The following is a 47,079-nucleotide window of genomic DNA, read 5'->3' on the forward strand; positions in this document are numbered from 1 at the left end:
GCTTCAGCGGCGACCTCGCGATCGACGCTACATGACTCGGGGCCGGAATGGCTGGCTGGGCCTTTTCCGTGCGACTCTTTCATTCGCTTCTCCTTGCCGGTTTTGACCGGCGCATCTAACTCTTCAGACATATCAGCGATCCCCCCCCGCGAAGCGAACGTGGTCCAGGGGGGGGAGGTTGCGCTCGCGGAGGAAGATGAAGGAAACGTGCTGGAACACGCGATTGCGGAAATCTTCCGCATCGTCGGGCCGTCAAGCGGCTCCCTCACCCGATGGGCCGCGCAGATTCGTGAACTCGCCGCTGCCTCGGGGGCGGATCCTGTGGCGGAACTGCGGGCGAGGTCGGCTGCGTTAAAGGCGGCAGACCCGGCAAGCTTTCGCATCGGTGTGCTCCTGCACCGGTGGGCGTCGCTCGCGCCCTTCTCCGCCCAGGCGGCTCGAACTTTCCCTGGCATGACCGTGAGCATCGACCCGGCCACGTGCCGCCATAAAAACCGCGGTGAAATCGTGGGGCGCGTCGAATGCTCGGCCTGCGGCGCGGACCTCGGGCCGGTGCCGACGCAGGAGGGGGGCAAGAGGTGACCGTGTCGCACCAGCCGTGCCTCCCATTCACAGAGCCGCTGGCTTGTGCCCCGTTCAGCAGGACAAGCCGAGCGGCGGCGGACTCGCTGCCCGAGGCGGTGAGCGGGCGGCAGGAGCGGCTCGTTCTCGAGTGCTTGAAAAGACGCGGAGCATGGGGCGCGACGGACGCCGAGATCCAGGCTGCCACCGGCATCCCGGTGACATCGGAGGTCGCCAGGAGGAATCGCTTGGTTATCGCCGGGTTGGCCCGGGATTCCGGCCGGACTCGGCCAACGCCAAGCGGACGCGCGGCCGTCGTGTGGGTTGCAACGGAGGGCCGACATTGAGGCCACGCTGCCAATGCCGGCGCGAGGCAATGCCGGACGATCCCGTGATCGGTTCGGCGGCTGTAGCTGGACTTCCAATCCGGCGCCGCCGACGGCGATGCGCGATCTGCGGACGGCGATACGACACGATCGAACTGCCGGAGCGGAATGCAGAAGTGCTGATCGCTCACCTACTCACCGCGGCATTGGGAACCGGAAGGAAATTCGACGAACCTGCTACGGGTAGCAGTTCAGACCATTGAACACCTTACAACATGGCGGAGAATCAGACCTATGAAACCCGACAATGATCAACTCGACCAATTGATCCGCCGTTCAATGACCAAAGCTGCGAGAATCAGGGGGAAAGACGGCGAAACCGTGCTTGTTTCCGCACTGCGGCGGGAGATCGAAGAGAACGTTGGCGGTTTTGTGACTGCCGCTTCGACGTTGATTCACGGGCCGGGTGGCTCGTGTACCAGCGGCCGCCAGGAAAGCGACTGTAAGGCTCGCCACAGCACGATCGGCATCCTCGGGTAGTTTGGACTCCCGAGGCCCAGATCACGCGGCTAGAGCGGCCACAGCAAGCGGAGCAGGCAACGTGATGAGCGACCACCAGAAAAAGCGGTCCGAAACGGGTGAAAAAGGCGGGTCAAAGGTGTGGCCTGGAAGGCCCGCCCCCCCCTCTTGGGTCCTTCCCAGAGGCGTGGCGCGCGGGTCGGGCGATGGCGGGCGAAAAATGAAATAATTGTTCAAAAAAATGGGTTGCCAAGGAGGTTGCCAAGATCAAACGTCCGAGAGTGAGACACGAGTGAACTCACACAATTGAGTGCGGTTGTATGGTGCAAGAATTAGGTATGTAAATGCAAAGAACGCGCTAAGGAGATGAGCGATGTTAGAAGCGATCAGGGAGGTTCTGAGCGGGCGGAAAGCGGCGGCCGAGGCGGATCGTGGAACACGCTACGCGAAGCTGATCGACCGGGTCCTGAAAGGCGACGGCGACCCGCAAGCGGTTGCTGACGAGCTCAATGCCCTGGGCATCCCCCTTGAGCAACTTGAGAATGACGTGCGTCGCCACGAGGAGTGTGCCGCCCTCGAGGCCCTCGCCGGCCAACTGGACGAGCGGCTCAAGGACTCGAAGGCCGCCGGCATGCGACTCCGACACCTTCAAGAACAGCATGAAGCGGCGGTCCTCGAGTTCCAGGAGCAGCGGCAACAGGCCGAGGCTGACCGCGCACAGGCACAGGCAGCCTTTACAGAATCTTCACGGGCCTTGGAGCGACTGCGGCGCGAATTCGGCGATATTTCAACCATCGGCGCGGAGGCGGCTGCGTCGCATCAAGCCTCCCGCCAGGCAGAGACGCGAGCGGCGAAAGAAGCAATGCTCGCGCGCCTCAGGGACGACCTTGCGAGAGGCGTTCATACGCTGCCCTCCCGCGGCGTGGCGCAGTTGCAGCAGAGAATTACTGAGCTCGAGCAAGAACTGAGCGCGGAGCCAGTGGCAGGCTGAGGTGCATAATGAAGGACGGCGCGGACATCGTGAACCTTGACGCGGCCAGCGCTGCCGAGGTCAGAGCATTGATCGAGGAATTGGAGGCGGATCAGTTCCCCCTGCGGAAGAGGAGGGTAATGCTCGGCGGCATGGCAATCGAGATCAGTGACAAGAAAATGGCACTTGACTTGCTCAGGCAGGCCGAGGCCGCAGGACCAGGGAGGGTCAGCTTCAATGGCACGATTGGACTGGATTGACGAAGTGGCGGTGGATCTACAGGCGGAAAGGGATTTCGGCGCAAGTTCTGAACTCCAAGGGCTGTACGGGACCGTGACCGCATACCAGCGCGCCGCCCGCGAGGACGCGCGCAAGGCTGCGCTGCAGCGAAATTCGGCCGCACGATTCAATGGCTTCACGGGCGACGTTACGGACCAGGCCGCGGTGGAGCGGTTTCTTGCGAACGTGGAACTCGTCCCAGAGTCGCGTGTCGAGCTACGCGCCGCCACCAACGCAATCACCCTTCAGGCAGGCGACGCCGAAGTGAAGGGCAAACAATTCCGAGGGATCGCGTACAGCGGTGCCCCCGTCCGATATGGCAGTCGCAACGTGATCATCGACCTTGCCGGGTTGGAGGTGCCGACCCGCACGATCGCGGTCCTCCGTGACCATGACCCCGGGCAAATCGTGGGGCAGGCGACGCGATTCGACAAAACCGCTGGGCGGCTGAACATCGAAGGAACAATCACCCTTGAGACCCCTGCCGGCCGGGAAGTGTCCGCCGTTGGGCTGGACGGCTTTAACTGGAATATGAGTATTGGCTTCGCCATCGCCGAAGTACGTGAACTGTCTGAGGGTGCCACAGCAACAATCAATGGCCGGACCATTCAAGGGCCGGCGCTGATCTTCAGCAAGACCAAGCTGCTTGAAGTCAGCTTCGTGCCCGTCGGAGCCGACCAACAAACCACGGCAGAAGTATTCACCCGCGGCGAAATGGCCACGGTCTGATTGACCCTCCGGCCCGGGGGGCTGGGCCGGCGTTGGTCGCTCATCCGCCGCCCGCCCCCCATCGGATGGAGAATGAAGTGCCCAAAAAACCCGTCAAATCAACGCCACCATCGCCGCCGGCGATCAGTCCGCCCACGGGCGTGCCGCCAGAAGTCGACTATGCCGTCAACACACCACTGAGCCGGGGAGAACTCGAGTCTGGCATCCGCCTTGTGCGCGCCGACTACCGGAGCGGCACGGTCTTCTGCCCTTACTGCCAGAGCGAGGACATCAAACAAATCGGCACGCTCCGCGACATGCGCTACTTCAAGTGCAACCGCTGCGTTCTGCCTGGTCTCCGCGGACACAACGGCGAGCGAACCGGCAAGCCCACAACATTCAGAGTTGGAGCCAACTGATGCCTTCTGTGACCATCGGCGGACCGGCGGGGGTATCGACGGCCACGGCGCCGACCGCGGGGACCGTGGCCGGGCGGCAGGGGCTGTCCGTGTGGGTGCGGCGGGGCTGGAACGCCGAGGCGCAGCAACTGGACAACTGGACGCTGATTCCCTACCTGACGCCCATCAAGGCGACGATTTCGGCGTTTCCCGGGCGGAGCACGGCCGAGCTGCGCTACGACTTCGGCGTGCTGCGCCGCGAGGACAACCGCCTGCTGACCAACTTCCAGTACCAGGTCTTCAACCCGCTCGACGTGACCGACCTGTACGTGGCCATCGTGGTGTCGCCGGATATTTCCAGCCGGCGGACGGGTGCCCGGTATCACACGGTGTGGCTGGGGGTGATCCAGACGGACCAACTGGAGCTGCTGGGCGTGCCCCAGAGCGGCACCCCGGACGCCAGCGGCTACCAGACCATCCAGTGCGCCGGGCTGGAGAGCATCCTGGAGCGGCGGCAGGTGTGGCGGGGCTGGGTCGAGAACGCCGGCGATGCCTACCCGCTGGACTGGACCCCGATGTTCAACGAGCGGATGCGCCACGGGTTCCACACCCGCCCGAACCGCTCCGCGGGACGCATTACCGCGCCGCGCTGGGTCGACCTGGCGAGCGAGGGGGTTTCGTACGGGTTCGCCAGCTTTCTATACGGTGACGCCGCTCCGGCCTACTGGTCGACGATGGACATCCTGGAATACCTGCTGTACTGGAGCAACGATCCCAGCGGGGTGTATGAGAACGCGGTGCGGGACGCGGCTTTCCGCATCGACGGCTGGGATCCTAACCTGGCCGACCCGCCGGACGCTTTGCACAACTACTTGCAGCGGCTGTATCCCACGCTGGACCCCGACCGGCGCAACGTGTGGTCGATGATCAACGAGCTGATCGACCGGCGGCGGGGGATTTCCGGGCGTTTCACGTGGAGCGAGCACAGCGGCGACTACGGCGACCCCCTGGCCGTGGCCGGACAGCGCGTGGGGCTGCCCGATACCCGGGCCCCGATCGGCATCGAGCTGTTCTCCCTGCTGGACGAGGACGTGGCCGTGGGCAACGAGACGCTGCCCGGCAATCCCGTGATCGAGCAACTGAACATCGACGAGGGGCACGGCAAGCGGGCGCGGGTGGTGATCGACACCGTGGACCGGTACGAGCGGCTGATTGTCCGCGGCGAGCGGCTTCTCTCTTGCTTCAGCGCCTCCCCAGGGCTCGACGTGGTCTACAACCTGGCCAGCATGAGCAAGGCCTGGACGGCCAGCGAAGAGGCGGCCTACAAGGCCGCGGCCAACGACGAAGAACGCAAGCGGATGATCTACGACCGGGTCTGGTGCGCGTTTCGACTGGGTTTTGAGGCGGACCGCGAATTCACCTGGAAGCTGCCACTGGACAACACCAGCCTCAATCCCAGCTTCGACCTGTCGGGCAACATTCAACTGGATCAGCACAACGAGGCCACCTGGCTGGCGGGCAAGAAGATAGATGACGTGCTGCCCTTTGTGGCCCAGGCTGATGAGGGCTTCGAGTCGACGCTACCAGCCTACGAAAAACCGTTGGTCTTCCTCCGCCTCGAAGGTGCCCTGAAGCCCGCCGGCGGCGCCGATCCGTACTTTACACGCGGCGACATGGCAAAGAGTGGCTGTCACCTGCGCATGTCGGACCGTGACATGGAAGTCCGCGTCGAATGCACTCCGGCGCACCTCATTGGCAAGGGCACGTTTGATTCACCAACAAAACCTTACCCGTCAGCCGACCCGCTCTACGACCACCGCTATATCGTGGCCACCATCGCGGTGCGCACGGACAGCCGGCCGATGGTGGTGGAAACCCTGCCGTCGCTGGGCGAGCGGCCGACCTATCGCCACCGGGAGCTCGTGATCGACGTGCCCGACTGCGAAGTGTGGATCATGGCGCCCACCACGGTGATCGGCACCAACGCCAACGGCAGCCTGCAGTTCTGGACGGGGCCGCGCGTGGTGCGTGACGATACCGACCGCCTGCGGCAGACGGCGGCGCTGGCCAAGGCATGGTTTCACAAGCTGCGCGCGGCCCTGGTGTACACCGCGCCGGGGCTGGAGCCCACGCCGGACATCGGCACGCTGGTGCTGAACATCCGCGCCGGGCAGATTTTCCGCGAGGTGCGCAGCGTGGTGACCGAGCGACGCCTGGACTTCGCCAAGCGGACCACGGAGATCGTCACAGGGATGCTGGAGCTCGATCTTCGATGACCAAGGCGCGAGAACGCACCGCCGTAATCGAGGACGCATTGACCGCCTTCATGGCCAGCACACATGCCCACGGACAACTAACGGCCTATATCGCCGGATACCTTGATGCCATCGGCCAGGGCCCGCTCGGTGAAAACGACCTGGAAACGCTCCGGCACGCAATAGAGGCAAGGAAGCTGAAACAGTGACAGCGCTCCGTCACAAGTTCAACGCGCAGCGAACGGAATACCGCGGATTCACTTACGACAGCAAGGCCGAAGCCCTGCGGGCGATGGAGCTCGACGCCCTCCAGCGAGGCGGACATATCGCTGGCTGGCTGCGGCAAGTGCGGATTCCACTGGGCCCCGACTTCTCTACCATGATTGACTTCCTGGTGTTCGCGTGGGACGGCGATTCGCCATACCCACGGGCGTGGTGCGAGGAAGTCAAGGGCGTCGAGACGCCGGCTTTTCGCAAGGTCCGGCAACTATGGCCCAAGTACAGCGCGTTGGAAATGAGGATCTACAAGGCCGCCCGTGGCAAGCTGCATGAGGCCGAGCGACTGCCGGCGAGGCCGAGGGGAGTTGAATGACCGCGCCGCCGCAACAACCGACGCGGTCCGCTCCGCCCCAACGGCAGGCGCCGCCTCAGCGACCCGCGGACAACAGCAACGGCCGACGGACTGCTCCGCCGGCTGGACCGCCGGGACGTGCACCGAGCAGACCATCCGCGCCGGTTTCCTTCGGCGGGATCGCCGCAAAGCACGGACACCGCATTGTGTTGTATGGGCCCGGTGGCATCGGCAAGACCAGCTTGGCCGTTACTGCGCCCGGGCCCGTGGCCGTCTTCGACCTGGACGGATCGCTCCCCGTGCTGCAATCCCAACTGCCCACCGAGACGCGCGAGGGGATCCGCACCGTGGCCGCGCCGACCTGGTCGGCAATGCTCAACGCGCTGCACGCGCCGGGATGGGAGTCGATTCGCACTATCGTTGTGGACACCGCCACACTCGGGGAGCAACTGGCCACGCGCCACGTGCTCGCAACGATACCGCACGAGAAAACCAAGCAGCGGGTGACGCGGCTCGAGGACTACCCCTTCGGGAAGGGCTATAGTTTCGTCTTTGACGTGTTCGCCGAGCTGCTCAACGCCCTCGATGCCCATGCCCGGGCCGGACGGCACGCGGTTCTTGTGTGCCATGATTGCGTCACCAACTGCCCGAACCCGGCCGGGCAGGACTGGCTCCGCTATGAGCCCCGGCTGCAATCTCCGCCGTCGGGCAAGGCATCAATTCGCTTGCGGGTCCGCGAATGGGCGGATCATGTTCTTTTCGTCGGCTACGACATCAACGTGGCCGAGGGGAAAGGCCAGGGCAGCGGGACGCGGACGATCTACCCGGCGGAGCTGCCGCACTGCATGGCCAAGTCGCGCGTGCTCGCCGAGCCGATCCCCCTGGTCAAGTTCGATCAAACATTGTGGCAACTGCTGCTGACATTATAGGAGTGCAAAGGAATGCTTCCCCAGAGACCGGGACGGTACAAAGCAAGGGTGATTGAAAGCGGCCTTACACTGCTCGGTGACATGAGGCTGGCAACAGTAGTCGTGAACTACCAGTGCATCGCGGAGCTCGTTCACGGCGAGTGGCTGCCGATCGACGAAGACGTGTCGATCTGCGGTTATCACTTCATCCAGAAGCGCGACGGCAGCCTTAACCAGCATACGATCAACGCCCTGCGGGACGCGCTCGGCTGGGACGGGCTCGACGTGCGCTGGTTCGAACAGGCCAACCTCCGAGACGTGGACGTGCAGCTTTCCTGCGACTGGGAGGAATTCGAGGGTCAACAGCGGATGCGCGTGAAGTTCCTCAATCCGGCGGACTACGCCGGCGGGGGCGTGCCGCACGCCGATGCGGCGCTCATGCAATCCCTGGCCGCGCAGTTGAATCCGAAGCTGCGGGCTTTCTCGGGCGGCGCCGCGCCCGCGAGACCAGCGCAGGCCGCTCGACCGGCGCCCGCGGCTCCACCGGCCCCGGCCAACGAAACGACCACACGCGGAGCTCCGCCACCTGCACGGCCGCCGGCCGCCAGGCCGGCCTCTTCGTCGACCGCGCCCACGGCGACAGCGACGCCGCAGAATCAACAGGAAGCGTGGGAATTCTTCGGAAACATCATCCCGGACACGGAACCGGCCACGCTCGAACGCGAGTGGTTCCGGATCCTCGGCGAGCTCTTCCCGGGCCGCGCCGCCCAGGAGTTGACCCCTTCCGACTGGGAGAAATTCACTGAGCAGGCACCGGGCATGCTCGTGCCTTTCTGAGCCTGCCGGGGGAATTCTGCTTGACATGGGCGGCGAGCTGAGGCAACTTGGCAAGTCCTAAGAACTACTGGAGAACACGCCACGCTACGAAAACACCGGGCACAAGTTGGCGGCAACCGCGAGGACCGCGCCGCTTCCAGTAGGCGGTTAGGACAGCTTGCGCCCGGCTGCCCACGTGAAGGTGAACCCCTCCCCGCACTGCTCGCCGACTACATCGCCCACATCCAATTCAGCAGGGCCTTGTCCATTCACAGCATCCGCGCCGCTCGGACCGCCGTCCGAGAATTCGCCCGCATCGTGCCCGCCCTGGAAACGGCCACGCGGGACGATGCCCGCGCCTACGTTGGCAACCTGCGCGAGCGATACGCCACCGCAACCGTCCAGCAGCGGGTGACCATCCTCCGCAGTTTCTACACCTGGGCGGTGCGCCGCGGACGCGTCGAAGGCAATCCGTTCGCCAACATCAAGGCGCCGAAGCCCGACGCACTGCTCCCCCGAGGCATGACCCGCGATGAAGTCGATACCCTGCTCGATTCCCCGTGGTCGGGGGCATCCGCCGAACGTGACCGAGCATTACTCAGCCTGATCTACTCCGCCGGGCTCCGCGTGTCTGAAGCTGTCAGCCTGGACGTGACAGACATTCGCTGGACCGACGAGCTGATCCGCGTGCGCGGCAAGGGGCGGAAGGTCCGCACGTGCCCCGTGGGGTCGCAGGCCCTCGAGCTGCTCAAACAGTACCTCGGCGACCGCGAAGCGGGACCGGTGTTTCTGAACCGCTCCGGCGATCAGATTGACGCCCGCTCCATCCGCCGAATGCTTGCCGCACGGTGCCGTGCGGTGGGGATCCGCGAGGTAACTCCCCACGCGCTGCGACATGCCTTTGCAACGCACATCCTGGACGGCGGCGCCGATCTTCGCTTCGTCCAGGAGCTGCTCGGGCACGTGAGCATCGCCACGACGCAGCGATACACTTGCGTGGCCGCCCGCCGGCGGTTCGATGCCTACACCAAGGCCTTTAAGCGTGCCCAGAGCCCGCCGACGTCCAAAGTGCTCCGCCGCCGGGGCAACCTGCTCAAGCGGTTCGCTGATTTCCTTGCGGTGGAACGTGGCAAACCGGCCCGTATGGTTCAACGGTATGTCTATTGCCTTCAACATCTTCGCGAGGGCGTTGGCCCTCTGGAGCGGGCGACGCCGGCCGCAATCCGGGGCTACCTGGAAGATCAGCGGGTGGCTGTTTGCCAGCGGACATTGGAAGCCCGCCTGGCCGCGATCGGCGCGTTCTACCTCTGGGCAGTGGCCAACGGCTACGTGGCGACGGATCCCGTGGGGTCGGTTTTGAGGGAGTTTCGACGCGGTTTTGCAGCCGCCGGAAAGGCGGTGGCATCGTGACCCCTGAAGCCGATGCTCGGGTCCGCGTCGGCCTACCGGGCGGACTGCTCACGGGTACGCTCACCGTCCGCAACGGATCGCCCGTGCTGATCGTCGACGGAATACCCGGCGTCCGCCGGCCGGCAGATTATCCCATGCGGCTCGAAGGCAACCACGAGCTGATCCGGCGATGGAATGAGGCCGTCGGAGAAAGCTGACGCAATATGTCGCTACGACTTGGTAAGTGTGGATCCCGCTGGTTCGAGCTGCCCGACGAGGCGGCCACGGACACGATCTCCATCCTTGGCAAGCGAGGCGCCGGCAAGACGTATATCGCCGGCGTCCTCGCCGAGGAAATGCTCGCCGCGAAACAGCACGTGGTAATCCTCGATCCGCTCGATGTCTGGTGGGGGCTCCGCGCCTCTGCCGACGGGAAGCGCGAAGGTTACCCGGTTGTAGTGTTCGGTGGAGATCGCCAGGACGTGCCCGTGACCGGCGCCGACGGCCGGCAGATCGCCGACGCCATCATTGACCATCGCATCAACGCGGTTCTGTCCGTCGGGCACTTGAGCAAGACCGCGCAGCGGCAATTCGTTGCGGATTTCGCCGAGCGGCTCTACCAGAAGAACCGCGACGCACTCCACCTGATGATCGACGAAGCTGATGCCTTCTGTCCACAGCGGGTGCAGGCCTCTTCGGCCCGGTGCATGGGCGCCGTCGATGACTTGGTGCGGCGCGGCCGCGCCCGGGGTATCGGCGTGACGCTCATCACGCAACGTTCGGCAGCGATTAACAAGGACGTGCTGACACAGACCGAGTGCTTGGTCTGTGTCCGAACCAAGGGGCCGCAGGACAAGGACGCGGTCCGCGCCTGGGTCGACGTGCACGACGCGCCGGAGCACGTGCGGGACTTCTGGGAATCGCTGCCGACCCTGCCTACGGGCGAGGCTTGGTTCTGGAGTGGCGACACGTTCGCCCGCGTGGCGATCCGCACGAAGCGGACCTTCGACTCCTCATCGACGCCGAAACTCGGCCGCAAGCGGGCGGAGCCGAAGCACTGGTCGCCCGTCGACCTCGAGAAACTGCGCGGGCAACTGTCGCAGTCCATCCAGGCAGCAGAGGCCTCCGACCCTGCGAAGCTGCGAAAACGCATTGCGGCACTCGAGGCGGAGCTTCGGTGCCGACCGGAGACGTCCGCACCGGATGAATCCGCACTCACGGCCGCAGAAGCCGCCGGCTATCGGAGAGGATTCGACGCCGGCCGGAAGACAGCGACGGTGGCGATTCGCTCCGTACTCGATGGCGTCATGGCCGAGCTGGCCCGGGCCGCGGCTCCGGAAGTCCCGCCGGTGAGGAATGGTCCAGCGGCGCGGCATCGTCCGCGATCCCGTCCGGCCACGCCGACGACGGCACCCGATGCCGCACCATCTTCCCGGGCTCACGAAAATGGTCGGCTCGGCGGAGGTAAGCAACGCATGCTCTCCGCTTTGGCCCAATTCGGAGCGATGAGCGATCGCAAGATGTCCCTCCTAACGGGTCTGTCCGCCTCGAGCGGCACGTTCGGAACGTATCTCGGCCAATTGCGAGCGGAGGGCCTGATCGAAGGCAGTCGGGGCGAGCTGCGCGCGACCAACGCAGGAATCACTACCCTAGGCGAATTCGAGCCGCTGCCCACCGGCCCCGCTTTGCGCGCCTACTGGCAACAGCGGCTCGGGCAGAGTGGAATCAGACGCCTCTTCGACGTGGTTTGTGAAGCCTACCCGGCTTCGCTCGCCCGCGAGGAAGCCGCCGAACGCGCAGGCCTTTCCGCTGCGTCGGGGACATTCGGAACCTACCTTGGAAAGCTGCGGACGCTTGAGCTGGTCTCCAAGTCGGGCGACCTCCGGGCCAGTGACGAGCTGTTCGAATGAAACGAAGCCGCTACGTTGGCCCAGGAGCGACGATCGGCAGGCGGGAAGACATCCGGGACGGGGAAACGCGAGAATCGCCTGCCGAGGCGCCGACGTCGAAGCGATCGGCCAACCCAGAGGCTGCAAGAGGGAGCCCGTGAATGGCGGATGAAACAAAGCAACGGTCCGGCCTACTCCTGCCCGTGGGTATCGCGGGAGTGATCGGCCTTGTCTTCGGATTCCTGATCGGGCTTCTGTTTGTGGAAGGGCGATCGAAGGATCAATTCGTCGAATGCGAGGCTGCGCTCAACAGCGCGACCTTGAAGCAAGGCGAAGCGGAAGCAGGGCTGAAGCAGTGCACCAACGAAAAGGCGCGTGCCCTGGACAAGCTCCAAACGTGCACGGCAACCTCCGCCAGACTGGAAGAGCAAGCGAACCGACTCGGCGAATGCAACGCACAGGTCGCGCTCCTGGAGGCAAGAGTCGCCGAGCTCGAGCCCGCGCAGACAGAACAGCCTCCGCCTGCACCTGATTCGACCTCGAATCAGCTCCGTGTGCTGCGGGCATCCGTTCGCCGCAGTGACGGTATTTTCAACGACGTAGTCTTGGACCTCGAAGTCGAGAACAACACGGCCGTTCCGATCTCGAAGGTGCGGTTCGATTGCGTCATCAAAAGCCCCGGGCGAGCGGTACCTTGGTTCGAGGGCAGATTTTCCTATGAGATACCCGGCGGCGTCGAGCCCGGGGAACTAGTCGAATGGCACCTTACCAGGCAGTTCGATTCGGAATGGCGGACGAAGATCCCCTTCGATGAGCGAAGCGACTTCATCGTGGAAGTGACCGTTCTGGACCTGTTTGACGCCGAGGGCAAGCCGCTGATCGTAGAGGACAGGAACCGGTGACAACCGCCCGCAGCGGCGGACGGGCAATAAGGACATGAATATTCACGGCCGTCTCTGCGGCCGGAAGGCGAGGAAGGCGGGCCGCACGGTCGGCGCCGTACGCTCGCCAATCCCAGCGCGTGGGACAGAGGGAGAGCAGAGCAATGGCAAAAGCAAGACGACGCACGCGGCGACGCTCAAAAGGGACGGTGTTTCGCCCGACGGTGACCCGCATTGTCAACGGGCGCAAGGTGACCGTGCAGACGCAGTTCTACTGGGCCCGGTACCGCGATGCGAAAGGCAAGCCGCAGTGCCACGTGCTCCGGCTGGCCACCGGCAACAAGGTGACCGACGTTGACGTGGCGGACTCCCTGCTCCGGCAGATCCTCAAGCGCGTGGAACGCGAGGCCGCCGGTCTGGTCGATCCCCAGGTGGAAGCCGCCTCGATGTCCTTCCGCACAATCGTCGCCCGCTACGTGCAGACCATTCGTCAGCGGCGACGCTCCCGGGCATACGTCCGGCAAGTGCTCGCTGTCGGCAAGTGGTTCATCGACGAAGGCGAAATCGGCCGTCTGGCAGAGTTCACCACGGAGCGGGTGAGCAAGGCCCTCGGCAAGCTGGCGGACCGCGGCAAGGCCCCGAAGACGGTCAACGAGTACCGCTCGATCATGTACGGCCTAGGCGAATGGGCGATGACCACGGTGGAGCTGACCGCACGAAACCCTGTCGCCCGCGTGAAACGCGCCGAGGCCCGCGGCGATATTCGCCGGAAGCGCCGGGCCCTCACCATCGATGAAGCAAAGCAGCTCCTGGGCGCGTCCGAGCCGCGTAGGCTCTTCTACACGCTCGCCCTGTACACCGGCCTGCGGGCGGGCGAGATCGCGGCCCTGGAGTGGCGGGACGTTGAACTAGGTGGCAAACGTCCGGCGATCTCACTCCGGGCGGAAACAACGAAGGCAGGCCGAGCCGACGAGCTGCCCATCCATCCGGCCCTGGGCAAGGCTCTGAAAGACGCCAAGTCCAAGGGAGCGAAGCCAACGGACAAGGTAATCCCGACGGTGCCCCGCTGCGCTACGCTCACGGGACGCGACTACATGCGGGACGGCAAGAAGCTGCACCTGAAAGGCGACCTGGAACGCGCGGGGATCCCGATCCGCGATGACCACGGCCGAGCTATTGACCGCCATGCACTGCGCACAACGTACTGCACGTGGCTGATGCTGCACGGCGTGGATGAGCGGGCCCGGGTCCGGCTGGCCCGGCACTCGCCCTCGGGTGTGACGATGAAGCACTATTCGGACTTCCGACTGCTCGACTTGTGGGCGGAGATCGGCAAGCTGCCGGACATCACACCCCCGAAGCCGAAGGCCGAGGCGGAGCCGGAACGGCTCCAGGCGACAGGCACGGACGGGCGCTCGGTTGCATCGGAAAACCAAGCGCACGCGCAGAAGGGCAAAACCGGGCGGCGGAAAAATGTTGCACGCCCCGTTGCATTAAGCTCTGGCCAACCGTGTCCATTTGAGTCCATTTCCGACCATAAGCCGAACAAATCAGTTAAGGCTCGAAACACGAGTTCAACCTATAAAAATAGGGATTTTCGAGCAAAATCGCACTCGGGGCGGCGGGATTCGAACCCGCGGCCTCTTGGTCCCAAACCAAGCGCGCTACCGGGCTGCGCCACGCCCCGTCACCGAATCAAGTTACCAGAAGACCGCTCGGCTACCAAAGTCGACAAGACCCAGATTTTGCGGTGGCACCTACTTTCCCTGCGGGGACCGGTGCTCGCCGGTTTCCACCGGCCTCGTCCCGTCCGCCACCCACTCGCTCCACGAACCCGGATAGAGCAACGCATCGCCGAGCCCCGCGTGGGCAAATGCCAGGATGTTGTGGCATGCGGTCACGCCAGAACCGCAATAGAACGCGACGTTTCCGGCATCGCGCGGTCCAAGGGCCTTTTCGAAACGTTGGCAAAGCTCTGCCCGGCTCTTGAATCGACCGTCGGCCGCGAGGTTCTCTCCGTACGGCAGATTCACCGCGCCGGGAATGTGCCCCGCCACAGGATCAAGCGGTTCGACTTCCCCGCGATACCGCTCCGCCGCGCGGGAATCAACGAGAAACAACCGGCTGTCGTTTAGCTGCGATAGAACTTCCTCTGTGGCCACGGCCCGATCCGCCCGCGCTCGCGCCGTGAAATGGCGTGTCGGCCGTTCTTCATTTCCCGAAGCAATCGATCCGCCTGCTTCGACCCACGCCTTCCAACCGCCATCCAACACGGCGGCCGCATCGTGCCCCAGCCAGCGGAGCATCCACCACATCCGGGCCGCAAACGCCCCGCCTGCGTTGTCGTAGGCCACGACCTGCACACGATCGTCGATACCCCACTGCGACAGCCGTCGCACGAACTCCTCGATCTTTGGCAGCGGGTGCCGTCCTGTGCGTCCGGCGATCACGGGTGCCGCGAGGTCGTCGTCCAGGTGCGCGTACACCGCTCCGGAAACGTGCGCTTCGAGATACGCCCGGCGACCTGCCTGCTTGTCGTCCAGCGCGAATCGGCAGTCAACAATCGCCACCTGCGGATCGCCGAGATGCGCCTTGAGCTCGTCGACGGATATCAGTGTTTGGAAGTTCATGACCGCGATTCTATCCCAACCGGCTCGAATCCACGAGCACCGTACGGACACAAGCCGCCACGGACCACTCCTTGACAGTATCGCCCACGCTCCTAGGGTTATCGCAACTGGTTGCCGCCGGATATGCGGCTCACGCAATTCGCAGGTGTTCGGGAGCAGGCCATGGCCGCGAAGGAAATCCGACTTGATGCCGGTGACGACGCGACCGCGGCGGCCAGACGTGCCGCCGAGGTTCTCGACAACGACGGCCTGGTCATCTTCCCCACGGAGACCGTCTACGGCGTTGCCGCCCGCGTAACCCCGGCTGCCCTCACGAAACTGCGTGAGGTCAAAGGGCGATCAGCCGATCAGGCGTTTACCGTCCATCTTGGCGACAAAGAGACGGCATCTGAGTTTGTCCCCCGCATTTCCGGCCGCGCAAGAAGGCTCATTCGCAAGGCCTGGCCCGGACCGCTTACGCTCATTCTTCCCGAACCTCATCCCGAGGCGGCCCCGATCGCCAGGCGACTCGACCCAAACATGCTCGACGCGGTCTACTACAACGGCGCCGTGGGACTGCGATGTCCCGACGAACGCTTTGCTCTGGCCATGCTCCGCGCCGCGGGTGGTCCCGTCGTGGCGTCCAGCGCCAACCACGCGGGTGAGTCCCCTCCGACGACACTCGAGGCCGCGGTGAAGTCACTTGGAGACTCCGTCGACCTCGCCGTCGGAACAGGACCGACACGCTACAACAAGCCCTCCACCATCGTTCGTATCAGCGGACGCCAGCTCGAGGTCGTTCGCGAAGGCGTTCTGGACGCCGGTACCGTGCAAAGGATGGCCGTGCTGCGCCTGCTCTTCGTCTGCACCGGGAACACCTGCCGCAGCCCGATGGCGGCCGCCCTTGCCCGGAAGTTCCTCGCGGAACGCCTGGGCTGCTCGATGGAGCAATTGTCCGATCACGGCGTTCTGGTATCATCGGCGGGTACGGCCGGTGGCGGCGGCGGCGCAGCCGAGTTCGCTATTGAGGTCATGCTCGAGCGCGGGATCGACCTGCACGATCATGTGTCCACGCTGCTCACGGCCGACCAGGTGCGGCAGGCGGACCATTGCTTCACCATGACTGCCGCCCACCGCGATGCCGTCAACTCCCTGGAGCCCGGCAGTGCCGATCGCGTGGCGCTTCTGCTGCACGATCGCGACGTCGAAGACCCCATCGGAGGAACCGCGCAGGATTACGAGCAGTGCGCGGAGATTCTTGAGCAGGGCCTCCGTGCCCGGCTGGAGGAAATCGAACCATGAGAATCGCTCTGGCTTGCGACCACCGCGGATTTCGCGCCAAGGAATTGATCAAGGCCTATCTTCAAAAGGCCGGGCACGATGTCACCGATTTCGGCTGCGAGAACACGGAGAGCTGCGACTATCCCGACACAGGCTTCAATGGCGCCAAGTCCGTCGCCCAGGGCCAGTCAGATCGCGGTATCCTCCTTTGCGGCACGGGCATCGGCATGTCCATGGTGGCCAACAAGGTCCATGGGATCCGTGCCGCCCTGTGCCACGATGAGCTCACTGCGGAACTTTCCCGTCGGCACAACAACGCCAACATTCTCTGCCTTCCCTCCGACCTCATCGGCGAGGAGCTCACCCGCCGCGTGGTCGACATCTGGCTGCGCACCGATTACGAAGGCGGCCGCCACGAGCGCCGCCTGAACAAGATCACCCAGTTTGAGCAGAACGGACATTGCGCACCGCAGTAGCGACCGCGTAACTTGGGCGCCCGGACCCACGCCGCTCTTGCGCTGCGCCTATGTGTCTTCGTCATGTGTGTCGATATTCACCGGCGAGTGCAGATCCTCTGAAGAGGACGGGCGCGTCAACACACTGTAAAAGCAGAAGCTGATCAGCGACACCACGAAGGTCAGCGAACAGATCATGAAAACCCAGCCGGCCGGCGTCATGCGAGTTCTCCCACGGGGACGCTGCCCGGCCGCTCTCGGCGGAAAGCACTCTTGTCGCGCGTTTCCGCCTGCCAGCGCGGCCCGGCCAGCTTGATCATCACCAGGAGGAATACAGCCACGACCACGATCAGCCCGATGGAAAGCAACGCTGCGGGCTCCTCCTTGATGAAATCGATCTTGCCGGGCAGATCCTGATAGCACCACATGCCCAGCACAAAGAACAGGTACAGCGGGGTCACGTAGCGGATCATGAACACGAACCCGCGCGGCATGCGCATCTGGGCCCCCTCATGCGCGAAGATCCGCCCGCGCTTGGCACCGAACACCCACGCGAAGAGCACCGTCTGCACGGTCGCGAGTACGACAATGATCACGGTACCCACCCAGTCGTCCAGTGTGGAAAGCGCCACGAGGTTTTTGCTGAAGAAGATCACGAAAAGGGAACCAAGCCCCGTAATTAACCCAAGCAGGGTGACCGACATCTTCCGGCCGATGTTGAGCGCCTCCTCCAGAAACGCGATGGCCGGCTGAAGCATCGAGAGCGAGCTCGTGATCGCCGCAAGAAACAACATGAAGAAGAAGAGGAACCCGAACAGGCGTCCCGCGGGCATGTACTCAAAGACAATCGGTAGTGTCTTGAAACCCAGATCGAACGTTCCCGTTTTCTGCGCACCGATCAGACCGAGGAATACAAACGCCGCCGGAATCGTGATCAGTCCGCCAAGGCATACCTCGAAAAATTCGTTGGTGGACGATGCGGTCAACCCGGAGAGCACCACGTCGTCCTTTCGTTTGAGGTAACTGGAATAGTTGATGATCACCCCGAATCCCACAGAAAGGCTGAAAAAGATTTGCCCCGCCGCTGCCAGCCAGACCTGCGGTTTGGCCAGGGCGTACCACCACCCGTGCTGCGCATCCACCGCCTTGGGGTTCCACATGAACCCCAGCCCGTTGATGACATTCTGGTCCGGGAACTCCGGGTTCGGCGTGCCCAACGTCAGCACCCGCAGAAGCACGGCAAACGCACAGATCGCCATGAGCGGCATGGCAAACATGCAAAATCGCTCGATGCCTTTCGATAGGCCTCGAAAAATCAGAAAGAAATTGATGCTGAATACAATGATCCAGACCACGACGCTGATGTGAATCTGGCCGTTCAGCATCAGCCCGTCCTGGTTCGCCCCCGTGAATGAGTTGAAGAAATCCTCCGCACGCTGTGCATATAGGCTCGGATCGGTGCCCAGGTCGATCGACCCGGTCAGGAACATCACCGCATAGCCCATGCACCACGACTCGATCAGCACGTAGTACATGTAGATGAGGACAGGAATGAGCAGCCCCAGCACCCCCAGGTACCGCCAGATGGACCGTCGCCCGAGCAGGCCGAAGATCGCCGGGCAAGAATTGAACCCGAACTGCCCGCCGTATTTCCCCATCGTCCACTCGGCCCAGCAGATCGGAATGCCCAGGAAGATCAGCGCGCAGAAATACGGGATCATGAACGCCCCGCCGCCGTTGCTCGCCGCCGTACCCGGAAACCGCAGGAAATTGCCCAGTCCCACGGCCGACCCCGCGACCGCCAGCACCACGCCGATGCGCGACGCCCACTGTTCCTTTGGCCTGCTCATCGATCGCTCCCTGAACCAACGGATTCTGCGGCATTCCTCTCGGCACGCCGCAGCGAACACATCGTCGCAATGTCTCGCGCAATGATCACATCAGGTGGCCAGCATGCTAACGAACCAACGCCGCACAGCCAACCGCTTATTCCCACAGGCTGTGAATTGCGTATCACCGACCCGAACGGCGCCCATCCATCTGCTGCCGCCACGGTGGCATCTGCCCCGGCGTGACCTCGGCCCAGAGACCACGCTTCGCCGCGCGGGCACGCTTCTCCAACACTTCAAACCGGTCGTCGTAGGGATGGCGAAAGCGGAGGTCCGCGTAGGCATGCCCCTCCTCAATGAGCAACTCATTGAACATCGTCCCCCCCGGCTCCAGGTAGACAAACGCCAGCAGCCGGCCGTATCGGTCCCGCGTCCGATTCGGCGCCAGGGCGACAACGACGTTCCGTCCCCCAAGCGACTCTTTCGCGAAGCGAGACGCCTCATCCCCGTGGAACATGGCCGGACGGCCACCATGGGCAACCTCCGGCGTATCGACGCCCCAGAGCCGGATGCGGGTCCGATCGTGATCGCCGTCCGGCGCATCAATGTCGAACGTATCGCCGTCAACGACATGAACCACGCGGAACGACTGGCCGTCATAGCAGGAGTGGTCATCGCCACCGGCGGGGCGGTAAGTAGCGCGATCCCAGATGGCGAGCAACGCCAGGAAGGCGAGCAGCAGTGTCCCGAAACCGGCCCGGCGCCAGCGGCGTGGCAATTGAATCGTCGGGGGAACGACCTTTCGCCGGCTTCGACGGCCCACGCTGTTCTCTCACCAACCTGATGAACACTCGCCCGTCGCCGCTGACCAGTCGAAGCGCATCCCGCGACTCAACTATTGCGAGCTTACGCCGAGCCCCCCTCTCCCAGTCCGAACGCATCGTGCAATGCCCGCAGCGCCCGCGGACCATCCTCGCTACGCACGATGCAGCTCAGCACGATCTCGCTTGTGGAAATGTTCTCGATGTTGACCTTCTCGTGCGAGAGCGTCTCGAACATCGTCGCGGCCAGCTCGGCATGCGAGCGCACGCCCACGCCCACCGCCGAGATCTTGCAGGCGTTTCGATCCACTTCCACGCGACCGATGCCCAGTTCCGCAGCCAGGCGCTCGCACACCGCCTGCGCCTCGAAGGCGTCGTCCGCGTTGGTCGAGAAACTCAGGTTCGCGAGTTTCCCGCCATCGGAGATGCTCTGCACGATGTCATCCACCAGTAGATGGGCCCGGGCCACCTCCGCGAAAATTCGCGCCGCCACGCCCGCCTGGTTCGGAACGTCCTGCATCGAGATCACCGCCAGGTCGCGCTTGATGGACACGCCCTTCACCGCGATCGATTCCATGCCCTTGCTTGAATCCATGATCATGGTCCCCGGTGCGTCGGTCAGCGAACTACGCACGTGAATCGGCACATTGAACTTCTTCGCGAACTCGATGGACCGCGAGTGCATCACCTGCGCGCCCGTCGCCGCCAGCTCCAGCATCGAGTCATATCCGATTTGCTCGATCTTCCGCGCCCGCGGCACCAGGCGCGGGTCGGCCGTGTAGATACCGTCCACGTCGGTGTAGATCTCGCACACATCCGCGCCGAGCACGGCCGCGAGCGCCGCGGCGGTCGTATCCGAAGCCCCGCGCCCCAGGGTCGTAATCTCCCCGGTGGCATCAATGCCCTGAAACCCGGCGATAATGACGATACGTCCGGCGTCCAGTTCGCGATCGATCCGGTCCCGGCTGATCCGCTGAATTCGCGCCTTGGTGTGCACGCTATCCGTCACCAGCCCGAGTTGGCTGGCGGTGAGGCTGATGGCCTCATGACCCGCCGCGTCGATGGCCATCGCCACCAGGGCGATGGATACCTGCTCTCCGGTGGTCATGAGCATGTCCAGCTCGCGCTTCGGCGGATTCGAGCAGACATCCTGAGCAAGCCTGATCAGGCGATCCGTCGTATCCCCCATCGCCGAGACCACCAGCACGACGCGCCGACCTTCCAGCTTCGCCCGGATCGCGCGCCGGGCGGCGCGGTGAATGCGCTCCGCCGTCGCCAGGCTCGTCCCGCCGAATTTCTGCACGATCAGCGCCATGGGGCCATCATAATTGCTTCGTGGTCAATTGCACAAAAAGCCCATCAGGTTCGGTGATGCGGTGGAGGCATCGCGAAGCGGTCGGGGTGAGATTCGTCGGCGATCGCAATCCCGTATTCCTGCGGATCGAATTCCGTACCGCATTCCGGACAACGACCGGTAATGTTCCCTGTCAGATCGTACAGGCAGTTCTTGCAGTGTCCCGGACGGATACGCCAGCGACGCCATCGGTCTCGCCCGAATCGCCAGAGCGGGTACGCCGCCAGCAACGCCACGGGCAGGGCGGGCTGCATTCGCGCGCCGACGATCTTCACGGGCGACGCCACCGACCCCCGCCGGGGTTTGTACTCCTGTGCAACGAATGCATTGGCGGCAATTCTCCCCATCGGCACATGCTGAAGTCGCAGGCAGACCTCTCCGTCGGAGACGCGGTGCACGACCACGCGTCGAAGGTCGTCGTCAATATCGAACCAGACGGGATCCGGGCATCGATACCAATAGAAGCGAATCAACCCCTCGCGGAATAGCAGATAGCCGTGGATGTGGTCCGAGACCCGATAGAATTGGAAAACCGGCAGTACCTCTCCGGCGGTGGCCAGCACAGCCACACCAGCCGCCGAGAGCGTCAGGAACAATAGCAGTATACGGCGCATGTCGTCCTGGCCGGTCCGGCTTGGAAACACCAGTGCCCCGGAACCGAACGCCTACTTCGCTGTGCGAACCACCGAATCCACACCCTTGTTTTCTGCACCATCCGTATCTGCGTCCGAATCGCAGAAAACGCCGATGTCGATCTCGCTGACGCCCCGCTGGGCTGCTTCGGGCGAACCCGTCATCGCCCAACTCCCCACACGAATGGTATAGCAGGCGCCGCCCTCGACATGTTCCACGGAAACGCCGGAAGTTGTCGCTGCGAACCCGCAGAAATCGTCATTGCAGCCCAGTAGCAGTGTGTTATCGGAAGGACAGGTGCACGTCCCGTCCGGCTGGTTCGACCCGTACACGGCCAGCATCGAATCGTAGGTAATCGCATCACACATACGGATCACCATACGCCCGCTGCACGGCGCCAGGTACGTGTACCAGACATCGTGCTGGAAGCTCGACGATTCAGACGTGAAGCATGACGCATCGCCCTCCGGGCCATCCGTCGACGCCAGCCGATTATCGGTCGTGGCCGTGCAACGATAAGCCCGGCCCTGCACCGGCAGGCAAGCCCGCCCGTTCGTGCAATCCTGTCGCGAAAGGCTGCAAACCCCCCCGCCGCGTTCTTCGGTCTCATCGCCCTCGCATCGGCCCAGATTCTCGTCTGCAGTATCGCCGAAACACACCAACTGCGCGTCCTCGCAGTCGTCGTTCGGCGGAACGGGGCAGCCACCGAAGAAATCATCGAGCTGGGCACAGGTCAGATCGTTGAGAAACACCGCCTGGGCCGGACAATCCACGAATGAAACCAGATCCCCGCAGAGCGGCGGCTCGCCCGGGAAGCAGCACGCCCCCAGGATCTCCGGCAGGTCGCCGCCGTCGGGCGGACAGACGCCGCGCCGGGTCTCGTTGAACGCATCCAGCCCCAGTCGATCAACGGCCAGCCAGTAAATCAGCGCCGTCCATCGGCACGCTGCAAACTCGGAACTCGAAACCGGTATGCTCAGCGAGCACGTCCGAATCATGTCTTCGAAGAAGGCCTGGTCGCATTCCCGTTTCGATGTGTCGCATGTGCTGTAGCAGATATCGTGCTGGTCACATGCCTGCGTGAAGCAGACGGTTCCAAGGGGACAATCCGGAATGAACGGCGAGGAATCGAATGTGCCGCAGGCAATGTCGTCGTTCCCCCCCAGCAGCGACTGCTGGAAATTCAGCGCAAGGCGACCCGCCAGGTACGGCTCGAAACCGCAGCCGGCCATGTGGATGAAAACCAGCGCCCCGGTCAGAAACAAGACGCCGTTACCGCTCCAGAATCGCCGCCCGGAAACACGCTTCGTCCCCGCCTTGCTTCCTCCCCGCGTTTGCACCGGACAGAGTCTCCATTGATCCCAGGTACCGGCCCTTCACGCCAAGGAAGCGGCGGCCTATAACCCGTGAAACGGACCATCTTATGGCAACACCAGGTAACCCGACCAGCCGACCATCTGTTCTGACTGTGGGACACTGCGCTCCGGACCACGCCGCGCTCGCAGGCGTGCTCGCACGCGCCGGTGCGAAGGAAATTCGCGCAGCCGATACCACTGAAGAAGCAGTCAGCCGATACCGGGAGTTACACCCCGACCTCACCCTCGTCAACCGGATCTTCGATCTCGACGGCGCGTCAGGCCTCGACCTGATCGCGCGATTGACATCAGCAGAGTCCGAATCCACACCGGTCATGCTGGTGAGCAACTACGCCGACGTCCAGCAACAAGCCGTGGCCGCCGGAGCGCTTCCCGGATTCGGCAAGAATGACCTACACTCGCCGGAGCTTCTCGAGCGTCTCATGTCGTTCCTTTCCCGATCCGCTCCCTTTCCGCAGCCCCGCCACATTTCGCACGAACAAGCGCCGTAAAGTGCTCCCCGCGCTGCACATAATTGGCGTACGCATCGAAACTCTGTGCGCCGGGTGAAAACAGCAGCGCGTCCCCTTCCTCGACGAGATCGCCCCCGCGCACCACCGCCGCAGCGACATTTGGCACCCTGTGAATTGAGGTTTTGGCGGAACTCATCACCTCCCCGAATCGTTCCGCGATCTCGCCCCCGGCCTCCCCGAAACAGACGACGTGTCGGCACCGCCCGGACGCCTCCCCGGCAACCTCACCCCAATCGACATCCTTCCTCCTGCCACCCACCAGGAGCACAACTCGCCCCTCGATGGCTCGCAACGCTCGCAGCGTCGCGGCCGGTGCGGTCGATTTTGAATCGTTGTAGACCCTCGCCCCGTTCAGGATTCCGACAAACTCCAGACGGTGCGGCAAGCCCCGGAATTCTTTCAGCGCATTTGCCACGTGCGAATAGCGCAAACCCAGCTCCCGTGAAACAGCCAGTACTAACCGCGCGTTTTCCGCATTGTGCTCGCCGCGTACCTGGAGCGTGGGCACTGCCATGCCCTCGGCGACCTCGGCCGGACGGACCCAGCCCTCGGGCCGAATCTCCCGCAGCCACTCATCCGCGGGCGGTGCCAACGGTCCCGCGATCAAAGGCTGGTCTCCAGGCCCCAGTATGTTGAACTTCGCCCGGGCATACGTCTCGTACGTACCGTGGCGGTCGAGATGCTGGGGATAAATGTTTGTGATCACCGCGAGCGCCGGCCTCCAGGCGATACGCGGCAAATCCTCGAGCTGCGCGCTGGACATTTCCAGGACAACAATGTCCCGCTCGCACATCCGTCCAACGTCACTCAGTAGCGACTGTCCGATATTCCCTCCGAGGAAGACTCGCTCATGCCCGGCGGCTCGGCCAAGTACCTCCGCAGCGCGGTTGAGAACCTCTGCCAGCATGGCGCAGGTTGTACTCTTCCCGTACGAACCTGTTACACCAATGACGCGGGCCGGGCACCGCTCGCAGAACAGGTTGATTTCCGTCGTCCACGTGATTCCCAGAGACGCCACCTCGGCGAAGAACAAAGATCGCCGCTTGTCCACCGCGGGGTTGATCACAGCCAGATCAATCCCCGCCAGATTGATCCCCTCGTGCCCGCCCAGCCGCCACTCAATTGGCAGTCCGTCCAGCGCCTCGATGGACGCCTCGAGGTCCTCCGACTGGGCCAGATCGGTCACGCAGACTCGGGCTCCCTGCTCCACGAGCCACCGGCTCACCCCGACGCCGCCGCCGAACCGGCCCAAACCCACAACCAGCACCGACCGACCCTTTACCGGCGTGGTCAATGTCGTTCTCCAGGCATCGTTGACAGGATCACCCCTACAGCGCGCAGGGGACAGATTCTAGAACCGACAACCTGGGCCACAAGCCGAGCAATGGAAGATCCCCTTCCACGTCATCCGATTCGGCGCTCCTCCGGGCGTTGCGCGCTTTCCCACCTTCACATCTCCCGCAGTTCCGTGCCACGCAGGTTGTGATACCTCAACCAGCCGCTCTTAACCAACTGCTCCGGCGCCGCCGCTGGAACCGGTGCGCCCTTGGTTGACATGCCTCTTACGGCACCCGTATAAATGCCCGGCCGACGGTGGCGGGCGCGTCGGCCGATTCGACTCCGCCCGCTCGAATGCCCAAGACCGGCCCTCGTAGCTCCGGTACCGGTCCGTCGCCACCGGTAGAGGTTCCATGCCTGTTGGTCGACCGGCCTTTTTCTAAGGATCATTGCGGATGTCAGTTCTCACCCGTTCCACCGCGTACCTGCGCCGTTCCTCGCTCCTTTTCTTGCCCGTTGCCATCGCCCTCCTGACCGCGGGATGCCCAACGGTCCCCACGGACAACAACAACGGCAATGACAACGGCACCGGCTCGGGCACCATCGCCGGCGACATCATTTCCGTCCGCACGGATCGCCAGATTTCCGCCCTCGACTCCTTTATTTCCATCCTCTACAGCGTCAGCAATGCCCCTGCGACCAGCGACGTCGAGGCCTATTACGTTCCCGTCATCGGAACCCCGCCCAATCTCGTCGAGGAAGGCGAGAGGGTGACCATCGCTCAGGGACTCGATGTGGGCACCAACCAGGCGTTTCAGTTCGATCCCGGCGTCGCCGGTGTCGGCAGCTACCAGGTCGGCCTCGTCGTTACGCCGCCAACGGGCAGCCCCGTCGAGATCAAGAGCCGCGGCCGTATTCAGGTACTCGGCCCCCCCGATCCCATGTTTATCCAGCCCCTCGAATCGCCCACGGAAGTCCTCCAGGGCGAGTCCGTTTTTGTCTCGTTCGACGTGGGCGACCCGGAGGATGACGCGCAGTGGCGACTCTTCCTGCTTTCCGATACCGACCCGCGCGACGTTCCGGCCGACCAGCTCGGGTCCGAGCTCAACACCGGACGCAACAACGTCGGCTCCTACACGCTCGCGACCGACGACCTGAACCCCGGCGATTATCAACTGGGCATCTCCGCCACCGACAGCGGCGACTCCGTGGCTCGGACCGTTGCCCGGGGCGAGGAAGATAAGATCATCACGAACACGAACGGTCCCGTCATTCGTGTGGTCGAGGTTGTGCCCACGTCGCCGCCGACCATCCGCGTGACCGCTCCTCCCGCTGCCGGCGTTACGCTGTTCCGCAACGAGGGATACACCGTCCGATTCGAAGCAGCACTCGGAGAGCCGGCCACGTCCGCGTTCGTCGAGGTGTTCTATGACAACAACTCGACCATTGCCGACGGATTCATCGATTTCGTCCCCAACGGTGACAGCCTGCCGGTTACCGGGGATTCTGTCGCATTCCCCACGGACCTGCTCGAAGGTACGTACTACGTCGGCGCAACCATCCGTCAGCAGGGCCAGTCTCCGCTCACCAGCTATGCACCGGGAACCATCCGGGTGGTCCGCCAGGCGACGCTGACCGTTACCGCCCCGAACACGCTGCTGCCTATCGCACCGTCGACCGGGGACAGCGAGGACGCCCAGACGGTAACCGTCCGCTGGCAGACGAACGTACCGCCATCGGCCGGCTCGGTGGATGTTTTCGCCCGCCGACTGAACATGGACGGAAACCCTACCGGATCGGAGATTCCCATCCTCACTGACGCCGAACTGACCGTGACTTCGACGGAGTTCTCCAGCCCGTCATCAGGGCTGTTCCGCATCTATGTCCGCATCGACTTTACCGATCCGCTGGTGACGGACCTGGTCGTCTCCGCGCCACTACCCGTCCGCGTCACATCGCTTCCGCGCGTTCTCTGGCTCGGCGCACTTGATCAGACCAATCCGCCTTTCGAGGGCGCGATTTTCGAGGGTGTGAATTTCGAAGACAACGCGGGCACGAGCTTCAGCCCTGTTGGCGATCTGAATGACGACGATCGCGACGAGTTCCTAATCGGCGCCCGCTACGGAAAGCCCTTCTTCCAGAATCCTACAGGCGTCGGCGTTGGCGAAGCCTATTTACTCTACGGCGCGAGCGGAGCCAGGAAACTCGAGGGCCGCTACAACCTCAACTCCGTCGGTACGACGCTGTTGCCGGGTGTTACTTTCGCGGGCGTGCGCACGCCGCAGGAATCCAACGACACCGACGGAATGAGCTCCATTTCCCGGCTGCCCGATGTGGATGGCGACGGTCGTGACGAACTCGTCTTCGGCTTCCCGGACACGGCTTCGCGCGGACATAATGTCGATCCCGAACAGAACGGTGTAGTCGACCCACACAGCCTCATGACGCTCGAACGTGAAGACCAATTCCTCCGCGGCGGCGTGGTGGTCGTCAGCAGCCAGAACAGCATTTTTCGACAGAGCACGCCGACACAAAACACGATAAATCTCGATCTCGTGGGTCAGGATTTCGATGTCACCTGTGCTCAGCGCGAGCCGGAAGACCGCGCAGATGCGCAAGTCTGGGGCGCTGCCGTTTTAGACATCTACTCGCCACCGCAGAACGGGTGCACCGGCTCTTGCGCACAACCAAGTAGCGGTGGTGCTTCGGATGCGACGCAGTATTATCGATTTGGCTTCGTGAGCGCGCTCGCCCGGCATTACTTCGCCACTTACGTCTACAGCCGCGATTTGTACGGAGGGACTCCCGACTGTTCCGAACCAGCGCCATTCTGGGGAAATGGGTGCCTAGGGACCATCGAAATGACCTATTGCGGCGGGCTCGGCGGTCCGTGCGAACCTTTCTCACCGGGGCTTTATACGTTCGCCGAGGATCCGGACGGCCCGACCGACCCGGCTGGATTTACCACCTTTACGAGGACGTCCGGTTTCTACCCGGCGTTCCTGCCCAATCCGAACAATGACAACACTTCCATTGCGAACAGTCCCCGCGAGCCTTTCGGCGCCCGCGTCATCGGTGTCGGACTTAGCGACAAGTTCGGGACATCGCTGACTCTAAGTAACGCCACTGGAACTGGGGCCGGTGACATTATCGTATCATCGCCGAACCGGACCGCCCGGGGCATTTTGCTTGGACCGGCAGGAGGCCCTGAAGCCGGCGGCGAAATCGACGGACTCGGATCGGAAACCGCGGCTGAATCCGGCGTCGCCTACATCTTCGGACTCCGCAGCCTGTGGACCGCGAGCGGCGGAAGATTCCCCCCGAAGCCTCATCAATACATCGTAGGTGAAGCGAGTCATTGCGGTGGACCGATTCCGCTCATCCCCAACATCGAGGCCATCCGTATTGCCGGATTCACCGGCGATCGGATTACCAACATTGTGGGCATCGACGACTTCAACAGCGACGGCAGAGATGACATCGCCGTTGGCGCGCCGACTGCAAACGACGGCAATGGGCGCATCTACATCGCTTTCCGCCGCTCGCCGGCTATCGAAGGCGACTACGTACTTGAGAAGCTCTCCCTCGATCCCAACAATCCCGAACGATTGGCTGGCGTTCTCATTGTTAGCAACTCGACTGCAGCATTTGGTGCCAGCCTGACCACCGGCGTGGATTTCAATGGAGACGGGCTCAACGATCTCGTTGTGGGCAGTCCAAATGCCAGCGGAGGCATCGGCGAGATCATCGTCGTCTTTGGTGACCCCCAGTTAGTCAGTCCGGCTGGCGGGATTTCCCTTACGACCCTCCTCACCACCCGAAACGCCCAAGGCCGCCCGCGCGCCGTGCGCATCACCGGAAACGCCCTCGACACCACGGGCCGGTTCGGATTCAACGTCGCCAACGCGGGGGATGTTGACGGGGACGGGAAGAACGACCTGCTCATCTCCGCCCCGAATGGAACGCCGCGATTCGATCCCAACCCCACCGACGCCGACGACGTGCTCTCCGAACCCGGCATCGACGCCGACTTCGACGGCTCCTCAGACACCGTCAACGACCTCACGGCCGCGGGATTGGTCTACGTGGTTTCCAGCCGCAACCGCCTCGATCAGATTCGCACGTGCACGACCAGCGGCGACGCCTGCTCCAGCAGTGCCGACTGTGCCGCCGGGGAGCAATGCCAGATGCCGGCCAACATGAGCATCAGCATCGATCAGCTCGGCTCCGCTCAGCTTCGCGGATTCATGATCGCCGGCATCCGCGCCGGAGACCGCATCGGCGGAGGTGACGCCGGCGACTCCGCCGCAGGGGGAATCGACGGCAAGGTCGGCCGCGGACGCTCCTTCGGGCTCTCCATGGCCGGCGATGTCGACGGTGACGGCCGCGGCGACATTCTTATCGGATCCGTCCTGGCTGACCCGCGCCGCGACCCCAACACCGACATCGGTGTCCAGAACGCGGGCGAGGCGTATCTGGTGTATGGTTCGGCCGCGCCGTGACGCGGACTTCACCGAGCCGCCTTGATCCGGGCGCGGTTGCGATGCGCCCGCGGGGTGGGTTCGCGCCATGCACCGCACCGCGCGAATTATTCCCGAAATCCGATAACATTCTGCCTGCCGGTCCGAGTACGACGAACCGGGCATCATATTGGTTGACAGACACTTAACGGTGGCGATACGATTGCCAGCGGGTTGTCGTGGTGACCGCGCTCGGCGTGCTCCGCTCGGCCGACGGGACGGGGTTCGGCTCGCATCGCTGTTCGCCCCATCCCATCCCCCCGATGTGGCTCCTTCGTAGGCACTGCGCTTGCGCTGTGTGCACCCGCAATCGTCTGATGGCAGGCTCGAAGTCCTGCGCCGCCAACGCTGTGCAGGTTCTTCCGGCATCGAGCAACCGCGAGAGGGACCAATGCCGCTTCCTCATTCGGGAAGAGCGGTAACCAGAGCAGGAGTAGTACAGAATATGTCAACACGCACGATGCTGACCGGTGCGAACCGCAGGCTCATCCTTCTGGTCCTTCTTGCCATTTGCGCTTCATGGGGTACGGCGCAGCGCAGCCATGCCGCGGAACGGAAGTTCCTCGTCATGCTCGCCAACTCTCCCAAGGAGCATGGCGCAGCCCAGGTGCCTCCCGGCGAACCTCCACTCGAGAATCCTGCCGACGTCTACCAGGCCTATTTCGGTCCTGGCAGCTCCTTCGCGAACTACTGGAAGGAAATCAGCTACGGCGATGTGACCGTAACCGGCGATGTCACCGATTGGATCGAGCTCCCCTGGCCAATCCAGCCCAAGGGCTCCACGCCTTCGGACGCCGAAGACCTCAATGACCTGCAAGACATCCTTTTCTCCTACGGAAAGCCCGAGAGATTTGACAACAGTCAGGGCATGGTGCGCATCGACATCGACGGCGATCCCAATGGCGAGGACAACGGTCCGTTCGCAAATGAGTTCCCCGAGGGCAGCTACGATACGACCGCGAACGGCGGCTTTGACGTCTGGCGACCCGGCGGCCGTTTTCTGGACATAGACGGCGATGATCGGTGGGACGGCCTCGATGAGGCCAGGAACGCCATGGACTTCGATGGCGACGGTCGTGCCGATCTGCTCGGCCCCTGGCTCGACCTTGACGGGAGCGGCACCCCCAACAACACGGGAAACTGCATCTATCTTCCCGACTCCGACAATGACGGCAATCCCGATTGCTGCCCGAACGGGCCGGGTCAGACAGGCTGTGCCGGATTCCCAGTCGATTCCCCCATGGGCCAGCCGGACACGGCCTGCCCGGGAACCACATGGACCGACGCCCGCGGCGCAGCCGTCAGGGATTGCAACGGCAACCTGATCCCCGACACGTGCGATGTCGCCGGTGGCTGTGAGCGCGACGACTGCCGCGAGACGGACTGGTACCAGCGCAACGCCAGTCGATGCACGCAGCTCGCCCAGAAGAGCGCGGACCGACTGCCCGGCGTCGACGAAGAGGGATCATGTTCCGATGGGGAACCCGACGGCATTCCCGACGAATGTCAATTCGAGGAGGGTCGCACCGGGGAGCTTTGCTGCAACTCGCCGACCGATTCCTGCACGCCCGCCGTCCGTGCCACAACGCCCCGATGCGAGTTCCACGACGTAAACGGCAACAACCAGCTCGACGTCGTCGAACCCTTCGAGTCGTTCGTCCGCACCATCTACGGCCGGAGCCTCGATCCCACGGATCCCACGCCGATCTTCCCTCCGCCCATGAATCCGAACGCTCCCAAGACGCTCGGCGAAAAGAACGAAAAATATATCCGCGACAACTACCCCGGCGACGCCGATTCCATCATCGCCATGTCCACCGGCCGGGTCATTTTTGGAAGCCACGATCCCTTGCTGAAGGGTCTCGGTGGATGCAAGTGTCCGAGCGGCGATGCCTGCGAAGTCGCCGTACTCGGAACGTGCGAGGCCAATCCGAGCCGCTTCTGCCGCTACCCGGACATCGGCGATTGCGAAGGAGCGGGAGATTGCCTTCCCGTCGAAAATACCGTAACCCTGCTTTTCTGCCCGGACCTCGACCGCCGGCACATCCAGTTTACCCCACCGGACCGCTGGTTCGAGCCCGGCGATGAAACCGCCCCCCCCACCACGACCAAGATGTGGATTCCGCCGCGCGGCGACATCCGCGAGAACGAGGAATTCAGTTGTGTGGCAGAAGCTCCGCTAACGCTTCCCGTGATGAAATCAACGCCAAGACCTTCCTGGTTAGCAACAGCATGGAAGGACCGTTACTGCGGGGAAGACAATCCCGACTGCTGCCCACACGACAACTGTGTTCCAGCCTGGAATTCCACCATCAATCACTGGGAGCGTTACGATGCCCAGCTGCGGCGCTTTTTCAAGGCCAATCGTGGCGGGCTTACCGGTGAAGGCGTGGGCTGGACGGGTGGCGGAGCCAACACGCAGCTCCAATTCGTCACCTGCATTTTCGACGAGGATTCCTTCGGCCAGGCGCGCATTCTCCCGGAGGAGCAGGGCGGCGTGGGATCCAAGCTCCAGCAATTCGACGGCTGGGTGGAATATGACGATCTGCCGTCCTCCAAGTATCACCGAGGTGGCGATCTCGCCCTGGGCGAGGTGACCTCCCCCTTCAATACGGAAATCTACGGTGAGGATCTCTATCCCGTCTTGGGCGGCGGCGACGGCCAGATCAGGGCCGCCGGTCCCTTGGCCCTTTCCTCGAACGGCACGCTGGACAATGACGCCGGTAACCTGCTCAACATGGAAGTCCTGACCTGGAGGACCGAGGCGCCGTTCAACACCGGTGACTACTGGGAATGGCAGCAGGTTTGGGTCCATGGCAATGCCGGATTCCACCCTTACGCCGGCCCGCTGGGCGGGCAGGGCGAAAACCTTGGCTTCCGCGACTACAACCTCGACGGTCTCATCGACCAGGGCGAGGTTCGGCCGCAGGGATCCGAGAATTACCTCGTTGATAGCTTCATCGAATTGGGACGTATCCCAGGCACCGAAACGCAGTACCCCTTCAACCGCCAGAGAATCCTCGAAGATCTTGTCGAGGCACTCGATCCCATCGTCGACTTCGACGACTACATCGACACGGTTTCTCTCAACCAGATCGAATGCAGCCAGGGGAAGCCGGCAGATCTGGTACCCACGGCCTACCCCATTTATGACGAAACGGGCTTTGTGAATCCTCCCAGACTCATCGAACCCGTCGGCGTCGTTTCGGGCATCGTACTTCTTTCAAGGGACTCGCACGGATCAGGAGACTTCCTCCGTGCGCCGAGTTACTACCCGATACACAACGAAGACGCGGACCCCAGCTCCGATTACTCGTTCCCCGACCGCACAGGCTCGAGGACCAATTGGAACCTGTTCTTCCACGACCTCGTCATCGAGATGAATGACGCGCGGGCGGCCAACGCCTATCAGGTCGCGTATTCAGCCCACGAGTATCTCCACACATGGGAGGGCTGGCCCGACCTGTATGACTACGACATCTACAAGGACGAACCAGGTGTCGTCATTAATACCCCGATTGGCCGGTGGGATATCATGGCGGGCTCGGGTCGGGTCCCAATCGCCCTGGTTCATTCCATTCCGCCACTGAAGGAGTCGTTCTGCACACGTTGGATCGATCCGGTCGATCTGACTACCGTCCTGACGCCCGGCGTGGATACCACGGTCACGCTCCCACGTTCGGAGTTCGTCCGCGACGATAGCTATCTCTTCTTTGAGAATCCCAGCCGGCCCGGCGAGCGCTTCTATTTCTGGTCCGTTGGGAGTGGGTTCGACGTCAACATGCCCGCCAGCGGCATGCTGATTCTGCACACCGACATCGGCTCCAATCCGGAAGCCCTGCCGTTCCTCACCCAGAATGGAACCCGCTTTAACTACGTCATTGTCCAGGCGGACGGTTTGGGCGACCTCGAAGCCGGCAATCCTCCCTACGGCGATGCCGGTGATCCCTGGCCGGGCTCCACCAACAAACGTGTCTTCGATTGCAGCACCAATCCCGCCAGCCGCTGGTATACCCTCAACGCCTGCTCGGGTTTGGAAGTCCGCAACGTATCGCTGGACGGAAATGGTTCGGCCTCGGTCATCTTCAACTGGCAGCCGACGAACATCCCCAGTCTGTCGTTTATCGATCCGCCCGGCGGAACCTCCGTCAACAAGCAATACCAGGTTCGCTTCCGCGCCGCCGACGTCTACGGCGGAACGACCATACGCCTGTATTTCTCCCAGGATGTTGACGATTTCACCCAGTCCGCCGCGAATCGCATCGGCGACGTCGTCAAGTCCACTCCGGGATTCGTCAACCTCAGTCGGCAGTGGAACATCACCGGCTTGGCTGATGGTCAGTACTTCATCTTTGCCCACTTGGTCCCGGGCATCGGTTCTGACGGAATCGAAGAACCCTACACCACGCCGCGCGCCGGGCGCAACAACGAGGGCAATGGCTCGCTCGTCGTCGACCACGCCTATGTCAGCGACAAGGTGGTCAATGGCGAGGCGCGATCGCAAACGTGGAAGGCCGAGTGCACCTCCACCGATGGCTCCACCTGGTTGATTTCCAGCACCGTCACGCAGATCGAGCCGGACGAAGGCGTAACACCGCCGGCCGGTTATATCGCGACAACGGGCCAGCCCTATACCTCGACGGACGATTCCGTCCGCTTCACCATCCAAGCCGGCTCCACGCCCTTCACCGTGGGAGACATTTTTGTCTTCACGACGACCGGCGTGACCGCCATGAGCGCGCCGGTCAATATCGTGGGCGGCCGAATCAGCGAGAACCCGATCGCAGTGATCAAAGCGTCACCGCTTACGCCCAAGAGCGGCGAGGCCGTTTCCTTTGACGGTCGGGATTCCTTCAACCCGGACGGGCGGGATCTCCAGTACCAGTGGAACTTCGGCGATGGAACATCCGCCACCGGCTCGACCGTTCAGCACGTCTACACCGGCGCCCGGACGTACACCGCCGTGCTCCGCGTGACCGACGCGGTTTCCGGCCGATTCGGCGAATCCTCGGTGGACATCATTCTGCCCAACAATTCGCCCAAGGCCGTCATTCGCGCCACGCCTTCCAGTGGCAAGCTGCCACTCGTCGTGAGCTTCTCCGGAACGGAATCCAGCGACGCCGAGTCGCCCAATAACCGCCTCATCTACACGTGGCAGTTCGGGGACGGAACTTCCGTCGGAACCGGCATTCCCGGCGAGTTGAGCACCGTATCTCACACGTACACGACGCAGGGCGACTTTACTGCCTCGCTGACCGTCACGGATGAGGGCGGCAAGTCCAACACCGCCACCGTCAAGATCCTTGCGGGGAACTCCCGTCCTGTCGCGGTCATTACCACGACGGCGCTCAATGGTACGGATAACCACGAAGTGACGTTCAACGCCATCAATTCTTTCGATCCGGATGGCGATGCGTTCACGATTCTCTGGAATTTCGGTGACGGTCAGACCGCCGGCCCCTATCCGCCGACCGGCCCGGCCGGCACGACGAACGGGAACGTCACGCACCTGTTCAAGATCCCCTCCGGGCAGACCTCGGCCGTCTTCAAGGTGACCGCTACCCTCACCGACGCACGCGGCGCCTCGACGTCGTGGCCGGGTGTCGATGTACGCCTCTCGCAGGCGGCCACCGGCACCTCGACGCCGTTCGCCATCTTCACGCTTGACCCCGACCCGCCCGTGGCCGGCGAGCAGTTCACCGCCGATGCGTCGCTGTCCTTCGACCGCCCCGGTGGAGGTCCGCCTGCGTCGTACGAATGGAGTTTCGGCGACGGCAGTACGGCCACAGGTCGCGTGGCTGCGCATACCTACGCCGCGGCGGGTGTGTACCAGATCATGCTCACCGTCGCCGATGCCGAGACGCCACCCAACAAGGCCTCGACAACCCGGACAGTCACCGTCGCCGGATCAGGCCAGCCGCCGCCGGGTGCCAATCAACCTCCCAAGGCCGCGCTAACCGTCAATCCGTCACGCGGTCCGGTCGGGACGGCGTTCACATTCGACGGCAGCGGCTCGGCCGATCCCGAGGGCGCCGCGCTGACCTATCGTTGGGTCTTCGGCGACGGCGCGACTGGCCGCGGCGTCCGCGTGGAACATGCGTACGACACACCAGGGTTCTACCAGGTGCGCCTCACCGTCCGCGACAACAAGAACGCGTCGGATGACGCCGTGACGACCGTCGAAGTCACCGGCGAGCAGGGCAACCAGGACCCCGTCGCGATCATCGGCTCCGGCAAGCGCTCCGGGGCGGCGCCGCTTCGCCTTACGTTCAACGGCGAGAACTCTTACGATCCTGACGGCGACTCGCTCACCTACGCGTGGACGATCACGCAGAACGACGCCATCGTCGCGAACCTCAGCGGTGCCGTGGTCACCTACACCTTTACACAAGTCGGCGACTACGAGCTCTCGTTGACCGTGGAGGATGGAAACGGCGGCTCGAACACGCGCGGCCCCATTTTGATCGAGGTCTCGCTGGCGCCGACCGTCAATGACAATACCAACACGAACGACAACCAGAACGAGAACGGCGGGACAGGCCGTCCGGTGCGTCCATCGGGTATCTGCGGCATCGGGATGCTGCCGGCCCTCTTCGTCTCGCTGCTGGGACTCGCTGGTTTTGCGGCTCGCCGCCGCACACCGCTGGGCGGTCGATAGTCGCCCTCCGGCGGCGTTGCAGAATTGTTGATCCTCCCCTGCCCCCGTCGGCGGTCATCCGTCGGCGGGGGCCGTAGTTTCCATTCCCTCGCACCCGTGTATAATCCGCCTCCTAGGTGCTGTGCCCGAATCCCGACGGACGCGGCACATGGGGCTGACCATGACCGCAATCGTTGCTCGCTCCCTGCTGGCCCTCCTGTCCGGTGCCGCCGCGCTCGATGGTGATATCCATTGGACCGGTACACCTGGCACAGCCGTGTTCTGCGCCCGTGAGGCAGCACTCGCACATTCCCTCGCACCGGTTTTTGTCGTCGATTGGTCGGTGACGATGCCCCCGGCCGCGGAGCTGGCTCCCCCCGCCATCGTCCACGGTAACATCGTCCGCGTCCTCCCCCCGGAGGATCATTTCCTCGCCCGGTTCCTCCGCCCCACACGTATCGGCAGCCGGTTCGGCCCGTAACCGCTCGTTGTACAACGCCGCGTTCTCTCTTATCGTCGAAACATCAACTGCGCGCACTCAACATCAACCGTACTCCGCGGCCGGCGCCGCCCTGACAGGAATTTTCCGCCATGAGCGTTCTTGGAACATCCTCGCGCTTCTTCAAAGCCGTCACCGATCTACCCCGTAAACTCATCGGCTCCCGCAATGATCGTCTGGTCAAGGGCTACGCCCGCCAGGTTCCGCCCGTCGCCGAGCGCGAATCCGACATCCGCGGCAACTTCGACGCCCGATACGCCGAACGCTGCGCAGCCGATGGCATCGACGCCCTCCCCGCCGAAGAGCAGCCCGTTGCGCGACAGCGAATTCGCTTCGAATGCAGCAGTGATCTCCGCGAACGCACCGCCGAACTCCGCGAGCGCTGCGCCGCCGTCATGCAGCCCCACCACACCTGGTGGAGCGAACTCAAGCCCACCGAGCAAGTGCAGGAGTACTACAAGAACGAGTACCGCAAGCGCTACGCCAAGGCCCTTGACGCCTACGACCGCGACGGCATCTACGCCGAAGCGTTCGCCGTCCTTCGCGAATCGTCTCGCCGCGCCCAGAACCACCGCCATTTCGATTGCCAGCTCATCGGCGGACGCGTTCTCGCCGAGGGTAAGATCGCCGAAATGCGCACCGGCGAAGGAAAAACCATCGTCTGCCACCTCGCGGCCTATCTTCAGAACCTCTGCGGCCACAAGGTCCACATCGTCACCGTCAACGACTACCTCGTGAAGCGCGACGCCGAGTTCGCGTTTCCCATCTTCGAGCTCCTCGGCATTTCCGTCGGGTATATCCAGGCCCAGGTCGACCCCGGCGGACGGGAGGGCGTCCGCCACCGCGCCTACGCCTGCGACATCACCTACGGCACCAACGCCGAGTTCGGATTCGACTATCTACGCGACAACATGAAATCGCGCCTCCAGGACCAGGTTCAGGGGCCCCTCGACTACGTCGTCGTCGATGAAGTCGATTCCATCCTCATCGACGAAGCCCGGACCCCCCTCATCATCTCCGGCTCCGCTCAGGACGACGTCTCCCGCTACCCCCGCGCCGACAAGGTCGCCGAGGAACTCGTCCGCCGCCAGGCCGTCTGGGACCGCAAGGTCATGCAGACCGTCGCGAAGTTCGACGGCGACACCCACAACATTCCCAAGCTGACCGACGCCATGAACGTGCTCGGCTACAAGGAACGTGGAAAGTCAAAGAAGAATGAGCCCGCGGAGGAAATCGTCGCCCCGACAGATGAAGACGAGGATGAGGAAGTCATCGAGTTTACCTCGGGCAAAGGAGGCCGCCGCCGCGCTACCCTCGGCCCGGATTTCCTCACCGACGACCACGTCGAGGCCATCCAGATGTACGAGGCCAACGTCCTCCAGCTACCGCCCGCCGAGCAGTATCGCCGCTACTTCATCATCCAGATCGAGCGCAAGCAGGCCGGGCTCACCCACGACGGTGTCACCATCGCCCAGGAGCTGCTCGACATTGGCAGCCTCTACAGCGGCGCCAACATGGAATGGCCGCACCTGATTGAGAACGCCCTCCGCGCCCACAAGGTCTATCGCCGCGACACCGACTACGTCGTCCAGAACGGCCAGATCATCATAGTCGATACCTTTACCGGTCGTCTCATGCACGGACGGCAGTGGTCGGACGGCCTGCACCAGGCGGTCGAGGCCAAGGAGCACGTCGTCGTCAAGGAGGAAACGCAGACCCTCGCCACGATCACCATCCAGAACTTCATCAAGCTGTACCGCATCAAGGCGGGTATGACCGGTACCGCCATGACCGAGGGCACCGAATTCGACAAGATCTACAAGCTCGATGTCGTGGCCATACCCACCAACCGCCCCGTCAACCGCATCGACCACAACGACAAGATGTACCGCACGGTGCAGCAGAAGTTCGAGGCCATCGTCGAGGAAATCCACGAGATCCACCGCCGCGGCCGACCCGCCGATCCCTTTCTCATCGCCGATGTCCTCACCGCCCTCAAGCCCATTCTTCGCAAGCTCGACCGCGACACGTCGCGCATCGACGAAGCCCTCAAGAACTTCAACAAGGCCGAGTACGGCGACCGGGAGGTCATTCGCTTCATGCTCGAGACCTACGACGAGATGATGGGCGATCTGGTCCGGGGCCGACCCGTCCTCGTCGGCACCACCAGCGTCGAGAACTCCGAGAAACTCTCCAAGCTCCTCGAGCAGCGCTATGGCATCGAGCACGAAGTGCTCAACGCCAAGAACCACGCCCGCGAAGCCGACATCGTCGCCAAGGCCGGGTTCCAGACGCCCCCGCGGAAAGGCGCCGACAAGTTCGCCCACGGCAACGTGACCATCGCCACGAACATGGCTGGTCGCGGAACCGACATCAAGCTCGGTTCCGGCGTCGTCTTTGAGAAATGCAGGGTACCGGCGGAACTCCCCGCCGGAAGCCGTCCCGGCGCCCTCTACCCCACCGGCGTCACCAAGTGCTGCATCAACTGCGAGGAATATGACCCCAAGACGAATTGTGCCCACTGCTTCAAACCCAAGCTCGATCCCCGCTTCCCCGAATTGGGGCGCAAGGTCTGCTCGCTGAACGTCCCCTGCGGATTGCACATCGTCGGTACCGAGCGCCACGAGTCCCGGCGCATCGACAATCAGCTCCGCGGCCGGTCCGGACGCCAGGGCGACCCCGGTTCATCCCGCTTCGCCCTCTCCCTCCAGGACGATCTCCTCAAGCTCTTCATGTCCGACTGGATGCTCAAGATGATGGAGCGCCTCGGATTCACCGAAGGCACGAGCCTGGAGGACAAGCGCCTCAACAAGGGTATCGAACGCGCCCAGCGGAAGGTCGAGGAACGCAACTTCGCCACCCGCAAGCATCTGCTGGAATGGGACGAACCCATGGACTTCCAGCGCAAGGAATTCTACACCGCCCGTCAGCGCATTCTCGAACGCCGCGACCTTCCCGAACTGATCTTCGGCATCATCGACAACACCATCAACACCACCGTCGATCAGTACCTCGGGCGCACATTCGCCCAGCAGTGCATTGTCGAGTGGTGCCGTGCCCGTCTCGACCTCACCATCGCCGAGGATGCCGTGAACATCGACGACATCGAGGCCGCCCAGGATAGCATTCGCCGCAAGGCCCGCGACGAAGCCCACGAGCAGATCGGCACCGTCATCGGCGAATACATCGACCCCGAGGATCCGCCGAACAAGTGGGACATCAGCGGCCTGCTCCATTGGGCGCAACGCGCCTACAAGGTCTCCTTCACGCAGAACCAGCTCCGCAAGATGCAGCCCCAGGAGATTGAGGACGCCCTCATTGAGGCGGCCGAGACCTACTACGACGGTCTCAATCTCGACGGAATCGCTGTTTATCTCGATCCCAAGTACCCGCAGGAGGCCTTGGCCGAGTGGGCCCGCAACAAGTTCGCCATCGAGCTCCAATCCGAGGAGCTCCTCGAGCGGACCAACGATGATATTCGCAACCTCCTCCGTGAACGCATTCGCGCCGGTTACCGCGAGCGCGAAATCAGCTACCCCATCGACGCGGCCCTGGACCGCGCCTTCGGCGAAGCACGGCCCGAGGATGCCGTCGCCGCAGAGTTCCTCGCCCGCTGGGTCAACGCCAAGTACCGTTTGAACTGGACGCCCGAGCAGGTTCAGCAGAAGCCGGTGCCTGAGATTCGAACCGAACTGCTGGACGTCGCCCGCGCCTTTCACGAGGGAAAGCTCGAGCAGGAAGTCGACGAGCAGGTGCACGGCAAGACCGACGACGAAGCCATTGCCTGGGCTCGGGAGCGTTTCGGCGTCGCCTGGAACGAACCCCAGTTCGCCCGCCGCGACGGCGACCTTCGCGGCGCCATCCTCGAACAAGGCCGCGAAATGCTCCGCTTCGAGCTCACCCGCCTCGAGCAATTCGTTCTCTTGCGGATTTACGACCAGGCTTGGAAGGACCACCTGCTCGAGATGGACCACCTCAAGACGGCCATCATGCAGCGACCCATGGGTGGCGATCAGACCCACCCCCAGAGCCAGTACGCCATCGAGGGCCGCGATCTCTTCACCCAGATGTGGAACCGCATCGCCAACCGCGTTACCGACGTGGTCTTCAAGGTCCAGATGCCCGGATCCCCGGGATCCGCGTCACCGACCGCTGGAACCAGCGGGGGCGCCGTCAACTTCTCGCACGCCGACGCCACCAACGTCGGCTTCGCGGCCGCCGCTCGCGACCAGGAATCAGCCATGCGCGCCCAGAACGTCGAGCAGAAGGTCGAGACCATCCGTCGCGAGCAGCCCCGCGTCGGACGCAATGACCCCTGCCCCTGCGGCAGTGGCAAGAAGTACAAGCAATGCCACGGCCGGACATAGACCGAGCGAGCCGCGGGCTTTCATCCCGCGCAGACCTGCCCAGCTCCGAAGGGCGGGTCATGCCCGCCGAGCGGGGCCCATGCGGAACGCGCCTCGCCATCCCGGCAAAGGCGGGAATCCCGGCGCCGGGACGCGCACCCTCGCGGCCGGAGACACCCTGCTTCGACAACCAACCAGCGTATTAAGTCAGTGAACGTAGTTTCCGGCTTGGGGGCGTGGATCAGCCCCGGTTTCGGGAATTGCGCGTGGCGGCGCGCCGGGGCAAGGCGCCCTCCAGCGTCAGCCCCGTTGCCTCGTCGACGGAGGGCGGTCTTTCGTCCAGCTTCAACCGCATGACCCGCCCGACCTTGAATTTCACGGTACGCTTTGGGGGAACTGGGACTTTTTCCATCGTCTTGGGGTTCTGCGCCTCCCGCGCCGCACGCACGCGGCACTCGAAGACGCCAAAGTCGCGGAACTCCAGCCGGTTTCCGTTGCCCAGTTCTTCCACGATGGAATCAAGAAAGGCTTGAACAACGCGCTTGACGGTTACTCTTTTCAGCCCCTGTGCATCGGCAATGCGATCGATCAATTCCTTCTTGGTAACCGTGGCCATGACTTTCCCCAAACTTGCAGCCGATGTTCAGCATGTAATTACAGTAATGACAGGTCGCCGCAGAGCGATCCTGTCCGCTTTGGGCGAGCAGAGTTGAACGGCTCTAACTGCCTTGCAGACCAGAATTAACAGCGGTCCATCCTAGCGGATTCCCGCCGCGCCTTCAACGGGTCTCTCAAGTCGGGATATGCTCCACAGAATGCGGAAACCGGGCAGGTCGGTCTAACGCCCGCCTGATCGAGTCGAGCGAAACTGGCGGATGTAGTCGCGGTCTGGGCGCAGAGGATAGCCCTGGCGATCGAAGATCTGCACCGTGTATTCGACTTCCTCCTCGCCGGTCCTTGGGCCCGTCGCGCTCGGCCATGGACGGCGGTCCATCGATTCAGGTACGACTGCGAGAGGCTCTGGGTTGAAAATCAGTGCTACTTCATGGCGCTCCGGGGCCTTTCTGGCTCCACAGGGCCGATCCGCAGGGCGCAAAGCTTGGCATCCTGCCACGGGCAGAGCCAGTACGAGCACCAGGATCGCAGCTTTCCCCAAACCCCGCATCTTCATCCCCCCCTACTTTGGCCGCGGTGAAACCGGTCTGGCTCTTGCGACCACAACCAGGGAAGGGGCAACGACCATGCCGATGGCGGCCGAGCGCTTGGTCTGTCCGAGAACTCGGCGGAGAACTCGTTCGAGAATCACGTTTCGCCCGAGGAAACCGTTTGGTTCGACCTGGTCCGTCCGGGTCGGTCTGGATCGGCACGTTGTTCCGGGTCAACCTGCCTGTTGCCAACTACCCCGACCGCTGCGCCGCGACGCTGATTCGGCCCGGTCTTCCTGCCGCTCCGGCGCGGCCGCATCGCGAACCCCCATGTTGGCCCTCGACACCACCGCGTGGATTGAAAACCACACCGCCCGCACAATCGGGAGCCTCCGCCCCCGTCCGGCATCAGCGCAAACCACTGTAAAATAATCAGTTACGCGCTTTTGCCTCCGGGCTGCCGCCCGTGGTCGCAGGTGTGCCATCTTGTTCCCCGGCCTTTGAAATGACCCATGACCGAGGGCCGCCGTCCGCCGGGGGGAAACGCGATGAATCCGATTTTGCCGATTGATAGTTACTCAACGGGCCAGATTCTCGGCTCGGGTATCTCACCCCAGCAGCCGACCAGCGTGAACTCCGGCGGCGGCATCTCTCCTTCCTCCGGGTCGCAGGTATCCGGACTCAACCAGATCAGCAATGCCATCGGCCAAATGCTTCAGTCGGTGGGCGGCGGGCTCGAGAATGACCAGATGCTTCGCGCCGTCATCGGCATGATCATCCTCATGGCCGTCATCGAACAGCTTCTCGGAAACCAGCAGGACCAGGGACAGCAGGCACTCGCGCAGCTCGGGGGCAACAACTCCGGAGCCGGCACGAGCCTGTTCATCAGCTCGACGTCCGTCTCCATCGACTACTCGTCCACCACCATCGTCTACGGCGCCGGGCAGTCGGCCGACACCGGCACAGGCGATGCCGGACAGAGCGGACAGTCCATCGATCTGGCCTGGTGACACCGCAGGCACTCGTTACAGCACCCGAACGTCCGGCCTGAGGCCCCCGCGCCATCTCCCTGTGCATCGCGGCGAACACCCTGAAGAAAGCCAGACACCACGCCCCTTTCGCGACATTTCCGCCCCAACTGAGCCGTCTATTCATCACACGCAGGATCAGTTATGGTCTCCAAAGGCGGAGAGGAGCAGCGCGTCGGACGAGCGAGGATCCCCTCCCGATATTTCGAGGAGAACCCCTCATGAAAACGCAGTTACGTTTGGGAAAGGCCGGACTGCCCCGATTCGCCGCCCTCGCCGTTTTGGCCTGCGGATCGGTTGCAGCGCTCTGGGCAATGCCCGGTCTTCAGGCCGCCGGAGACGTTGCAAAGGACACCGGCGGCCAGTCCGGCAGGAACAGTGAGAGAACCATGCAAGTCTTCTATCTCGAAATCGTGACCAAAGACGTCGACTCAGTCTGCGCCGCGTACGAGAAGTTCGGCGGCGTGCAGTTCAGCAAACCGGACGCCGGGCTTGGCAACGCCCGAACGGCCCCGATGCCCGGTGGCGGGTTGGTGGGCGTGCGTGCGCCCCTGCGCGATAACGAAGAGCCCGTGGTTCGTCCATACTGGCTTGTGGACGACATCAAGACCGCTCTCGACCGGGCCGTACAAGCGGGCGGTGAAGTCGCTCACCCGCCCTTCGAAATCCCCGGCCACGGCACTTTCGCCATCTATATCCAGGGCGGAAACGACCACGGTCTCTGGCAGCGGTAGTCCCGAATCCATCGGTACCGATTTCATGCGACACCTCGGTGCCGGCTGAGACGATAAACGCTGAGTCCGTCACGCTGTACTCCCACGGTCGGCCCGCCGGTTACAAGTACGTCAGGTGAGACGCCGACCCGGTTCCTGCCCTGCCATTCCGGCAGCGGCAGCCGAATTCCCTGCATCAACAACTCATCCCGTTCCCTTAACTCAAGCATTGGCATAGCGTTACGCGCCGGCACGCCCTGGTACGCGATCTGCATTTCCCACTCCCGGGAAGGTTTCGCGCCCGAGTTCTCGGGCTTCGGCGAAGCATGCTCCGCAAACTGGAATGAGGAGGAACGCTCATGAATCCCGAGCGATTGACGGTTAAATCGACCGAAGCATTGCAACGATCCGAGCAGCTTGCCCGCACAGCAGGTCATGGCGAAGTTACGCCCCTTCACCTTCTGGCGGCGCTGGTGTCGCCCGAAGGAGTCGGCTCCGCCGGCGGCAGCGGCGGGATCGTCGTACCCCTCCTGGAAAAGGCCGGCGGCCAGGTCGCTCGCATCCGCTCCATCATCCAATCCGAACTCGGCCGGCTTCCCAAGGTCAGCGGCGGTTCGCTGGGCATGAACCGCGCCTTGCAGGACGTGCTCGACCGCGCCGACCGCGAGGCGCAGCAGATGAAGGACCAGTACGTCTCCACGGAGCACCTCCTGCTGGCGCTGGTCGAAGTCAAGAGCGATGCAAAGGAGGCGCTCAGCCTCAGTGGCGTAACCCGCGACGCCATTCTTGCGGCGCTGAAGGACTTCCGCGGAAGTGCCACGGCCTCGTCACAGAATCCCGAGGAGACCTACCAGGCACTCGAACGCTACGGCAAGGACCTCGTCGCCCTCGCCCGGCAGGGCAAGCTCGATCCCGTCATCGGCCGGGACGAGGAAATCCGCCGCTGTATGCAGATCCTCGCCCGGCGGACCAAGAACAACCCCGTGCTCATCGGTGAGCCCGGCGTCGGAAAGACCGCCATCGTCGAAGGGCTCGCACAGCGCATCCTCGCCGGCGACGTACCCGAAGTACTCAAGAACAAGCGCGTTGTCGCGTTGGACATGGGCGCCCTGATCGCCGGCGCCAAGTTCCGCGGCGAGTTTGAGGAACGGTTGAAAGCCGTCGTCCGCGAAGTCGTCGATTCCGCCGGCAGCGTGATTCTCTTCATCGACGAGCTTCACACCGTCGTCGGCGCCGGCCGCGCGGAAGGCGCCGTCGATGCCGGCAACCTGCTCAAGCCCGCACTGGCTCGCGGAGAGCTCCGCTGCATCGGCGCCACCACCCTCGACGAATACCGCAAGCACGTCGAAAAGGACAAGGCCCTCGAACGCCGCTTCCAGACGCTCTACGTCCGCGAGCCCACCGTCGAGGACACCATCGCCATCCTGCGCGGGCTCAAGCCCCGCTACGACGCCCACCACGGCGTGCGCATCCAGGACTCGGCCCTCGTCGCCGCGGCCACGCTGTCGAACCGCTACATCACCGACCGCCACCTGCCCGACAAGGCCATCGACCTCGTCGACGAGGCCGCCTCGCGCCTGCGCATCGAGATCGACTCGCTGCCCACCGAGATCGACGTCGTCGAGCGCCGCATCCGCCAGCTCGAGATCGAGCGGGTGGCCCTCGCCAAGGAGACCGACGCCCCGTCGAAGGAGCGGCTCGAGGCGCTCGACCAGGAGCTGGCCGACCTCACCGAGCAGCGCGACGGCATGCTCGTCCACTGGACGAACGAGAAGGAGGCCATCGGCCGCATCCAGGCCCTCAAGGAGGAGATGGAGCACCTGCGGTCGGACCTCGAGCGAGAGACCGACCTCGAGAAGGCGGCCGAGATCCGCTACGGCCGCATCCCCGAGCTGGAGCGCCAGGTCGAGGAGGCCAGTGCCCGGCTCGACGAGCTCCAGGGCGAGCAGCGGATGCTGAAGGAGGAGGTCGACGCCGAGGACGTGGCCGAGATCGTGGCCAAGTGGACCGGCGTCCCCGTCTCCCGGCTCATGGAGGGCGAGTCCCAGAAGCTGGTCCGCATGGAGGAGGTCCTCCACGAGCGGGTCATCGGCCAGGACCAGGCCGTGGTGGCGGTGGCCAACGCCATCCGCCGCAGCCGGGCCGGCCTGTCCGACCCGCACCGCCCCATCGGGTCGTTCCTCTTCCTCGGGCCCACCGGTGTCGGCAAGACCGAGCTGGCCCGCACCCTGGCCGAGTTCCTCTTCGACGACGAGCGGGCCATGGTCCGCATCGACATGTCCGAGTACATGGAGAAGCACGCCGTGAGCCGCCTCGTCGGCGCCCCTCCCGGCTACGTCGGCTACGACCAGGGCGGCCAGCTCACCGAGGCCGTCCGGCGCCGCCCGTACTCGGTGGTGCTGCTCGACGAGCTCGAGAAGGCCCACCCGGACGTGTTCAACATCCTCCTGCAGGTCCTCGACGACGGCCGCCTCACCGACGGACAGGGCCGCACGGTGGACTTCACCAACGTCGTGCTGATCATGACCTCGAACCTGCCGGGGGAGCCGATCGACCACTTCCGGCCCGAGTTCGTGAACCGGATCGATGAGATCGTCCGGTTCCGGGCCCTCACCGAGGCCGACCTGGCGCCGATCGTGGACATCCAGCTCGAGCACCTGCGGGACCGGCTGGCCGAGCGCCGGATCACCCTCGAGGTGACCGAGGCCGCCCTCGCCCACCTGGCGGCGGCCGGCTACGACCCGGCCTTCGGGGCCCGACCGCTGAAGCGGGTCATCCAGCGGGAGGTGGCCGACCGCCTGGCCGCCGACCTCCTGGCCGGCACGATCAGCGACGGCGACACCGTGGCGGTGGACGCCGTCGAGGGCGAGATCGTCGTCGCCCCCGTCGCCGAGGTCTGAACCCCCGGATCTGGCCACTCACCGTGACCGGTGGGGCCGATCGGCCCTACCTGGTCACGGTGGGTGGCGCGATCATGCTCGTACAAGGGAAGCGAAGATCCGTCGGCCCATCTGGTCGCGTTGCCGGCGGGGAGCCAGTAGCGAAACCGGCCCCTGGAGACAACCTGTCGACGGGGAGCGCACCGAACCCCCTGTCGACCTGACGACAGGAGCGGCCATGACCGCCACCCGCCCACGCCGCCGTCGGGGCCTCGGCCTCCTCGGCCTGGTGAGCATCGTCTCCGGCGTCCTCCTCGCCGTGAGCGGGCTCACCCTTCCCGCCAGTGCGACCGACCTCACGCCGGTCGACGTCGCCGGCAACCCCACGTGCGCCGATCTCGGCTACCTCTTCGGGTTCAAGATCGACAGCCAGCCGGCGGCCGGCACCTACCCCGTCACCGAAGCCGAGAGCGGCATCGTCGGTGGTGGGACGGTGACCATCAGCAACGTCGTCGTGATCGACGGCGTGATCTACTTCGACTGGAGCTCGACCATCCCGTGGGATGCCGTCAGCGTGAAGCAGGGCGACGCAGCGGCCGTCTACTACTACGTCCCCGCTTCGACCGGTGACACAGGGCTGCACCCGTCGCTGACCGACGCCGAGCCGAACGGCTCGATCAGCCACGTCGACTTC

At 63.8% G+C, this 47,079-nt stretch carries 35 protein-coding genes, 1 tRNA gene, 1 pseudogene and 1 riboswitch; of the genes and pseudogenes, 27 read left to right on the top strand and 10 right to left on the bottom strand.

All coding sequences use genetic code 11. The features are described from left to right. Positions 1-159 precede the first annotated feature (159 nt). The 16 genes and pseudogenes from J5J06_17835 (at position 160) to J5J06_17910 (ending at position 13,765) form a co-directional block, all read left to right on the top strand. The gene (locus tag J5J06_17835; protein MCO6438959.1) at positions 160-582 is read left to right on the top strand and encodes a hypothetical protein; all 423 of its coding nucleotides are present in this window, start codon (positions 160-162) and stop codon (positions 580-582) included. A gap of 599 nt (positions 583-1,181) precedes the next feature. Then, entirely contained in the window at positions 1,182-1,427 is a 246-nt protein-coding gene (locus J5J06_17840; protein MCO6438960.1) for a hypothetical protein, read from the top strand. Between the two features lie 352 nt (positions 1,428-1,779). Continuing rightward, positions 1,780-2,397, top strand: a complete 618-nt coding sequence (locus J5J06_17845) for a hypothetical protein (GenBank protein MCO6438961.1) — start codon at positions 1,780-1,782, stop codon at positions 2,395-2,397. An 8-nt stretch (positions 2,398-2,405) separates the two neighbouring features. Next, positions 2,406-2,636: a hypothetical protein gene (locus tag J5J06_17850; GenBank protein MCO6438962.1), complete on the top strand. Its 231-nt coding sequence runs from the start codon at positions 2,406-2,408 to the stop codon at positions 2,634-2,636. Continuing rightward, positions 2,614-3,384, top strand: coding sequence for an HK97 family phage prohead protease (locus tag J5J06_17855; GenBank protein MCO6438963.1), 771 nt, complete (start codon positions 2,614-2,616; stop codon positions 3,382-3,384). Before J5J06_17850 ends, J5J06_17855 begins: the two co-directional genes overlap by 23 nt. 77 nt (positions 3,385-3,461) lie before the next feature. Then, entirely contained in the window at positions 3,462-3,782 is a 321-nt protein-coding gene (locus tag J5J06_17860) for a hypothetical protein (protein MCO6438964.1), read from the top strand. Then, positions 3,782-6,037 carry a hypothetical protein gene (locus J5J06_17865; protein ID MCO6438965.1) on the top strand — a complete coding sequence of 752 codons (2,256 nt, stop codon included), beginning with the start codon at positions 3,782-3,784 and terminating at the stop codon, positions 6,035-6,037. The genes J5J06_17860 and J5J06_17865 overlap by 1 nt, the downstream gene beginning before the upstream one ends. Then, positions 6,034-6,225: a hypothetical protein gene (locus J5J06_17870; protein ID MCO6438966.1), complete on the top strand. Its 192-nt coding sequence runs from the start codon at positions 6,034-6,036 to the stop codon at positions 6,223-6,225. Before J5J06_17865 ends, J5J06_17870 begins: the two co-directional genes overlap by 4 nt. Then, positions 6,222-6,608: a DUF1064 domain-containing protein gene (locus J5J06_17875; protein ID MCO6438967.1), complete on the top strand. Its 387-nt coding sequence runs from the start codon at positions 6,222-6,224 to the stop codon at positions 6,606-6,608. Before J5J06_17870 ends, J5J06_17875 begins: the two co-directional genes overlap by 4 nt. 185 nt (positions 6,609-6,793) lie before the next feature. Next, the gene (locus J5J06_17880) at positions 6,794-7,516 is read left to right on the top strand and encodes an AAA family ATPase (GenBank protein ID MCO6438968.1); all 723 of its coding nucleotides are present in this window, start codon (positions 6,794-6,796) and stop codon (positions 7,514-7,516) included. Between the two features lie 12 nt (positions 7,517-7,528). Beyond that, positions 7,529-8,332: a hypothetical protein gene (locus J5J06_17885; GenBank protein ID MCO6438969.1), complete on the top strand. Its 804-nt coding sequence runs from the start codon at positions 7,529-7,531 to the stop codon at positions 8,330-8,332. A gap of 240 nt (positions 8,333-8,572) precedes the next feature. After that, complete coding sequence (locus J5J06_17890; GenBank protein ID MCO6438970.1) at positions 8,573-9,721, top strand: tyrosine-type recombinase/integrase; 1,149 nt, start codon at positions 8,573-8,575, stop codon at positions 9,719-9,721. After that, a complete protein-coding gene (locus J5J06_17895; protein ID MCO6438971.1) occupies positions 9,718-9,918 on the top strand; it encodes a hypothetical protein in 201 nt (66 codons plus the stop codon). The genes J5J06_17890 and J5J06_17895 overlap by 4 nt, the downstream gene beginning before the upstream one ends. A gap of 6 nt (positions 9,919-9,924) precedes the next feature. Next, the gene (locus J5J06_17900) at positions 9,925-11,610 is read left to right on the top strand and encodes a DUF853 family protein (protein MCO6438972.1); all 1,686 of its coding nucleotides are present in this window, start codon (positions 9,925-9,927) and stop codon (positions 11,608-11,610) included. Positions 11,611-11,750: 140 nt separating this feature from the next. Next, the gene (locus J5J06_17905; GenBank protein ID MCO6438973.1) at positions 11,751-12,491 is read left to right on the top strand and encodes a hypothetical protein; all 741 of its coding nucleotides are present in this window, start codon (positions 11,751-11,753) and stop codon (positions 12,489-12,491) included. Between the two features lie 143 nt (positions 12,492-12,634). Further along, a pseudogene (locus tag J5J06_17910) lies at positions 12,635-13,765 on the top strand (tyrosine-type recombinase/integrase). A 318-nt stretch (positions 13,766-14,083) separates the two neighbouring features. Here the strand turns inward: J5J06_17910 and J5J06_17915 are convergent. Both J5J06_17915 and J5J06_17920 read right to left on the bottom strand, forming a co-directional pair. After that, a tRNA-Pro gene (locus J5J06_17915) sits at positions 14,084-14,157 on the bottom strand. Between the two features lie 70 nt (positions 14,158-14,227). Beyond that, complete coding sequence (locus J5J06_17920; GenBank protein MCO6438974.1) at positions 14,228-15,100, bottom strand: sulfurtransferase; 873 nt, start codon at positions 15,098-15,100, stop codon at positions 14,228-14,230. Between the two features lie 162 nt (positions 15,101-15,262). Between J5J06_17920 and J5J06_17925 the strand changes: the two genes are divergently transcribed. Continuing rightward, positions 15,263-16,381 carry a threonylcarbamoyl-AMP synthase gene (locus J5J06_17925; GenBank protein MCO6438975.1) on the top strand — a complete coding sequence of 373 codons (1,119 nt, stop codon included), beginning with the start codon at positions 15,263-15,265 and terminating at the stop codon, positions 16,379-16,381. Beyond that, on the top strand, positions 16,378-16,836 hold the full coding sequence (rpiB, locus tag J5J06_17930) for a ribose 5-phosphate isomerase B (protein MCO6438976.1): 459 nt from the start codon (positions 16,378-16,380) through the stop codon (positions 16,834-16,836). The genes J5J06_17925 and rpiB overlap by 4 nt, the downstream gene beginning before the upstream one ends. 48 nt (positions 16,837-16,884) lie before the next feature. Here rpiB and J5J06_17935 read toward each other — a convergent pair whose 3' ends face one another. The 6 genes from J5J06_17935 to J5J06_17960 all read right to left on the bottom strand — a co-directional run bounded on the left by J5J06_17935 (position 16,885) and on the right by J5J06_17960 (position 22,792). After that, positions 16,885-17,037, bottom strand: a complete 153-nt coding sequence (locus J5J06_17935; GenBank protein MCO6438977.1) for a hypothetical protein — start codon at positions 17,035-17,037, stop codon at positions 16,885-16,887. Beyond that, positions 17,034-18,665 carry a sodium-dependent transporter gene (locus J5J06_17940; protein MCO6438978.1) on the bottom strand — a complete coding sequence of 544 codons (1,632 nt, stop codon included), beginning with the start codon at positions 18,663-18,665 and terminating at the stop codon, positions 17,034-17,036. The genes J5J06_17935 and J5J06_17940 overlap by 4 nt, the downstream gene beginning before the upstream one ends. 163 nt (positions 18,666-18,828) lie before the next feature. Next, the gene (locus J5J06_17945) at positions 18,829-19,467 is read right to left on the bottom strand and encodes a thermonuclease family protein (protein ID MCO6438979.1); all 639 of its coding nucleotides are present in this window, start codon (positions 19,465-19,467) and stop codon (positions 18,829-18,831) included. 83 nt (positions 19,468-19,550) lie between these two features. Further along, entirely contained in the window at positions 19,551-20,780 is a 1,230-nt protein-coding gene (locus J5J06_17950) for an aspartate kinase (protein ID MCO6438980.1), read from the bottom strand. Between the two features lie 44 nt (positions 20,781-20,824). Beyond that, on the bottom strand, positions 20,825-21,433 hold the full coding sequence (locus tag J5J06_17955; GenBank protein MCO6438981.1) for a hypothetical protein: 609 nt from the start codon (positions 21,431-21,433) through the stop codon (positions 20,825-20,827). Between the two features lie 51 nt (positions 21,434-21,484). Further along, a complete protein-coding gene (locus J5J06_17960) occupies positions 21,485-22,792 on the bottom strand; it encodes a hypothetical protein (GenBank protein ID MCO6438982.1) in 1,308 nt (435 codons plus the stop codon). A gap of 83 nt (positions 22,793-22,875) precedes the next feature. Here J5J06_17960 and J5J06_17965 point away from each other — a divergent pair, with 83 nt between their 5' ends. Beyond that, positions 22,876-23,319: a response regulator gene (locus tag J5J06_17965; GenBank protein MCO6438983.1), complete on the top strand. Its 444-nt coding sequence runs from the start codon at positions 22,876-22,878 to the stop codon at positions 23,317-23,319. Here J5J06_17965 and J5J06_17970 read toward each other — a convergent pair. Beyond that, positions 23,249-24,634, bottom strand: a complete 1,386-nt coding sequence (locus J5J06_17970) for a hypothetical protein (GenBank protein ID MCO6438984.1) — start codon at positions 24,632-24,634, stop codon at positions 23,249-23,251. The two genes, J5J06_17965 and J5J06_17970, sit on opposite strands and share 71 nt — an antisense overlap. Positions 24,635-25,073: 439 nt before the next feature. Between J5J06_17970 and J5J06_17975 the strand changes: the two genes are divergently transcribed. The 4 genes from J5J06_17975 to J5J06_17990 all read left to right on the top strand — a co-directional run bounded on the left by J5J06_17975 (position 25,074) and on the right by J5J06_17990 (position 40,641). Then, on the top strand, positions 25,074-29,120 hold the full coding sequence (locus tag J5J06_17975) for an FG-GAP repeat protein (GenBank protein MCO6438985.1): 4,047 nt from the start codon (positions 25,074-25,076) through the stop codon (positions 29,118-29,120). A 463-nt stretch (positions 29,121-29,583) separates the two neighbouring features. Next, entirely contained in the window at positions 29,584-35,796 is a 6,213-nt protein-coding gene (locus J5J06_17980) for a PKD domain-containing protein (GenBank protein MCO6438986.1), read from the top strand. Positions 35,797-35,956: 160 nt separating this feature from the next. Further along, positions 35,957-36,256 (top strand): hypothetical protein, encoded by a 300-nt coding sequence (locus J5J06_17985; GenBank protein ID MCO6438987.1) that lies wholly within the window; start codon positions 35,957-35,959, stop codon positions 36,254-36,256. Positions 36,257-36,366: 110 nt separating this feature from the next. Further along, on the top strand, positions 36,367-40,641 hold the full coding sequence (locus J5J06_17990; GenBank protein MCO6438988.1) for an SEC-C domain-containing protein: 4,275 nt from the start codon (positions 36,367-36,369) through the stop codon (positions 40,639-40,641). 220 nt (positions 40,642-40,861) lie between these two features. Here J5J06_17990 and J5J06_17995 read toward each other — a convergent pair whose 3' ends face one another. Next, entirely contained in the window at positions 40,862-41,236 is a 375-nt protein-coding gene (locus J5J06_17995) for an integration host factor subunit beta (protein ID MCO6438989.1), read from the bottom strand. A 1,077-nt stretch (positions 41,237-42,313) separates the two neighbouring features. Here J5J06_17995 and J5J06_18000 point away from each other — a divergent pair. The 4 genes from J5J06_18000 to J5J06_18015 form a co-directional block, all read left to right on the top strand. Beyond that, positions 42,314-42,775: a hypothetical protein gene (locus J5J06_18000; GenBank protein ID MCO6438990.1), complete on the top strand. Its 462-nt coding sequence runs from the start codon at positions 42,314-42,316 to the stop codon at positions 42,773-42,775. A 407-nt stretch (positions 42,776-43,182) separates the two neighbouring features. After that, on the top strand, positions 43,183-43,527 hold the full coding sequence (locus tag J5J06_18005) for a hydroxylase (protein ID MCO6438991.1): 345 nt from the start codon (positions 43,183-43,185) through the stop codon (positions 43,525-43,527). Positions 43,528-43,865: 338 nt separating this feature from the next. Beyond that, entirely contained in the window at positions 43,866-46,406 is a 2,541-nt protein-coding gene (locus J5J06_18010) for an AAA family ATPase (protein ID MCO6438992.1), read from the top strand. A gap of 78 nt (positions 46,407-46,484) precedes the next feature. Next, a riboswitch (cyclic di-GMP riboswitch) is annotated at positions 46,485-46,567 on the top strand. 56 nt (positions 46,568-46,623) lie between these two features. Next, the coding region (locus J5J06_18015; GenBank protein ID MCO6438993.1) for a hypothetical protein at positions 46,624-47,079 on the top strand (456 nt) is incomplete at its 3' end.

Source organism: Phycisphaerae bacterium (assembly GCA_024102815.1).
GTDB lineage: Bacteria > Planctomycetota > Phycisphaerae > UBA1845 > UBA1845 > JAGFJJ01.

What these genes read in the sequence shown, in the direction of transcription:
- J5J06_18010 (MCO6438992.1), top strand. Translation starts at nt 43,866, where the DNA reads ATGAATCCCGAGCGATTGACGGTTAAATCGACCGAAGCATTGCAACGA.
- J5J06_17950 (MCO6438980.1), bottom strand. Translation starts at nt 20,780, where the DNA reads ATGGCGCTGATCGTGCAGAAATTCGGCGGGACGAGCCTGGCGACGGCG.
- J5J06_17995 (MCO6438989.1), bottom strand. Translation starts at nt 41,236, where the DNA reads ATGGCCACGGTTACCAAGAAGGAATTGATCGATCGCATTGCCGATGCA.
- J5J06_17865 (MCO6438965.1), top strand. Translation starts at nt 3,782, where the DNA reads ATGCCTTCTGTGACCATCGGCGGACCGGCGGGGGTATCGACGGCCACG.
- J5J06_17955 (MCO6438981.1), bottom strand. Translation starts at nt 21,433, where the DNA reads ATGCGCCGTATACTGCTATTGTTCCTGACGCTCTCGGCGGCTGGTGTG.
- J5J06_18005 (MCO6438991.1), top strand. Translation starts at nt 43,183, where the DNA reads ATGCAAGTCTTCTATCTCGAAATCGTGACCAAAGACGTCGACTCAGTC.
- J5J06_17870 (MCO6438966.1), top strand. Translation starts at nt 6,034, where the DNA reads ATGACCAAGGCGCGAGAACGCACCGCCGTAATCGAGGACGCATTGACC.
- J5J06_17990 (MCO6438988.1), top strand. Translation starts at nt 36,367, where the DNA reads ATGAGCGTTCTTGGAACATCCTCGCGCTTCTTCAAAGCCGTCACCGAT.
- rpiB (MCO6438976.1), top strand. Translation starts at nt 16,378, where the DNA reads ATGAGAATCGCTCTGGCTTGCGACCACCGCGGATTTCGCGCCAAGGAA.
- J5J06_17925 (MCO6438975.1), top strand. Translation starts at nt 15,263, where the DNA reads ATGGCCGCGAAGGAAATCCGACTTGATGCCGGTGACGACGCGACCGCG.
- J5J06_17940 (MCO6438978.1), bottom strand. Translation starts at nt 18,665, where the DNA reads ATGAGCAGGCCAAAGGAACAGTGGGCGTCGCGCATCGGCGTGGTGCTG.
- J5J06_17980 (MCO6438986.1), top strand. Translation starts at nt 29,584, where the DNA reads ATGTCAACACGCACGATGCTGACCGGTGCGAACCGCAGGCTCATCCTT.
- J5J06_17935 (MCO6438977.1), bottom strand. Translation starts at nt 17,037, where the DNA reads ATGACGCCGGCCGGCTGGGTTTTCATGATCTGTTCGCTGACCTTCGTG.
- J5J06_17975 (MCO6438985.1), top strand. Translation starts at nt 25,074, where the DNA reads ATGTCAGTTCTCACCCGTTCCACCGCGTACCTGCGCCGTTCCTCGCTC.
- J5J06_17985 (MCO6438987.1), top strand. Translation starts at nt 35,957, where the DNA reads ATGACCGCAATCGTTGCTCGCTCCCTGCTGGCCCTCCTGTCCGGTGCC.
- J5J06_17900 (MCO6438972.1), top strand. Translation starts at nt 9,925, where the DNA reads ATGTCGCTACGACTTGGTAAGTGTGGATCCCGCTGGTTCGAGCTGCCC.
- J5J06_17855 (MCO6438963.1), top strand. Translation starts at nt 2,614, where the DNA reads ATGGCACGATTGGACTGGATTGACGAAGTGGCGGTGGATCTACAGGCG.
- J5J06_17965 (MCO6438983.1), top strand. Translation starts at nt 22,876, where the DNA reads ATGGCAACACCAGGTAACCCGACCAGCCGACCATCTGTTCTGACTGTG.
- J5J06_17840 (MCO6438960.1), top strand. Translation starts at nt 1,182, where the DNA reads ATGAAACCCGACAATGATCAACTCGACCAATTGATCCGCCGTTCAATG.
- J5J06_17920 (MCO6438974.1), bottom strand. Translation starts at nt 15,100, where the DNA reads ATGAACTTCCAAACACTGATATCCGTCGACGAGCTCAAGGCGCATCTC.
- J5J06_17905 (MCO6438973.1), top strand. Translation starts at nt 11,751, where the DNA reads ATGGCGGATGAAACAAAGCAACGGTCCGGCCTACTCCTGCCCGTGGGT.
- J5J06_17845 (MCO6438961.1), top strand. Translation starts at nt 1,780, where the DNA reads ATGTTAGAAGCGATCAGGGAGGTTCTGAGCGGGCGGAAAGCGGCGGCC.
- J5J06_17885 (MCO6438969.1), top strand. Translation starts at nt 7,529, where the DNA reads ATGCTTCCCCAGAGACCGGGACGGTACAAAGCAAGGGTGATTGAAAGC.
- J5J06_17850 (MCO6438962.1), top strand. Translation starts at nt 2,406, where the DNA reads ATGAAGGACGGCGCGGACATCGTGAACCTTGACGCGGCCAGCGCTGCC.
- J5J06_18000 (MCO6438990.1), top strand. Translation starts at nt 42,314, where the DNA reads ATGAATCCGATTTTGCCGATTGATAGTTACTCAACGGGCCAGATTCTC.